The organism is Erythrobacter sp. QSSC1-22B (assembly GCF_001678665.1).
GTDB lineage: Bacteria > Pseudomonadota > Alphaproteobacteria > Sphingomonadales > Sphingomonadaceae > Qipengyuania.
The window spans coordinates 113755-168222 of the sequence record NZ_LZRP01000006.1 but is presented as its reverse complement, the minus strand read 5'-3'; the positions used below and the strand labels follow the sequence as shown (position 1 = coordinate 168222).

Below are 54468 nucleotides of genomic sequence, written 5' to 3'. Positions count from 1 at the left end.
CTCGAACGGCTCAACCTGTGGTATTTCCATTCGATGGAGCACGCCGCGCGCACCATCCTGCGCTACGATCTGCTCGACCGCGTGCGCCCGCATTGCATGTTCCTGACCCGGATCGAGCGCGACATCATCACGCGCGCCGCCGGGGACGGGCGCAGCGCGATCGAATTCGTGCCGGTGGCCTTCAGCGAATCCGCGAAACTGCTCTCCGAGGATGTCGCGGTCGACACCTTCGTCGTCGCGGTCTCGCCGATGGACCGGCACGGCTGGTTCACCTTCGGGACCGGCAATGACTACGCCAGCACGGTGGCGCGATCCGCCCGCAGGCTGGTGGTCGAGGTCAATCCCAACATGCCGCGCGTTTTCGGGGATTCGCTGCTGCACATCTCCGAGGTCGATGCCATCGTCGAGCACGAGGCTCCGCTCGCCGAACTCGCCTTTCCCGAGAGCACCCCCGAGGACGAGGCGATCGCCCGAACGGTCGCGGGGCTGATCGAGAACGGGTCCTGCCTCCAGATGGGGATCGGGACGCTGCCCAATGCGGTCTGCGCGATGCTCGGCGATCACAAGGATCTGGGGATCCACACCGAATTGCTGACCCCGGGGCTCGCTGATCTGATCCGTTGCGGCGCGGTGACCAACCGCTGCAAGACCACCTATCCGGGCCGCAGCGTCTTCACCTTCGCGATGGGCGACCGCGCCTTCTACGATTTTCTCGACGACAATCCCGCCATCCACAGCGCGCCGGTACAGGTGGTCAACGACCCGCGCCATATCGCCAAGAACGACAAGGTGATCTCGGTCAACGCGACGCTGCAGGTCGATCTGGGCGGCGCCTGCAATTCCGAACATCTGCTCGGGCGCCAGTACAGCGGCTCGGGAGGGCAGCTCGATTTCGTCCGCGGGGCCGCTGCATCGCGCGGGGGCAAGTCGATCATCGTGTGCCACTCGACCGCCAAGGACGGGACGGTGTCGCGGATCGTGCCCAGGCTGGATGGCCCCGTCACTGTCCCGCGCAACGACACAAGGATCGTCGTCACCGAATATGGCATGGTGGATCTGAAGGGCAAATCGCTGGGTGAACGCGCCGAGGCGCTGATCGCGATTGCTCATCCCCGGTTCCGGGAAGGCCTTACTAAATCGCTCGAGAGCGGCCGGCTCACCTGAGAAATCCCCCCCCCCCTTGCAATTTCATTAGATAGTTCTAAATTAGGGTTCTCTTATGGACAAGCCCGTGCACGACGATCTCGTAAACCAGTTCAGCCACCATGCCGCGAAGGCGGTCGGGCTGCTCAAGGCCCTCGGCAGCGAGCCGCGGCTGCTGGTGCTGTGCTACCTTGCCGAGGCGGGGGAAATGTCGGCCGGCGATCTCACCCAACAGGTCGGGATCAGCCAGTCGGCGCTGTCGCAGCACCTCGCCAAGCTGCGCGAACAGGGCCTGGTCGCCACCCGCAAGGAAGCGCAGGCGGTGTTCTACCGCGTCTGCGACCCCAATGCCGAGCGGGTGCTGGCGCTGCTCCACGAGCTGTTCTGCCCGGAACTCGGCCAGACCTCCCAACCCGATACCGCCCCCAAGACCAAGGAAGGCTGATTATGGACCAGGACTCCCATCTCGCTCGCGCCGCCTCGCAGGTGGAAGCCGTGCTGCGCGGCGAAATTCGCGCACCGCATGTCGAAACCTTTTTCGACGAGCCCACCTTCACCGCCACCTATGTGGTGCACGATCCCGAAACCAGGCGCGCCGCGATCATCGACAGCGTGCTCGACTTCGATCACGCATCGGGCCGGACGAGCTACGAATCCGCCGATGCGGTCATCGCCTATGTCGAGCGGGAGGGGCTGAGCGTGGCGTGGCTGCTCGAGACCCATGCCCATGCCGATCACCTCTCGGCAGCGCCCTACCTGCAGGAAAAGCTCGGTGGCGAGCTCGTAATCGGGGCGGAGATCGTCACCGTCCAGAACGTGTTCGGCAAGATCTTCAACGAGGGCACGCGTTTTGCCCGCGACGGATCGCAATTCGACCGCCTGCTCGTGGATGGCGACACACTCACGATCGGCGATATCCCGCTGATCGCGCTCCACGTCCCCGGCCACACGCCCGCCGACATGGCCTATGTGATCGGCGATGCGGTGTTCACCGGCGACACCATGTTCATGCCAGATTACGGCTCGGCCCGCGCGGATTTCCCCGGTGGCGATGCGCGCCAGCTTTACCGCTCGGTACGCCGGCTGATGGCGCTGCCCGACAAGTCCCGCGTGTTCCTGTGCCACGACTACAAGGCGCCCAACCGCGATGAATTCGTCTGGGAAACCACGATGCTCGCCGAGCGCACTGGCAACGTTCATGTCCATGAAGGCGTGAGCGAGGACGATTTCGTGGCCATGCGCACCCAGCGCGATGCGACGCTGGATATGCCGCGGCTGATCCTGCCGTCGATCCAGGTCAATATCCGCGGTGGGCACCTGCCCGAACCCGAGGAGAACGGGGTGCGCTACCTCAAGCTCCCGATCGACGCGCTCTAGAAAGGTGGCTCCGATGGAAACTCTTTCGCCCCTGGTCGGGATTGCGGGAGGCCTGCTGATCGGCACCGCCGCGGGCCTGTTGCTGCTGCTCTCCGGCCGCATCGCCGGGGTCAGCGGGATGGCGGCAACCGCCGTCGGAATGGCTCCCGGCGGAGCGCCGCGACTGCAGGCGGTGGGTTTCATCCTCGGCCTGCCGCTCGGCGCGGCGCTGATCGCGCTATTGGTCCGGGCGCCCGAAGTCATCGTCACCTCCTCGGCGCCGCTGCTGGTCGCCGCCGGACTGCTGGTCGGCTTCGGGACGAGGCTGGGCAATGGCTGCACCAGCGGCCACGGGGTCTGCGGGATCGCGCGGCTCTCGCCCCGTTCGTTCGCGGCCACCGGCATCTTCATGGCGAGCGCCGCCGCGACCGTCTTTGTCCTGCGCCACGCGATCGGAGGCTGAGATGCGCAAGTTTCTTCCCGGCCTGATCGTCGGCATCGTCTTCGGCGCCGGACTCGCGCTGTCCGACATGGTCAATCCTGCGCGCGTGCTGGCATTTCTCGATATCGCCGGTGCGTGGGATCCGACGCTGGCCTATGTGATGGGCGCAGCGCTGATCCCCTCCGCAATCGCCTATCGCATCCGCCAGCGCATGGACCGACCGCTGCTGGCGCAAACCTTCGCCATCCCCGAAAGCCGCCGGCTCGACCGCCCGTTGCTGCTCGGCGCCGCGCTGTTCGGTATCGGCTGGGGGCTGGTCGGCCTGTGCCCCGGCCCAGCCCTTGCCGGGCTGGTGCTTGGCGCCTGGCAGATGTGGCTGTTCGTCGCCGCGATGCTGGCGGGCATGGCGCTCCACCGCATCGCGACGGCAACCCGCGCACCCGAGCTCAAACAAGGATAGCAATTATGCAATACACCCGCATTTCGGACCGGCTGGCGGTCGGTCCGCAAATCGAGATCGAGGATCTCGCGACGCTGGCGCAGGACGGCTTCACCGGCATCGTCAACAATCGCCCCGATGGCGAAGCCCAAGACCAGCCGATGTCGCGCGAGCTTGCGGCGGAGGCCAGTCGGCTGGGCCTGGCCTATTGGCACATTCCCGTCGTTCTCGGCGCGACGACCGATGCCGAAACACGCGACTTCGCCCCAGCCCTTCGCGACGCAGACGGGCCGGTTCTGGCCTTCTGCCGCACCGGCAACCGGTCATCGACACTCTGGGAGGCGGCGCAGACGCTGCTTTCCTGATCCCCAGTCCGCAACCGGAACGCACCCTATGCTCGACACCATCCAATATCTGCTCGGCGCCGGATCGGGTGTGTTTGTCGGCTTCGTGCTGGGGCTGGTGGGCGGCGGCGGTTCGATCCTCGCGGTCCCGCTGATGGTCTATCTGGTCGGCGTCCCCAGCCCGCATATCGCGATCGGCACCAGCGCGCTCGCGGTGGCGATCAACGCGCTCACCGGGCTGGTCGCCCATGTTCGCCGCGGCATTGTGAAGTGGCGCTGCGCGCTGGTGTTTGCGGCTGCCGGTATCGCGGGGGCCTTCGCCGGATCGAGCGCGGGCAAGGCGATCGATGGCGAGAAACTGCTCTTCCTGTTCGCCTTCGTCATGATCGGGGTCGGCTTGCTGATGCTGCGCAATCGCGGCCGCGAAGGCAATCCTGCGGTCGTGCTCGGCCGCGAGAATGCACCCCGGCTGGTCGGCTACGGGCTGGGCACCGGGCTGTTCTCGGGCTTCTTCGGGATCGGCGGAGGTTTTCTGGTCGTGCCCGGCCTGGTCGCGGCGACCGGCATGCCGATGCTCTACGCTGTCGGTTCGTCGCTGGTCGCGGTCGCCGCTTTCGGGCTGACCACTGCGGCCAATTACGCGCTCTCGGGACTGATCGACTGGGGGCTGGCCGCGGTCTTCATCGGCGGCGGGGTGGCTGGCGGATTCCTCGGCGCGCTGCTCGCCTCGCGGCTGGCGCGGCAGGAGGCGCGGCTGACGACCCTCTTCGCCATGCTCATCATTGCCGTCGCCGGCTATATGCTCTGGAACAGCGTGGCGGCCTTCTGATGGCGGCGGCACTCTTGCGACCCGTCACCCGCGCGCTTGCCCGACCGTATCCGATCGTACCCGAACGCAGAGCTCGCATGCTCTCCCGATGCCAATTGCCTTGTCATTCGCCACGGCGCGCTCCTATGCTCCTCCGCATGAAAAAGTCTCTTCTCCTCGGTCTGACGGTGCTGCTCGGCGCCTGTGAGATTACCCCCACCGATGGCAGCTCGGTCGTCACTCCGGCGATGGCTGCGACCGAGCGCGATACGCCCGAATTGCGCGGGATGAGTTTCGCGCAGAACCGCTGCGCCGATTGCCACGCAGTGGAGCGCCTTCATAGCTCCCCGGTTCCTGCCGCTCCGAGCTTCGAAGCCGTTGCGAACGTCCCGGGTGTAACGCGGGAATCGCTGACGCAGTGGCTGAAGACCTCGCACGATTATCCCCGTGAAATGTATTTCGAAATCCCGGCAGAACGGATCGACGACCTCGTCGCCTATATGCTCACCCTGCGCAGCGACGATTACGAGCCTTCGATCGGTCTGGCGCCGGATGCTTCCAAACCTGCTGGCTCGGCCGGATCGCTCGGCGGCATGACCACGGCCGCACGGTGATGGCCGCATCCTTGAGCCGACCAACGTGAAACCGCGCCCCGATTCCGCAGGTCCCGGGCAGGAGAGCGTCTGGGCCTATCCCCGCCCCGCAATCGCGGAGCCCACGGATTCGCGCATTACCATCGAACACGCGGACACTATCGTCGCCAGCACGAAGTCGGCTGTCCGCACCCTCGAGACCAGCCATCCGCCCAGCTATTACATCCCGCCAGCCGACATCACTCCGGGCGTGCTGCGGCGCGCTGCGGGCAGTTCGTTCTGCGAGTGGAAAGGCGCGGCGGTCTATTGGGATGTGGTGATCGGCGACATCGTGATCCCGCGGGTCGGCTGGAGCTATCCCAGCCCGACCGCATCCTTTGCCATGCTGCGCGATCATGTCGCCTTCTACGCCGCGCCGTTCGATCGCTGCAGCGTCGATGGCGAGACGGTCATCCCGCAGCCGGGCGAATTCTATGGCGGCTGGATCACCAGCAAGCTCGCCGGACCGTTCAAGGGTGTGCCCGGAAGCCGCTTCTGGTGATCGTTTGAGCGACGAAACCTACAAGGGAAGCGGGCGGCGGGTCCCGCGCGGACGGCTCTCGCGGCTGGGCCATTTCGGGCGGCTGGCGGGCGGAGTCGCGGGCGGGATGCTGGCGGAGGGCGCGCGGCGGCTGGCCGATGGCGAGCGCCCGCGGATGCGCGACATGCTGCTCACCCCGGGCAACATCAACGGCGCCGTCGAGCGGCTGTCGCATCTGCGCGGTGCGGCGATGAAGCTGGGGCAGATGATCTCGCTCGATGCGGGCGACATGTTGCCGCCTGAACTGTCGCAGATCATGGGTCGGCTGCGCGAGAACGCGCACCATATGCCGCCCGCCCAGCTCAACCGCGTTCTGGCGCGGCATTGGGGCAAGGACTGGCGCACCCGCTTCGCAAGGTTCGAGCCGCGCCCGATGGCCGCCGCCTCGATCGGCCAGGTCCATCGCGCGCTCACCCACGACGGGCGCGAACTGGCGATCAAGGTGCAATATCCCGGGGTGCGCGAAAGCATCGATGCCGATGTCGACAATGTCGCGACGCTGCTGCGCGTATCGGGGCTGATGCCGCGCGAGCTCGACATCGCTCCGCTGCTTGCCGAGGCCAAGCGCCAGCTGGCGGAAGAAGCCGATTACGAGCGCGAGGGCGCGCAGATGACGCTGTTCGGGCAATTGCTCGCCGATACACCCGATGTCGTGGTGCCGGAGCTCGACCGCGAATTCACCACCGATCGCGTGCTGGCGATGACCTTTCTTCCCGGCCAGCCGATCGAATCGCTCGAGACCGCGCCGCAGGACACCCGCGATGCCATGATGCGCAGGCTGATCACGCTGGTGCTGCGCGAACTGTTCGAGTTCAGCGTGATGCAGACCGATCCCAATTTTGCCAATTACCGCTACCAGCCCGACACCGGGCGGCTGGTGCTGCTCGATTTCGGCGCCGCGCGGCCGATCGATCCGGCGACCGTGCAAGGCTATCGCGGTCTGCTGGAGGCCGGTCTCTCGGACGACCGCGTGGCGATCCGCGACGCGGCGATCGCGGCGGGCTTTGTCGGCGAGGCGGCGATCGCTCGCCACGGCGGTCGCGTCGACCGGATGATCGAGGTGATCGCGGGCGAACTGAACCGTCCGGGGCCATTCGATTTCGGGGATCGCCGCTTCGTCGGTGCGCTGCGCGACGAGGGCATGGAGATCGCCGCCGACAAGGCCAGCTGGCACCTGCCGCCGCCCGACATCCTGTTCGTCCAGCGCAAGATCAGCGGCACCGCCCTGCTCGCCGCGCGGCTCAAGGCGCGGGTCGATGTCCGCGCGCTCACCGAGGGGTTTCTCGACTGAAACGTTGCGCCAGTTCCCGCGCCGGGCGATAGGCGGCCCCCCAATAAGGATGGCGGAGGGAAAATCCGAAATGGCCTATCCCGCCGCACCCAACACCTCGCTGGAATATCGCGCCATCTGGGCGATCGCGCTGCCGGCGATGGTGACCAATATCGCCACCGCGATGATCGGCGTGGGCGACATGTGGATCGTCGGGCGGCTGGGCGATGCACCGACCCAGGGCGCGGTCGATATCGGCGCGCGGCTGTTCGCCATGCTGTTTGTGGTGATGAACTTCCTCAAGACCGGGACCACCGGGCTGGTCGCGCAGGCCGGCACCCGCGACGGCGCTCAGGAACAGGCGGCGGTGCTGATGCGCGGGCTGGCGGTGGGACTGGCGATCGCGCTGGCCCTGCTGGCGGCCAAGCCGCTGCTGCTGCCCGCGCTGCTGACCGTTCTGGGCGCCGACGGCGAGGTGCTGGGCGCGGCTCGGATCTATGCCGAGATCCGTTACTGGAGCGCGCCCGCGGTGCTAGCCAATTTCGCGCTGGTGGGCTTTCTTGTCGGGCGGCGGCAGATGCGCGCGGTGCTGGTGTTCGAAGTGGCCTACAATCTGCTCAATCTCGCGCTTGGCGCCTGGCTGGCGCTCGGCCTCGACTGGGGCATCGCCGGGATCGGCTGGTCGAGCTTTGTCGCCGAAATAGCCAAGCTGGCAGCAGTCGCGGGCTTCATAATGTTTGGAACCAACGGCAAGGCACTGCGCACCGCGCTGCTGCAGCGCGGAACCCTGCGCTGGGCAGAGCTGCGCCCCTTCCTCTCGGTCAATCGCGACCTGTTCCTGCGCACGGTGGTGCTAATGGTGGCGCTGGCGGCGCTGACCCGGCTCAGCGCCGAGCGCGGGGTGGTCTCGCTCGCCGCCAATGGCATCTTCTACCAGCTGTTCGTGGTCACCGCGCTGCTGCTCGACGGGTTCGAGAACGCCGCGCAGGTCCTCAATGGCGAGCGGCTCGGCGCGGGCGACCGCGAGGGTTTCACCCGGTATATCGGCGCGATGCTGTGGCGCGGGCTCGGCGTCGCGCTGGCGCTCTCGGCGCTGTTCGCGCTGTTTGCGGGCCCGGTGATCGACAGTTTCGCCGCCACCCCCGAAATCGCCGCAATGGGCCGCCAGCACGCGGTGTGGCTGGCGGTGATCCCGGTCGCGGGCTTCGCCGCCTTCGTTTACGATGGCGTGTTCGTCGGGGCGAGCTGGACCCGCGCGCTTTTGGGATCGATGATCGGCGCAGCAGTGCTCTACGCCGCGCTGCTGTGGCTCACCTGGCCGCTGGGCAATGACGGGCTGTGGCTGTCGTTCGCGCTGTTCCTGGCGGCGCGGGCCGTGTTCCAGGCAGTGCAGGTCAGGCGGTTGACCGCGCGCAGCTTCCCCGCCTGACCGGCTCGCTTATTCGCCTTGCACGATCGCCGGACGGTGATTGGCGAGCACACCCACCACCGCGGTCCACACCGCGACGTTCTGGCGCAATTGCACCGGATCGATCTTGTCGAGCGTGTCGTTCTCGGTGTGGTGCAGGTCGAAATAGCGGGTGCCGTCCTGTTGCAGGTCGATCAGCGGCCCACCCTGCTCGCGCACCAGATTGAGATCGGCACCGCCGGTGGCGACATTGGTCGAGGGACCGACGCCGAAGCGGGCCACGGCCTGCGCCAGCTGGCGGTAAAGATCGGGATCGCTACCGGTGAAATTGCTCTCCAGCCGCCAGACGCGGTCCGCGCCGAAATCGCTTTCCAGCCCGACAAATACCGGCTCGTCGGCATGCGCGGCGGCGTAGGCGCGCGAGCCCCACAAACCGGTTTCTTCCGCCCCGGCGAACAGGACGCGAATGGTGCGTAGCGGCTGGCCGTAGGTGGCGACATGCTTGGCCGCCGCGGCGATGATCCCGCAGCCCGCGCCATCGTCGAATGCGCCGGTGCCATTGTCCCAGCTGTCGAGATGGCAGGCGAGCAGCACCGGCGGCAGCGAGGCATCGCGCCCGGTGATCTCGCCGACGACATTACCGCTCTCGGTTTCGCCGATGAAGCGCGGGGTCATCAGCAGCTCCATGGTTACCGGACGACCTTCGGCACGCGCGAACACGCGCTCGAGATTGTCGGCATCGGGATTGGACAGAGCGCCTGCGGGGATCGGCGTGGTACCTTCAGGGAAAGTGGTGTTGCCAGTGTGGCTGACGCGCTGATTGTCGGTCCCGATCGAGCGGATCACCGTGGCCACCGCGCCCTTGCTGGCGGCGAGCGCCGGGCCAGTCCAGCGCGCCGGGCCCGCAAAACCGTAGCCCGAGCCATCCTGCGTGGGCCGCATGTCGTGGCTGATGAAGGCGATCTTGCCAACGAGGCTCCCCGCGGGTGCGGCGACAAGGTCGGCATAGCTGGGGAAATAGACCACCTCGGCGGTCAACCCGTCCGGACCGGTCGTGCCGCTGTTGCCGAGCGCGGCGATATGCATCGGCTGGACGAAGGGCGCGGTGACGCGCGCGGTTTCCGCGCCGCGTTCCCAAGTCTGCATCATGAAGGGCTCGTTGGCGATATTGGCGAACCCCTCGGCGCGCAGCCAGGCCATCGCCCAAGCGCGCGCGCGCGCCTCGGCTTCGGTGCCGGGCATCCGGGGGCCTACCTCGGTGGTGATGCCCTCGACGAAATCCCAGGCGATGGTGTCGGAATCGAGCGCGGCTTCCGCCTCGGCCAGCGCGGGCGATTCGGCGGCTCCCATGGTCTGGGCCGCGGCTATGGACGGGAGGGCGGAAGCAGCGGCCAGCGCAATCAGAAGGGTTCTCATGGCCGCGACTGCTAGCACGCCCTTGCCTCGTGCCAAGGCCTATTGTGCTTGCCGCGCCCACCTTGCCACCCCAACCTTGCCCGAAAGGGCGTCAGCGCCTATCTGGCCTGCTGAAATTCCCCCTATTCCCGTTACCCGCCCCAATTCCCGTTACCCGAAGGACCCGCCCGATGGCCGCGCAATACGCCTACGTCATGAAGGACATGACCAAGACCTTCCCCGGCGCCCCCAAGCCGGTGCTCGCCAACATCAATTTGCAATTCTATCGCGGCGCGAAGATCGGCATCGTCGGCCCCAACGGCGCGGGCAAGTCCACGCTGATCAAGATCATGGCCGGGATCGACACCGACATCAGCGGCGAGGCCTGGCCGGGCGAGAACGTCACCGTCGGCTATCTCGAGCAGGAGCCCGAGCTCGACCCGACCAAGACCGTGCTGGAAAACGTCCGCGAAGGCGCCAAGGAGACCGCCGATCTGGTCGCGCGCTTCAACGCGATTTCTGCCGAGATGGCCGAACCCGATGCCGATTTCGACAAGCTCGGCGACGAGATGAGCGAATTGCAGACCAAGATCGACGCGGTCGATGGCTGGACGCTCGACAACCAGCTCGAGATCGCGATGGAAGCGCTGCGCTGCCCACCGGGCGAAATGGGCGTGGACACGCTGTCCGGCGGCGAGAAACGCCGCGTCGCGCTGACCCGGCTGCTGATCCAGAAGCCCGACATCCTGCTGCTCGACGAGCCCACCAACCACCTCGATGCCGAAAGCGTCGAATGGCTGGAAAACCATCTCAAGGAATATGCCGGCGCGGTGCTGATGATCACCCATGACCGCTACTTCCTCGACAATGTGGTCGAATGGATCCTCGAACTCGATCGCGGCTCCTACTTCCCCTACGAGGGCAATTATTCGACCTATCTGGAGAAGAAGGCCAAGCGCCTCGACCAGGAAGATCGCGAGGAAAGCGGCCGCTCCAAGGCGCTCAAGGAAGAGCTCCAGTGGATTCGCCAGACCCCCGCTGCGCGCCAGACCAAGTCCAAGGCGCGGATCCGCAAGTTCGAGGAACTGCAGGAGGCCCAGAGCCAGCGCAAGCCGGGCAAGGCGCAGATCGTGATCCAGGTCCCCGAACGGCTCGGGAGCAAGGTGATCGAAGCCAAGAACATCACCAAATCCTATGGCGACAAGCTGTTGTTCGAGAACCTGTCCTTCATGCTGCCGCCGGGCGGCATCGTCGGCGTGATCGGCCCCAATGGCGCGGGCAAGTCCACGCTGTTCAAGATCCTCACCGGCAAGGAAACCCCCGACAGCGGCACCGTCGAGATCGGCGATACCGTCCATCTGGGCTTCGTCGACCAGAGCCGCGGCGACCTCAATCCCAAGAACAACGTCTGGGAGGAAATCTCCGACGGCCACGACTACATGAAGGTCAACGGGCACGACGCCAGCACCCGCGCCTATGTCGGCGCGTTCAACTTCAAGGGCGGCGACCAGCAGAAGAACGTCGGCAAGCTCTCGGGCGGCGAACGCAATCGCGTCCACATGGCCAAGATGCTCAAGCAGGGCGGCAACGTGCTGCTGCTCGACGAACCGACCAACGATCTCGATGTCGAGACGCTGGGTGCGCTGGAAGACGCGATCGAGAATTTCGCCGGCTGCGCGGTGGTGATCTCGCATGACCGCTTCTTCCTCGATCGGCTGGCGACGCACATCCTCGCCTTCGAGGGCAACAGCCATGTCGAATGGTTCGAAGGCAATTTCGATGCCTATGAAGAAGACAAGCGTCGCCGCCTCGGCGATGCGGCAGATCGCCCGACGAGGCTGGCTTACAAGAAGCTGACGCGCTGATCCGAGTATCCGGTCGTCCGTCACCTGCGATGCCGGGTGGCGGACGACCGATCAATGGATGTTAATTGCGGCCCGCCATTCCGCGGCCATGCGCTTCCCACGCTCAACCCGGGAGACTGCATGTCCGCAAAAATCTGGCCCACGATTACATTCTTGGTCTTTGCCTCTATCGGGTATGGCGCCCGCGAGGCAATCGGTAGCGTTTACGGAACCGCCGAGGCCCGGCAATTGCTCGAGGCTCTGTCCCGCGCCGGTCTCTATCTGGGTTCCGCAACCGCGACTGCGTCGGCCACCACGCTCGCGCTGATGCTCACGCTGATCGGCATGCTCCGCAAGCTGGATACCGATTTCGACAAGGAAACCTACCGCCGGGTTACGCTCATCGCGACGCTGGCCACCGCCTCGTTGATGATGAGCCTGCTGGTGCTGCTGGCTTTTGTCGTCCCGATCGGTGAGTTCGAGGAACTGCCCGCAGGCTGGTACAAGGCTCTCTACGAAGTGCTGTTCGCAGGAGCGGTGATCATGGTCGGCCTGCTCGCCGCGACGGTAATGGTCACTTATTTAACCGTGCGCCGGGTCGTCGGACAGATCACGCCGGGAGAGGATGTCTAAAACAGCAAAAGAGCTGCGGATCCGAGAATGCGGATTCAGGTTAGTGCCCCCTTATATGAACGGAAGGCGACCAATGTGGTTCAGTCTGGGGTCAGTCCCTAAATATTACTAAGGCGCTATCGACATCTGAGTTCAACACGCCGCAGCTGGTGGAGCGGCAACAGGGACGGAGACACGCTCCATGACTTTGACAGACCTTCTCAAAGGCACCGCGATCGGCGCGCTAACCATAGGGATGCTGTTCGCGGCGATCCCCGAGCGAGCCGAGGCGGCGGAAACTGCGGCAGCGGCAATGGTTGGGGTGGCGCAAGACCGCGGCCAGGCCCGCGACGAACGCCGCGCGGCGCGGCAGCAGGTCCGTGAAGCGCGTCAGGCCGATCGGCCGCAACGCCAGCGCGAATTGGCGCCCGAGAGCGAGCCTCAGGTTGCTCCCCAGCAACGTCAGGTGGAACGCAGCGATCGAAGAGCCAGCCGCGAGGCGGCGCGGGCTCAGGCGCAGCGCCAGGTTCAAAACCGCGGCGACCAGTTCCGCCGCGGCGCGGTGGAGCGTGGCGATGCAGGCCTCGCCGCGCAGCGCGAAGCAATCCGCCAGGCTCAGCGCAGCGGTCAGGAGCAGGCCCGCCAGGACAATGCGCGGCAGAACCGAGCCGCTCAGCAGGCCAATCGGGCGGCTCGTCAGGCCGATGCCCGTCAGGACCGACGCGAAGCGCGTCAGACCTACCGTACAGGCGAACGCGAGGGCTATCGCGACGGTCGCCGCGCAGACCAGCGCGAGGATCGCCGCGCAGACCAGCGCGAGGATCGCCGCGCAGACCAGCGCGAGGATCGCCGCGACGCGCGGCAGGCTTATCGTGCTGGCGAACGCGAAGGCTATCGCGATGGCCGCCGGGTGGATCGGCGGGTCGACCGGCGCGAGGACCGGCGCGACACACGGCAGGCCTATCGCTCGGGTCAACGCGATGCCACTCACTCCAACCGGCAGGCACGCTATTACGACGGTCGCCTCTGGAACGACTACCAACGGTGGGACCGTCAGAACTGGCGCAACAATCAGCGTTACAACTGGCAGCGCCATCGCACATCCCATCGCAGCCTGTTCCGGCCGGGACGCTATTATTCGCCCTACAGCAATCACCGCTACAGCCGGTTGAGCATCGGGATCAGCCTGGGCAGCGTGTTCTTCGGCTCACGCTACCAGCTCAACGACCCGTCGCGCTATCGCCTGCCCGAGGTCTACGGCCCCTATCGCTGGGTCCGCTATTACGACGACGTGCTGCTGGTCGATATCTACTCCGGCCAGGTCGTCGATGTAATTCACGATTTCTTCTGGTAAACGTCATACCGAGCTTGCCCGCCCCTAGATAACAGGGTTGGCGAGGCCACCGAGACCCCCGTCGAGAGATCGGCGGGGGTTTTTGTTCCCTTCGGGAGTCCCGCGCTCAGCCGGGGACCTTGCCGAAGGGCAGCATCCGCAAGATACCGCCATTGCGGTCGATAAAGGTGTGTTTGAGAGCGCCGAGAATGTGCAGCCCGATGAGGTAGATGAATATCTGCCCGCCAAGCGCATGCGCGTCGAAAATCGTGTCGCCCAGGCCTTCGTTTGATCCGACTGGCAGCGGGGGAATGGTGAAGAGACCGAACATCTCGACCGTACGCCCGTCGAGTGAATTGGCCAGCCAGCCGCCAAGCGGCAGGCCAATCAGCAGCACATAGAAGATGATGTGCACGCTGCGCGCCAGCACCTTCTCCCAGCGCGCAAGATCTACTGGCAGCGGAGGCACCGGATGCGTCCAGCGCCAGGCCAGCCGTCCCAGTGTCAGCAGCAAGATCGTAATCCCGAGCGCCTTGTGGTTCGCAAAATATTGCATGGCATCGACGCGGGAGGCGTGTTCGGCGGCTTCGGCGATGCGCCAGTTCACGATCACCGCAAGCGCGATCAGCCAGTGGAAGATCATCGCCCCGGTCGAATAGCGGCGGCCGTTTCCGGTGTGGGCGGCGGTGTCGTTCAAGCTCATGGTACCCGGCCTCCTCGATTGGCCTCAGGTTTAGCGCGCAATAACGAAGCCGCAAGCCGCTCGCTTGCAGCGTGCGCGCCAATTGCTAATTAGGCCGCATGGCAACCAAACAGATCATCCCCGATCAGGACGCGCTCAGGCGCACCGGCGAGACCGTCCGCAAGCGGCTGACCGGTGATCCCGATATCTACCGGGTTCCGACCGACAAGGCGGAGATCTTCGCGGTCGGCAATTTCCTCTCACCCCAGGAATGTCAGCGCTTCGTGCAGATGATCGATGTCGTCGCCCGGCCCAGCGCCCTGCACGAAGAGGCCTACGCCACCGGGTTTCGCACCTCCTATTCGGGCAATTTCAATTCTGGAGACCCCTTCGTCCTGAGTATCTCGCGGCGGATCGACGATCTGCTCGGGATCAATTCCAAATGCGGCGAAACGATCCAGGGCCAGCGCTATCTGCCGGGGCAGGAGTTCAAGCCGCACAACGACTGGTTCCACACCAGCGAGAAATACTGGCAGGGCGAACGCAAGCGCGGCGGTCAGCGCAGCTGGACCGCGATGGCCTTCCTCAACAAGGTGGCCGAGGGCGGCCACACCGATTTCAGCGAGATCGGCGCCTCGATCGAACCCAAACCCGGCGTGCTGCTGGTGTGGAACAACGCACTTCCCGATGGCACCCCCAACGAGGCCACGCTGCACGCCGGAACGCCGGTGATCAGTGGCGAGAAATACGTGCTGACCAAATGGTACCGCACGCGCAAATGGAAGTGATCGCCTAGGCCTTCCGGGCCAGCGCCTCGGCGATCAGCGCGCGGCTGTTGGCGATACCATAGAGCGCGATGAAACTGCCCATCCGCGGCCCCTGCGCCGAGCCGAGCAGCGTCTCGTAGAGCGCCTTGAACCAGTCGCGCAAATTGTCGAAGCCGAAGCGCTCGTCCTTGCCGATCTCGTAAACCAGGGTCTGGATATCCTCGGCGGAGGTCCCCGGATCGCACTTCGCAAGTTGGTCGTCGAGCGCTTGCAGTGCCGCGGCCTCGTTGGCTTCTGGGGCGCGCTTGACCAGTGTCGGGGCGATGAAGTCGCGATTGTAGGCCAGCGCAGAACCAACCAGGGCGTCGAGCTCGGGGTGGCGGGCCGGATCGGGGTCGGCGATATAATTGCCCAGATAGGACCATACCTGCGCGCGATCCGCTTGCGCGCCCAGCACGCCGACCAGATTGAGCAGCAGGCCATAGGTCACGGGCAAGCTCTCGCCCGCGCCAGGCGCTTCGGGACCCTGCCAGCCGCCATTGGCACGCAGCAGATGCCACGCCGGATTGCCCAGCTGCTTGTCGAGCGGCTGCTCGGCGAACCGTTCGCGGAACTGCCAGTAATCGTCGACCGCGCGTGGGATCACGTCCACATGCAATTGCTTGGCGCTCTTGGGATTGGGGAAGATGTAGAAGCCCAGGCTCTCTTCGCTGCCATAGGTCAGCCATTCCTCGATCGTCAGGCCGTTGCCCTTGGACTTGGAAATCTTCTCGCCATTGGCATCGAGGAACAGCTCGTAGATCAGCCCCTCGGGCTTGCGCCCGCCGAGCACCTGGACGATCTTGCCCGACTGGACCCCGCTGTCGGTCAGATCCTTGCCATACATCTCATAGTCGACGCCGAGCGCGTACCAGCGCATCGCCCAGTCGACCTTCCACTGCAGCTTCGCGCTCCCGCCGAGCGCGGATTGCTCGATGACGCTGCCATCCTCGTCGGTGAAGCGGATCGTACCGGCCTCGGCATCTACGACCTCGACCGGCACCTGCAGCACCCTGCCGCTGGTCGGGCTGATCGGCAGCACCGGCGAATAGGTCTGGCGCCGTTCCTCGCGCAAGGTCGGGAGCATGATGTCGAGAATGGCCTGATTGCGGCGCAGCACCTGGCGCAGCGCATCGTCGAAAGCCCCCGAATTGTAACAATCGCTGGCAGCAACGAACTCGTAGTCGAAGCCGAAACGGTCGAGAAATTCGCGCAGCCTGATGTTGTTGTGATGCGCGAAGCTGGCATGGCCCCCGCCCTCATCGGCAGCGAACGGGTCCGGAATGCGGCTGAGCGGCTTGTGCAGGTTCGCCTCGAGCAGCGCCTTGTTGGGGACGTTGTCGGGCACTTTGCGCAGGCCATCCATGTCGTCCGAAAAGGCGACCAGCCGCGTCTTGCCGTCCTCGGGCCGGGCACCGATCATCGCCTCGAAGGCACGCCGCACCAGCGTGGTCCGCAGCACTTCCTGGAAGGTGCCGATATGCGGCAGGCCCGAGGGACCGTAGCCGGTTTCGAACAGCACTGGAGACCCATCAGGCTTGACGCCATCGGGATAGCGCTTGAGCAGCCGCTGCGCCTCCTGGAACGGCCAGGCCTTGGAGGTGCGGGCGGCTTCGATCAATGTGGGTTCGCTCATGATGCGGCGAATTGCGTTTTCCCGCTAGGATTGCAAGCGGCCACACCCCATAATACTGCCTCGGCTTGCCATTCGCGGCCGCACCGAACGATCGGACCGACGCTTGGAACCACTTTTCTTAGCTGTCACGCCGGGAGCAGCGCCGATCGTCGGGCTGGTCCTGCTGATCGCCCTGTTCGTGGCTTTTGCACTCGAGCGCCGACCGCCGGTTACCGTGGCGGTGTGCGGGGCGATCCTGATGATGGTCCTCGGTTTCCTGCCTCCCAACGATATCGTTTCGGCCTTCAGCAACAGCGCGCCGATCACCATCGGGGCGATGTTCGTGCTCAGCGGGGCCTTGCTGCGCACGGGCGCGCTGGAGGAAATCTCCGGGATCATCATCCGACGAACCCTGCGCAAGCCGCGGCTCGCTATCGCGGAAATCGGTGCCGGCACTTTCGTCGCTTCGGCCTTCATGAACAACACCCCGGTGGTGATCGTCATGATCCCGATCATGAAGCGGCTGGCCCGGGTGATGAAGGTCGCGGCGACCAAATTCATGATTCCGCTGTCCTACATCTCGATCCTGGGAGGGACGATGACCCTGATCGGCACCTCGACCAATTTGCTCGTCGACGGGGTCGCACGCGAACAGGGTCAGGCCGCTTTCGGCATTTTCGAAATCACCGGAGTGGGCCTGATCACGGCCACTGCCGGGTTCGTTGCCCTGCTGGTGCTCGGCCCCTTCCTGCTCCCCGCCCGCGACGAAGAAGCGGGCGATGAGCTCACGGAAAGCGAAGCCTATCTCTCGACGCTCGAGCTCAACCGCGACAGCGCTCTCGTCGGCCAGGAAGTCGGCCGAACCGCGCTCTCCCGCCGACCGGGCGTTCGAATCGTCGGCGTGATGCGCGGGGCAGAAACGATCCGCAACAATGTCGGCATGCTGGTCCTCGCGGGAGGCGACCGACTGATCGTCGCCGCCAGCCCCGCGGAACTGACCTCGCTGGCCGAAGCGATCGATTTTCGGGTCGGCCTGACCGGCGTCGGCGGCGGGGTCGCGACTTCGGGGAAGGATCGCCCGCGCGACCTCAAGCTGATCGAGGCGGTGGTGTCCTCGACCCACCCGATCATCGGCCGCCGGCTGGCCGAGATCCCGCTGCTCTCGAAGCTTCGCGTCCGGGTGCTGGGCCTTGCCCGCCCGCGGCATCTCGCCGGTCCCGATCTGTCCAGCGCCAGAGTGCGCGCGGGCGATCGCCTGCTCATCGCGGGCAGCGGCGATTCGATCCAGTCGCTCCAGTCGAATATCGACTTGACCGATGTCGAGGTCGCGGAAACCGCTGCTTTCCGGCGTACCAAAGCCCCCATCGCTATCGGCACGCTTGCGCTGGTAGTGCTCGGCGCGGCGCTGTTCGACCTGCCGATCGTCGCGCTCGCGCTGGTGGGTGTGGCGCTGGTCCTCGTATCCCGCTGCATCGAACCCGAAGAAGCCTGGCGTTCGATCGATGGCAATACGCTGGTTCTGATCTTTGCGATGATCGCCTTCGGGATCGGGTTGCAGAACGCGGGCACCGTCGAGCTTCTGGTGGCCGAAATCGAACCGCTGTTGCGCGGCGCCTCGCCGATCCTGCTGCTGTTCGGCATTTACGCGCTCACCAGCGTCCTCACCGAAGCCGTCACCAACAATGCCATCGCGGTCATCATGACGCCGATCGTCATCGCGCTGGCAAACAATCTCGGTATCGATCCGCGACCGCTGATCGTGGCGGTGATGTTTGGCGCCAGCGCCAGCTTTGCCACGCCGATCGGCTACCAGACCAATACGCTCGCCTATGGCGCGGCGAATTACCGCTTCATCGATTTCGTCAAGATCGGCGTGCCGATGAACATCATCGTCGGCATTGCCTCATGCTTGGGGATCATCCTGTTCTTCTGAGCACGACACCGCGCGGGCGTGTTTACTTTTCGTTCTGCCATTTCCATAGCATTCTCGCCCATGGCGAATACCCTCCCCCTTCCAGCGCTGCATGCCAGCCACGCCGGGACCTGGCTGCGCGACGCGCCGCAGGTCGCGGGCGGCGCCACGCGCGGCTGTTCGAAGGGCGAGGCGGTGATGGCGGCCGCGGATACCCCGCTGCTGCTGCTCAACGCGCCGCTGGTGGCAAGCCGGCTGGGCTATCCCGATCTCTCGGGGCTCGACCTGCTGGAACTCTTCGCCTTCGTCCATCCGGCAAAGTTCTGTGTCCCCACGCCCAAGGGGCTGGCGCATGCGCTGGGGCTGGAGGAGCCAACCAGCGACGACGCGGTGCCGCTGCTGCTCCAGCAGGCCGGTGCGGCGCTGGTCGCAACTTGCGAAAGCCCGGACTGGGCCGAGCGCGAGGGCGCCTGGTCCGCGCTCCAGTCGCTCGCGCGGCTGCGCTGGCCCTGGGCGCAGGTGCTCGCCCCCCATATCCGCCAGCCCGAACGCGCGGAGAAATGGTTGTTCGCCCGGCTCCCCGAATGGGAGGAAGCGCCCGAACGCGCGCAGCCGCAACAGGTCCTGCTCGACGAGCTCGAGGTCGAGGGCCAGCTCGAACGGCTGACCGGCGAAGGCGCCGAGCGGCGCGAGGGGCAGCGCCAGTTCTCGCGCGGCGCCGGCGGTATTTTCGCGCCCCGCGACAAGAACAAGCGTCCGCATGTTCTGCTGGCGCAGGCCGGGACCGGGATCGGCAAGACGCTGGGCTATCTCGCCCCCGCCTCGCTCTGGGCCGAGCGTTCGGGCGGGACGGTGTGGGTTTCGACCTACACCAAGAACCTCCAGCGCCAATTGCGCCAGGAAAGCACCCGCGCCTGGCCCGCCGCCCGTCCCGACGGTTCGCCCCCGGTGGTGGTGCGCAAGGGCCGCGAGAACTACCTGTGTCTGCTCAATCTCGAGGATGCGCTGCAGGGCGGCTTTTCGGGGCGCCCCGCGATCCTCGCGCAGCTGGTGGCGCGCTGGGCGGCCTACAGCAGCGATGGCGACATGATCGGCGGCGATCTGCCCGGCTGGCTGGGCACGCTGTTCCGCAAGCGCGGGATCGCGGCGCTCACCGACCAGCGCGGCGAATGCATCTATGCCGGTTGCCCGCACTACCGCAAATGCTTCATCGAACGCAGCGCGCGCGCCGCGGCGCAGGCCGATCTGGTGATCGCCAACCATGCGCTGGTGATGGTTAACGCCGCGCGCGGGCGCGACATTTCGGGCCGACCGACGCGGATCGTCTTCGACGAAGGGCACCATGTTTTCGACGCCGCCGATTCAATCTTCGCCGCCGGGCTGACCGGCAACGAGGCGATCGAGCTTCGCCGCTGGATCGTCGGCCCGGAACGCACCAGCCGCGGGCGGCGGCGCGGGCTGGCGGCGCGGCTTGCCGATGTCGCGAGCTATGACGAGGCCGGCGGCGAGGCGATCGAGGCGGCGGTCGAGGCGGCGCAGGCGCTGCCCTCCGAAGGCTGGCTCGGGCGGCTGGCCGAGGCCATGCCCGCAGGGCCGGTCGAGGCGCTGCTCGCGCAGGTCCGCACCACCACCTATGCGCGCGACGAAAGCGGGCAGGAAGCGGGCTACGGCATCGAAACCGAAACCGCGCAGCTTCCGGGCGAACTGGTCGAGGCGGCGGGGCTGGCGGCGCAGGCGCTCGCCGCGATCCGCCAGCCATTGCTCAAGCTCGCCGGTCGGCTCGAAGCGGTTCTCGAGGATGCGCCCGACTGGCTCGACGGCCAGGGCCGCGCGCGGATCGAGGGCGCGCGCCATTCGCTCGCCTGGCGGATCGACCTGCTCGCCGCGTGGGAAGCACTGCTGGCGCGGCTGGGCGGGCCTGCGGACCCCGATTTCGTCGACTGGCTGGCGGTCGATCGCAATGATGCGCGCGAGTTCGACATCGGCGTCCACCGCCACTGGCTCGACCCGATGAAACCCTTCGCCAAGGTGGTGCTCGAACCGGCCCACGGGGTGATGCTGACCAGCGCGACGCTGACCGATCGCGACGAGAGCGGCCCCGACTGGCCGGGCGCGATCGCGCGCAGCGGGGCGCCGCATCTCGATCTCGTGCCGCGCACCGCGCAGTCCGACAGCCCGTTCGACTACGCCAGCCGCGCCGAGGTGCTGATCGTCACCGATATCAAGCGCGGCGACATCGCAGGCTTGGCGGGCGCCTATTCGCGGCTGATCGAGGCCTCGGATGGCGGGGTGCTGGGGTTATTCACCGCGATCCGGCGGATGCGCGCGGTCCACGGGCGGATCGCCGACCGGCTGGCGCGGGCGGGTCTCCCGCTCTACGCACAGCATGTCGATCCGATCGACACCGGCACGCTGACCGATATCTTCCGCGATGACCCGCGCGCCAGCCTGCTGGGCACCGATGCCCTGCGCGATGGGGTCGATGTCCCCGGCCGCTCCTTGCGCTGCGTGGTGATGGAAAGCACCCCCTGGCCGCGTCCGACCATCCTCCACCGCGCACGCCGCGCCGCGGCGGCGGGCGAACCCGGCGGCGCCAAGGGGTTCGACGACCGGATCATCCGTTCGCGGCTGGCGCAGGCTTTCGGGCGCCTGATCCGCACCCGCGATGATTCGGGCCATTTCGTGGTGCTGTCTGCGGCCTTCCCGACAAGGCTGCTGTCCGCCTTCCCGCCGGGCGCGCCGGTCATACGCCTGACGCTCGAAGAGGCTTTACAGCGAGTCGCGCAAGGTGTTGGAGCGCAGGCAATGATCGGCATGGAACAGCAACAGGCGGACACGCAGTGAAGACTCTCGGGCTCATCCGCCACGCCAAGTCCGACTGGTCGGATGCGGACAAGCGCGATTTCGATCGCGGGCTCAACGCGCGCGGCAAGCGCGGGGCGCGGCTGATGGGCAAGCATATCCGCACGCAGGGCACCGCCTGGGAAAAGCTGGTCGCCAGCCCCGCAGAGCGGGTGAAGATGACGCTCGCCGAGGCGCTCCCCGATCTGGATCCGCAATGGGACCGGCGGCTCTATCTCGCTTCGACCGAAACGATCTGCGAAGTGATCCGCGAATTCGGCGGCGACGGAGATGCGCTGCTGCTCGCAGGCCATAATCCCGGGCTGGCGGATATGGTCCTCCAGCTCGTCGCACCGGGCGCCGAGAACGATCTGTTCGACGAGGCCAAGGCCAAGTTCCCCACCGCCAGCTTCGCGGTGTTCGAGCTCGCGATCGAGGATTGGGCGGATATCACCGAGGGCTGCGGCACGCTGGTGCATTTCACCCGCCCCCGCGACCTCGATCCGGAGCTTGGCCCGGAAGAGTGACCCCCGACTAGCGCAGGATGCGCGGCCCCGGCCCGCCCTGCGCGGCGACATCGTCGGGGTTGTAGAGCTTGCAGGTCTTGAGGCTGAGACAGCCGCAGCCGATGCAGCCATCGAGATTGTCGCGCACTGCCTGCAATTGCGCGATCCGTTTGTCGAGCCCGCCGCGGATCGCCTCGCTGATCTTCCACCAGTCGAAACTGCTCGGCGTGCGTCCCTGTGGCAGCGCGCGCAGGTGTTCGCCGATTTCCTCGAGCGAGAGCCCGAGCCGCTGGACGATCAGGATGAAGCTCAGCCGGCGGATATCGCTGCGCAGGAAGCGGCGCTGGTTGCCCGCGGTGCGCAGCGGCGCGATCAGCCCCTTGTCCTCGTAGAAACGGATCGCCGAGACCGAGAGACCGGTGCGGCGCGCCAGCTCGCCGATCGAGAGAAGGTCGGTGGGGTTCATCGGATCCGCCGCTAGCGCAAAAAATGCTTGACCTCAAGTGAGCTTGAGATCGTATCGACCTCGGCAACGTTTCCGAAGCGGCCGCACCGTGCGTCACGCAAGCACGGAGAACACCGATGCCGAAGGGTTATCTCGAACACGCCAATATCTCGGTCACCGACCCCGAACGCAGCGCCGCGCTGCTGACCGCCATGCTCGGCTGGAAGGAGCGCTGGCGGGGGCCTTCGCTCAAATACGGCCGCTCGGTCCATATCGGCAACAAGGACTGCTACCTCGCGCTCTACACCGGCGACCAAGTCCATGGTGATTACACCAAGGGCCAGCCGCTCAACCATATCGCCTTCGTGGTCGACGATCTCGACGCCGCTGAGGCGGTCGTGAAGAACCATGTGCTCGAGCCCTTCGGCCACGATGATTACGAGCCGGGCAGACGGTTCTATTTCTTCGACTGGGACGGAATCGAATTCGAAGTGGTCAGCTACGAAGCCATCGCTTCCGCACCCGACGCCGCAACCGGGCCTTCATAGCCGGCCAGCGCGGCAAGCGGCACCGTCTCGAATTGCCCCAGCCAGCGCCGCGCGAGCTTCGCCAATGGCATCGGGTTGAGATAGTGCCGCTTGCAGCGCCCGTCGCGGTGGCTGGCGACCAGTTCGGCCGCCTCGAGCACCGCGAGGTGCTTGGCCACCGCCTGCCGCGTCATCGGCAGGCCTTCACCCAATTGCCCGAGCGTCAGCCCGCCCGCCTCGCTCAGCCGGTCGAGCAGCTTGCGGCGGGTGGGATCGGAAAGCGCGGTGAAGGTGTTCGTCATGACGTCAGACTAGGCAGGCGTGGGCGATTCGCTCAAGCGGCGCGGGTCACAGCAGCGCGACTTGTCCACGGCCTGACCAGGGCTCGCCGCTGCGGTCGATCGTCAGATCGCCCGACCACGCACTGCACAGCGCCCGCGCCTGATCGGGCGCGCCCGAGGTCCACAGCGCCTGATCCTCGCGCGCCAGCACCACCGGCATTCGCGAGTGGATCGCGGCGGCGGGCCCTTCGGCCTCGGTCATTACCATCGAATAGACCGCGCCCCATTCGTCGCTCGGGCGCCAGATCCCCGCCACCGCGAACAATTCCCCGCCCGGCAGGCTCATCCAGCTGCGGGTCTTGCTCCCCGAGGGACCTTCCGCCTCCGCCCAGGCGGTCAGCGGGATCAGGCAGCGACGCTGCTCGAAGGATTGCCTCCAGAAGAAACCATCAAGCTTGTCGCTGCGCGCATTGTTGACCGGCTTGGGCTTGAGCGGCTGGCCGGTCTTGTCCTTGCGCTGGAGCGGGAAGCCCCAGACCATGCTGCGCAAGTTTCCCCCGGCGACCACCAGCCCCGGATAGCCGGGGAAGACCTCATCGGCGAAATTGGCGCCGCCGAGCGTATCGACCGCATCGAACCACGCCGCGACCTCGGCCTTGTTTTTTGTCATGCGGTAGAGGTTGCACATCGCCGTACTTCAGGCATTGCCGACGACGAAACACGCCGCTGCCACCAGCGCCCCGGCCCAGCGGTTGGAACGGAAGCGCTCGAGCGGGTTGGCAGGGTCCTGCGGATCGAGCGTCGCCACCTGCCAGCCCAGATGTCCCGCCGCGGGCAGCAGCGCCAGCAACGCCAGCCAGTCCCCGCGCAGCAGCCAGAAGCCAAAGGCCCACAGCGCCAGCGCCCCGGCATAGAACAGCGCCACCCCCGGCTTGACGCGCGCACCCAGCCGCAGCGCGCTCGAGCGGATGCCGACCAGCGCATCGTCCTCGCGGTCCTGCAGCGCGTAGATCGTGTCGTAGCCCACCACCCACAGCACCGCGCCGCCATAGAACGCCGCCAGCGCGTCCCAATTGTCGGCGCGCAATTGGGTCCAGCCGACCAGCAGGCCCCAGCTGAACACCAGCCCCAGCCAGGCCTGCGGCCACCAAGTGATCCGTTTCATAAAGGGATAGGCGGCGACCATCGCAAGGCTCGCCAGCGCCACGCCCTGTGCCAGCCCGCGCAATTGCAGCAGCACCGCGAGGCCGACCGCACACAGTGCCAGCAGCCAGACCCAGGCAAGCTTCCTGGACACCCGCCCGCTCGCCACCGGGCGCGCGGCGGTGCGCGCGACCTGCCGGTCGAGATCGGCGTCGACGATGTCGTTGTAGACGCAGCCCGCCCCGCGCATCGCGATCGCGCCCAGCAGCAGCCAGGCGAGCAGCACCAGTTGCCAGCCCGCGCCCGCCAGCCACACTCCCCAGGCGCAGGGCCAGAACAACAGCCACCAGCCGATCGGCCGGTCGAACCGCGCCAGTTGCGCCAGATCGCGCGGGCCTTGCGGCAGCCGCGCGATCAGCCCGCGGTGTTCGCTGTCGGGAACTATCGTTTCGCTCATAGTGCAATCCCGTAGCCAATTGCGCCGCCTCCGCGAAGGCGGGGGCCGCGCTTTCTTTGCCGCGATGGTTGAAAACCGGCAGGATTCCGGCTTTCGCGGCGAATGACGAATGGCGATAGAGGAAACCATATGCCCGCAACCCCCGCCTGGCCCCCCAAGAGTGCACCGCGCCTGTTCGTCGCCGATACGCTCCACCCCGGCGCGCAGGTCACGATCGAGGGACCGCAGGCGCATTACCTCTCGCGGGTGATGCGAGTTGGCGCGGGCGATCCGGTGGTACTCTGCGACGATGCGACCGGCGAATGGGCCGCGCGCGTGGTCGAGGCGGGCAAGCGCAGCGTCGCGCTCGAAGCGGTCGAACTGCTGCGGGAACGCGAGATGGTGCCCGATATTTGGCTGTGCCCGGCGCTGATCAAGAAGGACCGCTTCGATCTGGTGCTGGAAAAAGCAACCGAGCTGGGGGTCGCGCGGATCGCCCCGGTGGTGACTCGCCGCTGCGTCGCCGACAAGCTCAACCCCGAACGTGCGCGCGCCATCGTCACCGAAGCGTCCGAGCAATGCGCGCGCACCGCGCTGCCCGAGCTGGCCGAACCGGTGAAGCTCGCGGCGCTGCTGGCCGACTGGCCCGAGACCCGCGCGCTCTATTTCGCCGACGAGAACGGCGGGATGCGGCTGGCCGAAGCAATCGGCAGCACCCCATCGGCCTGCGCCGGGTTCCTGATCGGCCCAGAAGGCGGCTTCGACGACCAGGAGCGCGCCGCGATCCGGGCGCTGCCGCAGGCCGTCCCCGTCTCGCTGGGCCCGCGCATCTTGCGCGCCGAGACCGCCGCGCTCGCCGCGCTGGCGGTGTGGATGGCGCTTGCCGGCGACTGGACTGATAGGGATACTCATCCGGACCGGGGCCAATAAAGGGCTGGCGCGGCGCAGGGGGACTGCCTAACGCGCGACTCATGAGTACGCGCAAGGCATCCGAAGACGCCGATCCCATCATCGAAAGCCGCGACCAGCTGATCGCGCCGCTCGCCAATGGCGAAAAGCCCAAGGCCGACTGGCGGATCGGCACCGAGCACGAGAAGCTCGTCTTCCACCGTTCGGACCACCGCGCGCCATCCTATGACGAACCCGGTGGCATCCGCGATATCCTGCTGAGCATGCAGGAATTCGGCTGGGAGCCGGTCGAGGAGGGTGGCAAGGTCATCGCCATGCGCGGCGTGGACGGCGCAGTCAGTCTCGAACCCGCCGGCCAGCTCGAGCTCTCGGGCGCACCGCTCGAAAACCTTCACGAAACCTGCGCCGAGACCGGTCGTCACCTCGAACAGGTCAAGGCCATCGGCGATCGCTGCGACGTGAGCTTCCTTGGCCTCGGAATGTGGCCCGACAAGACCCGCGCCGAACTGCCGATGATGCCCAAGGGCCGCTACGACATCATGGCGCGGCACATGCCGCGGGTGGGCACGATGGGGCTCGACATGATGCTGCGCACCTGCACCATCCAGGTCAATCTCGACTATTCCTCCGAAGCCGACATGGTGAAGAAATTCCGCACCGGGCTCGCGCTCCAGCCGCTCGCCACCGCGCTGTTCGCGAATTCGCCCTTCACCGAGGGCAAGCCCAACGGCTATCTCTCCTACCGCAGCCATATCTGGTCCGACACCGACCCGCAGCGCACCGGAATGCTGCCCTTCGTCTTCGAGGAGGGTTTCGGCTACGAGCGCTGGGTCGACTACATGCTCGACGTGCCGATGTATTTCGTGTTCCGCGACGGCAAATACATCGACGCTGCGGGGATGAGCTTTCGCGACTTCCTCAAGGGCGAACTGCCTGCCCTGCCCGGCGAACTGCCGCGCGAGGCCGACTGGTGGGACCATCTTTCGACCGCCTTCCCCGAAGTGCGGCTCAAGAGCTTCCTCGAAATGCGCGGCGCCGACGGCGGACCGTGGAACCGGATCTGCGCGCTGCCCGCGTTCTGGGTCGGGCTGCTCTACGACCAATCTGCGCTCGATGCTGCATGGGATCTGGTCAAGGACTGGAGCATGGAAGAGCGCGAGACCCTGCGCAACGCGGTGCCGAAACAGGCGCTCGACGCGGCGCTGCCCGGCGGCGGGCGGTTGCAGGATCTCGCCAAGGAAGTCCTCGCGATCGCGCGCAGCGGGCTTTCGGCGCGTGCGCGACTCAACACCTCGGGCGATAACGAAACCGGTTTTCTCGAGACGCTCGACGAGATCGTGGAGAGCGGGAAGGTCCCGGCGCAGCGGCTGCTCGATCTCTATCACGGGTCGTGGAACGGCGATGTGAGCCAGGTCTACAAACAGAGTTTCTGACGAAGCAAGGACGGCGTGATGATCCAGATCAACGGTACCCTCAAACTGGCCCCCGACACGCTTTCCAGGGGGCGCGAAGCGATCGTCGCCATGGTCCGCGCCTCGCGCGCCGAGGACGGTTGCCTCGAATATGGGTTCGCGCAGGATCTGACCGATCCCGATGTGCTCTATCTGGTCGAGCGCTGGCGCGACCGCGCTGCGCTCGACGCGCATTCGGCTTCGCCGCATATGGACGCGTTCAAGCGCGCCATGGCCGCCAATCCGGCGGTGGAGCGCGACCTGCGCATCTTCGAGACCGACGAAGGCCTGCCGCTGGCCTGATTACTCCGCCGGTTGCGGCCTGGCGGCGGGCCGGAGCGCAATGATCGCCCGGGTCAACCTCGTCAGCGGGGCCGTGATCAGCCCGTGGGCGCCCATCCAGGCATGGTATTCGCGGTATTTCTGGTCTTCACCCAGCAGATGCGCTTCCTCGGTGCGCGCGCGCCAGTAATAGATCGCGTTGACGCACAGCAGGCAGAAGACGTTGCGGATCGCATCGACCGGCGACCCCGTGGTGACCAGGAAAGGCATCACCGAACACCACCAGAACAGGTTCTTGGAAACATAGGCCGGGTGCCGGGTGAAGCGGTAGGGACCGTGGGTAATTACCCCGCGATAGGTCAGGTTCGAAAAGCGCAGGCCGAAAGCGAAGGTCGCCCAGGCGTAGATCGCAGTGAGGAAGACGAGCCACGCCGCCCACACCCACAACAGCACCTCGCTCCCGGCGAACCAATAGGCCCAGTCGCGGGTATTGCTCTCGTAATTGAGCACCAGCCCGTTGCCGATGATCCCCCAGACGAAGGGCGGATAACAGATCAGCGCCGCCAGCCAGCCTGCCAGAAAGGGATTGCCGCTGCGGATATGCGCATCGAGCGGGCGCATGGTGACGATATAGCCGATCGTGCCGATCTGAACGTCGATCACGAACATCAGCTGGAGCAGGGCGACACCCAGCCGCACCGGATCGTCGAGGATGCCGCTCAGATCGGTGTTGACGATGCTCACGAAACCGCCCGGCAGGATCGAGATCATGAAGGCGGCGAAGAAGCCCTTGATCAGCCAGGCGCGCCCGTGCTTCTTGACCTCCTCTAGCTCCCATTCGCCCCGGCCGCTCAGCAGCGCGCCGAAATGCCAGGCATGGTCGCGCGGTTCCACCAGAACCCGGTCGAGCCACACCACATAGGGGATAGAGAGCAATGCCAGCGGAATGATGCTGACGGCCAGCACCGACATCGCGAATTCATAGCTGCCGGACCAGTACCAGCGCGAGACGCAATAAAGCCCAGCGATGATCGCCCAGGTGGTCCACAGCCCGGCAATTTTGGTGACACAGCGCGCAAGGTCCGGTTTCCGCGTCCGGGCAAGCGACCAGTCGATCCCGGTGGACGGGCGCCGGTGAACCTTGTCCACCACCAGCGACCAGGCCACCATCGGCAGGCAGGCCACCACCAGACCGGTCAGAACCGCGAATGGGCCATCCATCCGCTCGCGCGGACCGGGCAGATCGAAAGCGCTGCTGATTTCGGGCCAGTGGCGACAGAAAGCGAACCAGCCAAGCAGGCTGATAACGCCGAGCACGCCCACTATGGGCGAAACATCGCTGACCGGACGCGTCGCCGGAACCTCTGGTGTCGCAAGCGCGGTCATCTCGCGCTTTTCATAGCGAGAGAGTGGTTAACGCGACGCAAAAATCGCGCGCGTCTCAGCGGAAAGCAGTGATCCGGCCGCTGTCGTCGATCACAAAGAGCGTGTTGTTGGCAACGACCGGCGGCAGCGTGACGGGTTGTTTCAGCTCGTGGAACAGCGTCGCCGAACCCTCGCCCGCGCCGATCCGGTAGATCTGGCCTTCGGAATTGACCGTCCAAAGATTGCCCCCGGCGAGCACCGGTCCCTGCCAGTAGATCGGGCCTTTGCGGTCTTCGATGTCGCGAAATTCGGGCAGCTGGGTGAGCCAGCGCACTTTGCCGGTGGAGCGGGCGATGGCGAGCAGGCGGGCATCGTCGGTGAGTGTGAATATCCACTCGCCGGAAATTGCGGGGGTCGAAATTCCGGCGAGGTTGAGTTCCCAGATACGCTGCCCGGTGACCAGCTCGTAGGCCGCCATCCGGCCGCCTTGGCCCAGCGCATAGACGCGGCCATTGTCGATGATCGGATCGGCGTCGATATCGGTCAGCGAACCGACCGAGGTCGAGATGCTGGTCCGCGCCAGAGCGTCGGCCCACAGCGTGCGCCCGTTCTCGTAGCGATAGGCGACCAGCTCGCCCGAGCTGTAGCCCGCGATGACCGTGCCCTGCCCTGCGGCCGGAGCCGCGACGCCGAAGACGCCGGCCTGCGTCGCGGAGGCCGATTCCTGCCACCTGAGCTCGCCGGTCTGCGCGTTGAGCGCAAAGATCTGATTGTCCTGTGTCATCACGAAGACCGAACCGAAGGCCAGCGTGGGCGACCCGCGCAGCGGCCCCGCAGGCCGCACCTTCCACAGCTCGTTACCGGTGGCGGCATCCATCGCGAGGACTTCGCCCGCGCCATTGGTCCCGTACAGCCGACCGTCGGCGAAGCTCACCCCGCCGCCAAAGGCAACATCGGCCAGATCGTTGGCCAGCGCCGAATCGCGCCGCCAGACCACAGTGCCGGTCTGGGTGTCGAAGGCCGAGACATTGCCCGAGGTGTCGACGACATAGAGCCGGCCTCCCCCGACCACAGGCGCGGCACCAAGCCGGCGGCGGTTGCTCGAACCGGCAACGGTGGCGGTCCAGGCCGGGCTCGGTTGCGCGGCCAGCGCGACATGGCCCTGGTTCTTGCTCGCGGTGCCGCCACCCTGCGCCCATTCGCTGTTGACCTGAGCCGGAGGCAGCACCACCGAGACACCGGCGAGCGCGGGGTCGACTTCGGCCCCGGACTCGATCCGCGACAGGATCGGCGTGCGATCGCCCAGCGTCGGAGTGGTCTTCGGGTCCGAGCCGCCGAACAGCCCGCCGCTGCAGGCGGACAGCCCGGTGACGAGCATCGCGGCAACGCCGGCGCGGATCGTGGCTTTGGTCATGCTGTGGATCATCGGGTGAATTTCGCTTTCTGAATCATGGTGCGGGCTGAGCCGGAGGCGTGCCTAGCTGGCCCTCCACAGCAGGTTCCTGTCCCAAGCCCTGCGCTTCGAGCAGCGCATCGACATCCTCGATCGCATCGACCCCGAGCACACCGGCCATCTGGCGCGAGCGCGAACGCAGGCTTTCGGGCGCATCCTCGGATTTGGCGATCTCGGCGAACAATGCACCCGCTTCGCTTCGCTTGTTCTGTTCGAGATAGGCCATCGCGACCAATTCGCCCGCGCTGCCGAAAAATGGCTGCCCGGGCACCGCAAGCGGCTGCAGCGCAGCCACAACCGCAGCCTTGTCCATCGTGTCGAACCCGGTAGCGATCTTGCGGATCAGCGCCAGATTGCGCAATGCCTCGGGTGCAGCGGTGTCATTGGCCAGTTCGTCGAAAATCGCGACCGCATCATCGGTCCGGCCCTGCTCGGCGGCAATCCCGCCACGCAGCATACGGGCATTGGCCGCCGCGGCGTCGCTGCCGTCACCCGCGAGTTCCTCGAGCGCATCGTAAGCCGTCTGGAGATTGCCCGCCTCGACATTGTCGAGCGCGGAAACCAGCGTTTCGGAGCGCGCTTCGGCCGCTGCGCGCTGGCTCGGTTGCCACCACAGCAGAAAAGCAGCCAGCGCGGCGATCAGCAGCACCACCAGCGCGGCCAGCGGCTTGCCGTAGCGCTCGCCGAAATTCGCCAGATCGCCCTGACGGACCGCATCGTCGACCTCGCGCATAAGCGCGGTTTCTTCGGCGTCCTTGCGGCGCTGAAGCTTTTCCTGATGGGTTTCGGCGGTTGTTTTTGGAGGTAGGGCCACGAGCGGCTGAGTTCCCGTTCAAGTCAATCGTTCGGCGGCGTCCTTAGGACGCGCGCCCACTTAGGGCAATGGTTTCGCCCCACTCCGGCGCTCCTGTCCCCGTTGGCGTTAACCTCGGCTGAAACCACTCGGGCGCAATTCGCACCGCTGGGCGGATCAGAACCCATCCTTGCCTGCCGACCGCATCGCGCTCGAATACAGGCGGCGGTAGCTGGCCAGCATGTTCGCTTCGTCGAATTCGGCGCGCGCCTTCGCCCGGTTGGCAGCGCCAATCTCCTCGCGCAGCCGCTTGTCGATCGAAAGCGTCACCAACTCGGCCTCGAGAGCCTCGTCGACGAGATGGGCGGCGAGATAGTTGCGATTGGCGTCCGATACCATTTCGGCGATGTCTCCGACCTCGGGCGCGACCACCGGGCGTCCGGCGGCCATTGCCTCGATCACCGAAAGAGGAAACTGCTCGCTGTCGCTCGACAGCGCGAAGATGTCGAACAGGCCGATGACCTTCGCGGGATCGGCAACCGCCCCGGGCAGGTGGACGCGATGGTTGATCCCCAGCCGATCCGCCTCCGCCTCGATCGCGGCGCGCTCGGGCCCCTCGCCGCAAATCACCAGATGCCAGTTTTCCGGCAAGGGCGCGAAAGCGCGAACCAGCCGCGGCAGGTTCTTGACCTTGCGCAGCCCTGCCAGCGTGCCGACCCAGTTCTCGCCCGGTCGCTTGAGCAAACGGCGGATCGCATCGTTGCGCGGTTTTTTGGCGAAAGCCTTGGTGTCGATGCCATTGGAAATGCGCTTCACCCGTCCGAGCGGCTGCTGCCATTCGACCAGCGCGATCTCCTCGAGCAATTCCGAGGGCACCACCAGCCCCGCCGCCCGGCCCAGCGCGATCCGGCGATACCATGTGCGCCGACGCTTGCGCTTGAGCAGCTCTTCCTCGTCGAACCCATCCTCGTGGTGGATCAGCGGCGGCAGCTCATAGGCTTCGGAAAACAGCGTATGCGCCATCACCGCATCCATCGCGCCCCAATTGTAGGTCAGCACCAGATCGTAGCCGCGCATTGCACGCGCCAGCCGGTTGAGCCGCCCCGGCATGGGAAGGCCCTTGAGCGAGGGAAACTCGGGTTGCAGCGTCATCGCGATGCCCCGGTCGATCAGCGCGGCGGCCCCGGTTTCCTCGGGTTCGGCGGAGACGATGGTGTGGCGAAGAGCTTGCCCGAAGCCGTTGATCAGCTGGACCGTGCGCCGCTCCTTACCACCCGGCGCGAAGGTCGAATGCAGATGGAGGACATGCGGCTTTGCCGCCGCCGGCCTGGCACTCATGCGATCTCGGCCAGCAGCGCGTCGATCGCCGCGCGGGCCTCGGGCTCGTCGAGCGTCGGGGCGTGGCCGGTGTCGGGGACGACCAGTGTCGTCGCTCGTGGAATTCGGCGTTTCATCTCGGCAAAAGTGTCGGTCGAGAACAATGTCGAATCACCGCCGCGCAGCAGCAGCACCGGCCGCCCCGCCAGCGCTTCGTAGGCGGGCCACAGATCGGGCGGAACCGCCGCGGCATCGCTGTCGGCATCGAGGATCGGGTCGGCGATCTTCATGTCGTAATCGAAGGCGATCCGGCCGTTGCTGCACAAAGTCATCCCGCGCTTGGCCATCGCCAGCCAGTCCTCGGTGTCGAAAGTCGGGTGCGAGGCGCCGTGTACGTCTTCAAGCGCGCGGGCGGCGTGCATCCAGGTGGGGAAGCTGCGCCCCTGGCCGATATAGGTCTTGATCTTGTCGAGCCCCTCGCTCTCGATCACCGGACCGATATCGTTGAGCGCCACTCCGGCGATGCGCTCAGGCGCAAACGTGGCCAGCATCATCGTCATCAGCCCGCCCATCGAGGTGCCGATCGACACAAAGCGCGCGATGCCTTCCTGCTCGAGCAGCGCGAGCACATCGGCGACATAGGTCGGCACCGTATAGGTCGCGCTGTCGGTGGCGTAATCGCTGTTGCCGCGCCCGCGCATGTCGGGGGTCAGGACCCGCCAGCCTTGCGCCGAAAGGTGCAGCGCCAGATGTTCGAAATCGCGGCCGTTGCGGGTCAGGCCGTGCAGGCACAGCACCGGCGGGCGATCTTGGGTTCCGGGCATCTGGCTCGGGTAGTCGCGGAAATGCAGCGTCAGGCCGTCGGGGCTCTGCCAGCTCTTCTCGGAATAGGGCTTGTCCATGGGGAGGGAGTGTCGTCCATTTCGCTGCGTGAGCCGTGAGTTGCGGCGCCTGGCCTTGTGCCGGGTCGCCTTGGTCCCCACTATTGCTGCATGCGCGAAGAACCGCAAGCCGCGAGCTATCGCGCCGAGACGCCGATTGCCGCGTTGGCCGAATGGCTGGGCGATCCGGTCGCGCCTGCCGATTTCCCGGAAACCGTGCTGCGGTTCCGCAACGATCGGGCCGCGCGCGAGATCGGGCTGGACAGTCTGGACGAGGCCGGGTGGCTCCAGCATTTCGGACGCTTCGCTCCGCTTCCCGACAATCTCCCGCAACCGCTCGCCCTGCGCTACCACGGCCACCAGTTCCGCGTGTACAATCCCGAAATCGGCGACGGGCGCGGATTTCTTTTCGCCCAGCTGCGCAATGTCTCGGGTCGGCTGATGGATCTGGGGACCAAGGGTTCCGGCCAGACGCCGTGGAGCCGGGCAGGCGACGGGCGGCTGACGCTCAAGGGGGCGGTGCGCGAGATACTCGCCACCGAAATGCTCGAGGCGTTGGGCGTCCACACCTCGCGCACCTTGTCGGTGATCGAGACCGGTGAGGAACTGCAGCGCCATGACGAACCTTCCCCCACGCGCTCGGCGGTGATGGTCCGGTTGAATCACGGGCATATCCGCATCGGCACCTTCCAGCGACTGCTCGCGCTCGAAGATAAGGACAGCATGGCTGCGCTGGTCGAATATTGTATGGCACAGTTTCCCGGTCCGCCCCCACCCGCCGACGCGCCGGGACGCGATGAGCCCGCGGTGCGGCTGATGCATCAGGTGGTCGAGCGAATGGCGGATCTCGCCGCCGGCTGGATGGTCGCGGGATTCGTCCACGGGGTGCTCAACACCGACAATATGAACGTCTCTGGCGAGAGCTTCGACTACGGGCCGTGGCGGTTCCTGCCGCGCTGGGATCCGGGTTTCACCGCCGCCTATTTCGACCACTCGGGGCTCTATGCCTTCGGACGACAGCCCGAGGCCCTGCACTGGAACTGTGGACAAATGGCGGTGGCGTTGCGGCTCCTCGTCGACGCCCCTCCCCTGATCGCCGCGCTCGAGCGCTTCGGTGAGCTGTACATGGCTGCGGTCGGACGGCGCTGGTGCTGGCGGCTGGGCGTGGCGAGCCGGGGCGCCGAAGAGGATGCAAAGCTGGTATCCGCCTGCGAAAAAATTCTCGTCGAAAGCGGCGAGGCGCCCGACGCCTTCTTCCATCGCCATCGCGGTGGCCGCGCGGCCCAAGGGCCACTCAAGGCGGCATTGGCGTCCTATACGTCCGGCGATACCGGTCAGCATTCCTACTGGAACGATTCCGCACCTCAGAGCATGCTGATCGACGAAGTCGAGGCGCTGTGGTCCGCGATCGAGCAGCAGGACGACTGGCGACCGCTGGAGGACAAGATCGCGGCGATCCGGCGGATGGGCGAAGCTCATGGCGCTCCACCGGTGCCCGCGGGCCATCCCGCGAATTGACGCTCGCGCGATTTCGACTCACAACCTCTTGGCTAGCGGGGCCGTGGCCCACTAACGCTTCTGGCGCGTTGGAGTTATAACGGTAGAGCGATTGTAGAAATACGACATCACGAGGGTTCGAGCACAGTGTCCGACAGGCAGATCATTTCCTACCAGCCCGCGACGGGCGAAGAATTGTGGCGCGGCGATATCGGCAATGTCGATGCCTGCGTCGAACGGGCGCGCGAAACCTTGCGCGATTGGGCCCACCAGTCGCTCGGCCAGCGGATCGAACTGGTCCGCCGCTTCGCCAACGAAGTGCGCAAGCAAGCCGAGCCCTTCGCCGAGCTCATCGCGCGCGAAACCGGCAAACCGCTGTGGGAAGCGCGGACCGAGGTCGAGGCCGTCATCGGCAAGGTGGAAATCTCGATCACCGCCTATGCCGAGCGCACCGGCCAGAAGAAGCTCAACAGCGCGCTGCAGGGCACCGCAGCGGTGCGCCACAAGCCGCATGGCGTGATGGCGGTGCTGGGCCCGTATAATTTCCCCGCGCACCTGCCCAACGGCCATATCGTCCCCGCGCTGATCGCCGGCAATTGCATCATCTTCAAGCCGAGCGAGAAGACGCCTGCGGTCGGCGAATTCCTCGTAAAATGCTTCCATGCGGCCGGATTCCCAGAGGAAGTTGTGCAATTGCTGATCGGCGGGCCCGAAGAGGGCAAGGAGCTGGTCGCCCACTGGCTGGTCGACGGAGTGCTGTTCACCGGCTCGGCGCGCGCCGGCGTTGCGATCAATCGCAAGCTTGCCACCGAGCCTGGCAAGATCGTTGCGCTCGAAATGGGGGGCAACAACGCCATCGTCGTTACCGACACCCCCAAATTCGACGATGCCGCGGTCACCATCATCCAGTCCGCCTTCACCACCGCAGGCCAGCGCTGCACCGCCGCGCGGCGGCTGATCGTGACCGATTCGATGTATGACGAGATCGTCCCGCGCGTGAAGGCGCTGGCCGAGCGGCTGATCGTCGGCGAACCCTTCGCCGACCCGCAGCCCTTCATGGGGCCGGTGATCGACAACCAGACCGCCGATCTGCTCACCGAGAGCTTCGTCGCGCTGATGAGCCGCGGCGCCAGGCCGATCCTGCATATGAAGCGGCCCGACGAGGACAAGCCATTCCTCACCCCCGGAATCCTCGATGTCACCGATATGCACGAACGGCCCGATATCGAACTGTTCGGTCCGCTGTTGCAGGTGGTCCGCGTTCCCGATCTCAACGAGGCGATCACCGAGGCCAACATGACCCGCTACGGCCTTTCCGCATCGCTGATCGGCGGAACGCCGCAGGATTTCGAGATGTTCTGGAACGAGATCCGCGCCGGCATCATCAACTGGAACCGGCCGACCAATGGCGCATCATCGGCCGCGCCCTTCGGCGGGGTCGGCCTGTCGGGCAATCATCGCCCGGCAGCCTTCTATGCCGCGGATTATTGCGCCTACCCGGTTACCAGCACCGAAATGCAGCAGCCTCGCGCCAGCCTCGGGGTCGGGCTCAAGGAATGAACCCGGGCGCCGCGCCTAGGGGGTGCTGGTGACGAGATCGATCTCGGTCACGCCCGAGGGCAGTCGGCGACCGTAGACGACAAACGCGTTCTCGCCGCTGGTGCCGCTGAGGATGTTGTCGCCTCCGGCCTTCACATGTTCGGCCGAATAGCCATTGGCGAGCGCACGCGTGTGGTAAAAGGCCAGCACATCGTCGAGCGGCACCGGCGTGAGGAACGACACGACGCGCAGCGCGCAGCTGCCCTCGTCGGTCCCGGCAGCTTCCTGGGTGTTGCCGCGCGGATAGACCGGGAAGGTACCGGGCAGCTTGGCCGCCCAGGCGGTGGTGTATTCGACCCGCGATTCGCAATTGGTGCCGCCCGGTGCGACCGCGGCCTGCGCCGCCTTCTGCATCGCCGGGGTCACCGGTTGAGCAGCGCCCAGATCGCGCGGTGCGGGGACCGCGCGCAGCGCGTCGGCCCCGCCCACGAGTTCGGCGGCACGGGTGCGCGCTGCAGCGATGGCTTCGGGAGTGCGATTGATATTGGGCAGCGAACGATCGTCCGAACCGGACAGCGCGGCATTGCCCTGATTGCTCCCGGCGAGATCGGGATCGGTCATCAGATCGTCGTTGAGCGCCTGCTCGCTCGCCGGATCGAGATCGCCACTCGCTTCGGTTTCCTCGGGCTCGCTGCTGCAGGCGGCCAGCAGGACGAGCGGCAGGGCTAGGGTAGCAAAGGGAAAGCGCATCGGGACAACTCCGGGTGATAATTCGGAGCGATCCATACTCCAGCGCTGCCACGCTTGGCCAGATGCCCAGCACGCCTTGCGCCATTGCGGGACGGATGGCCGGTAAACATGAAGACGCCGCAGCTCTCGGAATGAGAACTACGGCGCCTTCCGCGGCCCGGTGGAACCGCGTTTCGACCGGGGTGGGCCCGGACGAAACCGAAACGTGTCTAGCGGCAGCGGGTGCTGGAGCGATCGATCTCGCGGCCGAGCAGCGCACCGCCGGCGGCGCCGAGGATCGCACCCAACGTGCGATCGCCACGGCCTGCGACTTCGTTGCCGATCAGCGCGCCGACACCGGCACCGATCAGCAGACCGGTCGTGCCATCGTCCTTCTTGCAATAGGCCCGACCGTCGTCGCCGCGCCAGATGCGGGTGTTGTTGCGGATCGGCTGGTCGTAATTGGACGAATAGCGCTCGTAATTGTCGCGACTCTGGTTGCGACCCCGTTTCTGGTAGCGCCGGTCGCGCCGGTCGCGCTGCATCTGCGAGGTTTGTTCATGAAAGACATGCGGGGTCGCGAAGCTGGGGACCAGCGACGCGCCGGCTGGGGCGGCGGAGGAATGCGCGGCGGGGGCGGCAACGGCGGGGGCAGAAAGGGCGAGACCGGTCGCGGCGAGGGCCATTCCGGCGAGGGTGAATGATTTTGCCATTTTTCAGTCCTTTGCTTTCTGCGATGCGACCTCTCGTCGCTCGATTTGTTCAGCAATATCGCCCCGATTATGAACGGTTTGCAACCACCTCGTCAGCTTTGAATTTGTGCGACGAACCGAGCCGATCCTATCGACAAGTTGAAGCTTGCCCCGCGTCCGGGCGGGTCCTAGCCGCCGCCAATGAACCAGACAGAATCCGACTCGCGGCCCTCCGGACTGCCCGCCGCGATCGGCGCCTATGTGATCTGGGGGTTCCTGCCGCTCTACCTGCTGCTGGTGCGTGCGGTGCCCTCGGCCGAATTCGTCGCCTGGCGGATCGTCTGGACGCTGCCGATCTGCCTGCTGATCGTCTGGGTGCGCCGCCAGGGACCGCAATTGCGCGCCGCCATCGCCGATCTGAAGAGCCTGCGCTGGCTGTTGCTGAGCGCCACGCTTATCGCGGTGAACTGGTTCGTCTATGTCTGGGCGATCCAGGAGGGCCAGGTTTATGCCGCGAGCCTGGGCTATTACATCAACCCGCTGATCAATGTGCTGCTGGGCACGCTGCTGCTGGGCGAGACGCTCAACCGCACGCAATGGGTCGCGGTCGGGCTGGCGGCGCTGGGCGTCGCGCTGTTGCTCGACGGGGCGTTGACCACGCTGTGGATCAGCCTGACGCTGGCGTTCAGCTTCGGGATCTACGGCATGGTCCGCAAGCAGGTGCCCGTCGGCGCGCTGCCGGGGCTGACGATCGAATCGGGGCTGCTGCTCCTGCCATCGATCGGGATCGCAGCCTGGTATGCGATGGAGCAGGGCTCGTCCTTCGCCGTCAGCCCGCAATTGAGCGGCGCGATCGTGCTCGGCGGGGTGCTGACCGCGATCCCGCTGCTGATGTTCGCCATCGCCGCCAAGCGGATGCCCTATTCGACGCTCGGCTTCATCCAGTTCCTCGCGCCCAGCATCGTCTTCGTGCTCGGGCTGACCGTGTTCGACCTGCCACTTCTGCCCGCGCAGGCCGCGTGCTTCGGGTTCATATGGGCCGCCGCCGCGCTGTTCGGCTGGGATCTGTGGCGCCGCAGCCGGGCGCCAAAGCCGATCGGGCCGGTCTAGCCGACCAGCCGCCAGCCCAGCGTCTCGCCCGCATGGAAGGGGACGATTGCCGCATCGCCGCCGTCCACCTCGTCCGGGACCAGCGTTGCGACACGTTGTAGCGTCACCCGCTCCTCATTCACCGGCAGCCCGTAAAAGCGCGGGCCGTTGAGCGAGGCGAAACCCTCGAACCGGTCGAGCGCGTCTTCGGCGTCGAACACCGCCAGATAGCTCTCCAGCGCGAAGGGCGCGTTGAAGATGCCGGCGCAGCCGCAGGCCGATTCCTTGTCGTGGCGATGGTGCGGCGCGCTGTCGGTGCCGAGGAAATATTTCACCGACGCCGAAGTCGCGGCGCGGCGCAGCGCCAGCCGGTGCCGCTCGCGCTTGGCGACCGGCAGGCAGAACATATGCGGGCGGATGCCGCCGACCAGGATCGCGTTGCGGTTGATATGGAGATGCTGCGGAGTGATCGTCGCCGCGACCTGCGGAGCCGCAGCATCGACGAAGTCGACCGCCTGTTCGGTGGTGATATGCTCGAAAATCACCTTCAGTTCGGGCAGCCGCGCGACCAGCGGCGCCAGCACGCGGTCGATGAACACCGCCTCGCGATCGAAGATGTCGACCTCGGCCTCGGTCACCTCGCCGTGGATGCATAGCGGCATGCCGATCGCTGCCATCCGCTCGAGCACGGCATCGAGGCGGCGGATATCGGTCACCCCGCTCGCCGAATTGGTGGTGGCGCCCGCGGGATAGAGCTTGGCTGCGGTCAGCACACCGTCGGCAAAGCCGCGCGCCAGATCCTCCGGGTCGGTGTCATCGGTGAGATAGGCGGTCATCAGCGGGGTGAAATCCAGCCCAGCGGGGACCGCCGCCCGGATTCGCTCGCGATAGTCAGCCGCCATCGCGGTGGTCGTCACCGGGGGCGACAGATTGGGCATCACGATCGCGCGGGCGAACTGGCGCGCGGTGTGCGGGACGACCGCGCGCATCGTCGCGCCGTCGCGGAAATGCAGGTGCCAGTCGTCGGGGCGGCGGATGGTGAGGGAATCGGGAGCGGGTCGAGATGTTTCCGTCATAAGGTTTGCCTATGGCGCGCACCGCCCTATCTGTCACCCATGCCAGCCACCCGCCTGTTCGACCGCGCAATTGTTCGCCTGTCCCCGCAATCAGATGAGGAAGACGTTGCCAGCTTCCTGCAAGGACTGGTCACCAACAATGTCATGGGCGTCTTGCCCGCCTATGCCGGGCTGCTCTCGGCGCAGGGCAAGGCGATGTTCGACTTCATCGTCTGGCCTGCGGGCGGTGGCGAATTGCTGATAGATTGCGAGCAGGACGCTGCCGAGGAACTCGCCAAGCGGCTCTCGCTCTACCGGCTGCGGCGCAAGATCGACATCGCGGTCGATCCCGCGGTCGCGGTCCATTGGGAGGCGCATTCGGGTGATGGCGGAACCCCCGATCCGCGTCTCGCGGGACTAGGCCAGCGCTGGGTCGGAACCGCCAGCGAGGAGGATCAGGCCGCCGATACCCAATGGCTGGCGCATCGCCTGTCGCTCGGCGTGCCCGAGGGTCGCGCCGAGCTGGGCGATATTCTGTGGCTCGAGACCAATGCGGTCGAGCTCAACGGCGTGGCCTTCGACAAGGGCTGCTACATCGGACAGGAAAACACCGCGCGGATGAACTGGCGCCAGAAGGTCAGCCGCCGGCTGGTGGTGGTCCCGCTGGAGACGTCGGACGAAAAGCGCCGCCGCGCCGCCTATCCCGAGCTGGGATACGCCATCGATCACCTGCGTGTTGCCGACCTCGATCCCGCCACGCTGCCGCAATGGCAGCGCTCGGCGGTCATTCCGGCTGACTGAGCCCGGGTACCGAACTCAGCAACATCCGCTCGGCGCGGTCGCGCGCGGCGGATTCGGGCAGGCCCAGCGAACGCGCCAGAGCGGCGCCGATCAGCGCATCGCCCATCGCCATCAGCACCAGCGCCAGCGTCTCCTCGTGAACGCGCATGATCTCTTCATGTGAATCGGCCTCTTCGGGAGCGATCTCGTCGACCAGTTCGTGGATGGTTTCGACGATCGGGGTCAGCGCGTCCTCGTTGCCGGTCAGGATCATCCAGCTCGCCAGCGCACCCGCGCCTTCCTTGTCGAAGGCATCGAAAGTGAGGTCGACAACCTGCCGCGGCGAGCCCTGCCCCGCCCGGCTCGCCAGCACGGCCTCGGCGATGGCATCGCAGACATTGGCGGCGAGATGCCCGGCGAGCGCTTTCTGCAGCCCGGCGGCCGAGCCGAAATGGTGGAGCAGATTGGCATGGGTACGCCCGATCCGCGCACCGACCGCCTTCAGCGTGATCGATTGCGGACCGCTTTCGATCAGCAGCGCGCGTGCCGCCTCGAGCGCGGCAAGCCGCGACGCTTCGGGGCTCAGGCGTTTACGGCTTGCCATCGATTCGCATCCCTAATAGATTCTTAATCATCATGGTGAACCGAGACAGCTCCCTCGATCCCGAACCGGGCCTAGAACGCAGTCGTACCGACGACAAGCGACCTGAAGGCGCGCTGGCGGACGACAGGACGCAGGATGGGCTGCGGATCGCCAGCCGCAGCGCCACCCCCGAAGAACACGCGCTGATCGTTCGCGACCAGCGGTTCGACCGGCAACACAAGACCGCGCGCTGGTGGCATTCGAACGATCCGGTCGCGACCGCTTGGTACAATTCGGTCAGCGCCAGCCTGCCGCGCGGCGAAGCCTTCTTCATCGATACGCTCAAAGCCTTCCGTGCCGATCTGCCGCCCCGGCTCGCTGCCGAGGTCAAGGTCTTCACCCGGCAGGAGATCAACCACACCCGCGAGCATGTCGCCTTCAACCGGCTGGTCCAGGATCATGGCTACGATGTCGAAAGCATCGATCGCGGCATTCACGACATGCTGGCGCTGACCGCGGGCCGTCCGCCCGAATTCAATCTCGCGATCACTATCGCGCTCGAGCATTTCGCCGCGATCATCAGCCGCCAATTGCTCGCCTACCCCGAATATCTCGCGGGCGCCGACCCGGTCGCCGCCGATGTCTGGCGCTGGCACGCCACCGAGGAGATCGAGCACAAGGGGCTGGTCTACGACGTCTGGCTGCACGCCACGCGCGACTGGAGCGCGTGGAAACGCTGGAAGGTCCGTTCGCTGATCGCGGTGCTGATCACGCGCAAATATTTCGGCAACCGGGTGCGCGATGCGATCGGGCTGCTGATGCAGGACGGCTTCGACCGCCGCACTGCACGGCGCAAGCTGCGCGCCTTCCTGTGGTGGAAGCCCGGGATGATGCGGCGGATGTTCTTCGAATGGGCGGCGATCCTCAAACCCGGTTTCCACCCCTGGCAACACGACGACCGCGCGCTGATCGGGCTCGACACCAGCCCCTATTCCGATGCGGTGATGCCCGCGGAGTAGGCCAGCGGAACAGGCCATCTGATCCTTATTGACATTAATGTAAGTAACGCCTAGTTCTCTCGCTGTATTTCAGCGACGGAGCCGTTCCATGAACGCACCTACCCAGTTCGATGCCGCTTCTGCCCAGCGCATGCCATTGCGCACCCCGCCGACGCCCGAGGGCCTCGAGATCACGGTGCGCAATGAGCGCTTCAACCGCGATGCCAAGCCGAGCCGCTGGTGGGCTGGCGACGCCTTCGGAACTGCATGGCACAACGCGCTCTCGGCCACCTTCCCGCGCGGCGAGGCCTTCTTCATCGAGGCGGTCAAGGCGCACCGCGCCGGTGCCGATCCCAAGCTCGAGGGCGAGATCCGCGCCTTCGTCCGCCAGGAAATCAACCACACCCGCGAGCACATAGCCTTCAACCGGCTCGCCGAGGATGCCGGCTACGACATCGCCAAGATCGACAAGCGCGTCGAGCAATTGCTCGCGCTCACCAAGGGCCGCCCGCCGATCGCCAATCTGCTGGTGACCATGGCGCTCGAGCACTACACCGCGATGATGGCGCATGAATTCCTCGCCAACCCCAGCCATTTCGAGGATTCCGACCCCGAAGTGCGCGCCATGTGGCGCTGGCACGCGGTCGAGGAAATCGAGCACAAGGGCGTCGCCTACGACACCTTCGAGCACGCGACCCGCGACTGGACCCCGTTCCGCCGCTGGATGCGCCGCTCCGTGGTGATGATGATCGTCACAGGCCGGTTCCTGACCAACCGCTGGATCGATTCGATCGATCTGCTGGCGCAGGATGGCATCACCGGCTGGAAGGCGCGCTGGGGCCTGTTCAAATACCTCACGGTCGCGCCCGGCGTGCTGCGGCGGATCTTCCCCGCCTGGCTGAGCTACTTCCGCCCCGGCTTCCACCCCTGGGACCACGACGATCGCGCACTGATCGGCAAATACGAGGGCGAGTTCGAAGCCGCGCTGATGCCCGCCGAATAGGCCCGCATCGGCGCCAGGCTACGCCGCGTCGAGCAGCGGAGGGTCTTCAGCCTCCTCGCCGCGCCCGAGATCCACCGCGAAACACGCCACCCGCGCCGTACAGCCGCGTGCTCGGCTGAACCGCTCGGCGGTCTGCCCGGTCGGTGCGAACCCGGCCTTGAGCAGCACCCGGCCCGAGGCCGGATTGTCGAGGAAATGCGCCGCGCTCAACCGGCTCCAGCCGAACGCCCGCGCGACATCCAGCGCCGCGCGTGCAGCCTCGGTCGCGAGCCCCTGGCCCCAGTATTTGCGCGCGATCCAGTATCCCAGTTCGTGTCCGGCGTCGTCCGTAGGGTCCAGACCGACGCACCCGACGATCGGCGCACCGGAAATGTCGGGCAGCGTGATCAGAAACCGCGCCGTGCCGGGCGCGGCGCTGCTCAGCGTGAACTCGCGCGCATCCTGCAGCCCATAGGGCCATGGTGCGCGCGCCAGATTCCGCACCACACCCTCGTCGTTGATGGCTTCGTAGATCTCCGGCGCGTCTTCGAGCCAGATCGGACGCAGCATGATCCTGTCGCTGCGATGGAACATCGGACTTCTCCCCGCTGTGCCCTGCGCCGCTTCCGCTAGGGGAGGCGCATGACAATTTCGCTTCCGTGGACACCCCATCCGCGGATTTTAGAGGGAGAAACGACAAGAGGGAGACGGGGCCCCTGTAATCAGGATGGCGCCGTCTCCCTCTGAGTGTGCCGGAGTTTGACCCGGCCGGGACCATCCTGGTGGACGATCCCGTTATCGAACCGTCCGGTTATTCGGCGGCTTCCGCCTGCAGATCGACCGACACATATTTGCGGCCGAGCTTGCCCGAGTGGAATCGTACGATCCCATCGTTGAGCGCGAACAGCGTGTGGTCCTTGCCCATGCCGACATTGACCGCCGGGTAGAACTTGGTGCCGCGCTGGCGCACGATGATGTTGCCAGCGACCACCGCCTGGCTGCCGAACTTCTTCACGCCGAGGCGGCGACCTGCGGAGTCGCGACCGTTGCGGGACGAACCACCTGCTTTTTTATGTGCCATCGTCGGGTATCCTTACTTCTTGTCTTCGGCTTTGTCAGCCGGGGCCTTCTTGGCGGGAGCCTTCTTTGCAGCAGGCTTCTTGTCGGCGTCAGCCTTCTTGGGAGCAGCCTGCTCGGCGTCGGTAGCGTGCGCACCCGACTTGGACGGCGCGCCGTCCTTCTTGGGAGCAGCCTTCTTCGCTTCGGTCTTGGTCTCGCTCGCCGGTGCGTCGGCGGTCTTGGAAGCAGCCTTGGGCGCAGCGTCAGCCTTGGCCGCAGCCGGCTTGGCCTCGGCCTTGGTGTCGCCGACCTGCATGATCCGCAGCAGCGTCATCTGCTGGCGGTGACCGGACTTGCGGCGGTAATTGTGGCGGCGGCGCTTCTTGAAGACGACGATCTTATCGCTCTTGGCCTGCGCGATGATTTCCGCCGAAACGATCACCTTGCCGGCTTCGGCGAAATCATCGCCTTCGCCTGCGAGCAGGACATCGCCCAGCGTCACGGTGTCGCCGGCTTCGCCTGCGAGCTTTTCAACTGCGATCTTGTCTCCGGCGGCAACCCGGTATTGCTTGCCGCCCGTGCGCACGACTGCGAACATGGTGCTTTTCTCTCATTCAAAATGCTGTGCCGCGTTCTTGCGAAGGCACGGCGCGCCCGTCGACCCGCCAAATGACGAGGCCCGGAAAGATGGGTGCCGTTAAGGTAATGCCCCTCCGAAGTCAACGCTCGACCGGCGAAAATTCACCCGGTCGCTCGCCAACGCGGTGGCGCGACGGCATACCCGTGCTATCAGACCGGCGATGTCTTGCCCAGCCCGCCTTGCCCTGCCCGCTTTTTGTGCCCTGGCACTGTCCGCCTGCGCCGGCACCGGCGAGGACTATCCCTCGCTCGCGATCCGCGATGTCGAGCGTGCGAAGGGCCAGTTCGAACCGATCCCGGTCGCTCCCATCGATGTCCCCGAAATACCGGTGAACTACGAGGGTAGCCTAGAAGGTCGGCTCGCCACGCTGGTCGAATCCGCCCGCGCGGCACATGCGCGCTTTACCCGCAGCGAAGGAAGCGCACGCCGCACGGTAGCGGGTACGGGCCGAGCCGCGGTCGGCAGCGACAATTGGGGCGCGGCGCAGGTCGCGCTGTCTGATCTCGAATCGATCCGCAGCGACACCGCTATCGCGCTGGCCGATCTGGACATTCTCCACATCGCCGCCTCGATCGCGGCCGAGGACCGGGTGCAGATCGATGCGGCGAGAGAAACGGTTATTGCGCTGGTCCAGCAGGAAGACGCGGCGCTGGCCGAACTGCGTGCCCGTGTGACGCCATAAGGCTTGCCGGTCCCGAACGCCCGATCAACCGGGGATAATTATTGCCAGCGGGCCAGAGCGGCATGGTCCTCGGCGCGCGGCTCGATCCAGTGCCAGCCAATACCGCGCTTTTCGCGTTTCCACAGCCACGCCGCAGATTTGAGGTGATCCATCAGGAAATCGACCGCCTCCAGCGCGCCGCGCCGGTGCCGTGCCGCCGCCGCGACCAGCACGATCCCCTCGCCGGGCGTCAGGACTCCGATCCGGTGCCAGACCAGCACGCCGTCGAGCGCGAATCGCTTCCGTGCCTGCTCGGCCAGATGCTCCATCCCCGGCAGGGTGAGCGGTTCGTAATGCGTCAGTTCGAGCGCCTTGACCGGCGAATCGCCCGCGCTGGGACGGACCTTGCCCAGAAAGCTCGCCACCCCGCCCGCCTGCGGATGCGCGGCGTTGAACGCCGCCAGCGCCTCGCCGACCGAGAGTCCGGCCTCGAGCAGGCGGACATCGGCCGCGCCGGACAGCGCGAGTCTAGCCACCGCTGACCGGGGGCAGCAGCGCGACTTCCTCGCCATCGCGGGCGAGCAGAGCGGTCTTGTCGGCGAGCACCTTGCCCGCGCAGGCCACATGGACCCGCTCCTCGCGCAATTGCTCGGCAAGCTGGGGCCCGACCGTTTCGAGGAGAGTGGCCCAGTCGAGCGGCGCCGGGGCATCGCGCTCGGCCACCCCCGCAAGATCGCGCAAGGGACCGAGAAAGACGATCCGGACCGCCATCAGCCGCCGGTCACCGACATATGCCGCGCCAGTGCCGGCGCCTCGCCGCGGCTGCGGATCGCGAAGGCATGGCGTTCGGGCTTGACCGCCAGCGCCCGGTCAAGCGCGGCGTCGAGCGCGTGCGGGCCGGGATCGGAGCGCAGCGCGGCGCGCAGGTCGACCGCCTCGCCGCCGCCAAGACAGGGGTAGAGCTGGCCCGTCGCGGTCACCCGCATCCGGTTGCACGAGCCGCAGAAATTCTCGGTCAGCGGAGTGATCAACCCCAGCCGTCCACCGGTCTCGGCAATGTCGAAATAGCGCGCCGGCCCGCCGGTGCGGTGATCCGACGGCGTCAGCGTCCAGCGCGCCTCGAGGCACTCGCGGACCGCATCGAGCGGCAGATAGCTATCGATCCGTTCCCCATCGACCTCGCCCAGCGGCATGGTCTCGATCAGCGTGATTCCATGACCCTCGCCATGCGCCCAGGCGATCAGCTTGGGCAGCTCGGCCTCGTTCACCCCCTTGATCGCCACGCTGTTGAGCTTGACCGCCAGCCCGGCATCCTTCGCCGCGGCGATCCCTTCCAGCACCTGCGCCAGCGCATCGCGCCGGGTCAGGCTCGCGAAACGCGCCGCATCCAGCGTATCGAGCGAGACGTTGACCCGCCGCACCCCGGCGCGCGCCAGATCCCTGGCATGGCGCACCAGCTGGGTACCGTTGGTGGTCAGCGTGATCTCGTCGAGCCCTTCGCCGACATGGCGGCCCAGCGCGCGGACGAGGTCGATCATGTCGGGGCGGACCAGCGGTTCTCCGCCGGTCAGCCGGATTTTGCGCACCCCTCGCGCCATGAAGGCGAGCGAGAGACGGTGCAATTCCTCGAGGCTAAGCACATCTTTCTTTGGCAGAAAGCGCATCATTTCGGGCATGCAATAGCTGCAGCGCAAATCGCAGCGATCCGTCACCGACAGGCGCAGGTAGGTGATACGACGCTGGTAGGCGTCTACGAGCGGCTTGCCATTCATGGTGCCTCTACGAATGGATCGCCCGCACCGGTCCCGTCGCTCTCGAAATATTGTCCGGTGATCCCCGGCGCGTTGGCGAGCCATGCCTCGAAACCATCGAGCGCCGCGCCTTCGCCCGCGACCAGATTGATCCGCTGCGGCGTATGCGCACGCGCCAGACCGGCGGCGATTGCGAGCCGCCATTCGCGATGGCTGTGATCGGCGGCGGCCAGCGTCACCATCACATCCTCGCCGCTCTCGAGCGCGCCTTCGACATGCGGGAGCCAGTGCTGGTGGAACAGCCCCGCCGCGGCCAGCGGCTCGGGCGGCAGATCGTCGACCGCGATCCGCTTCATCCGCGGCGCTCGCGGTGCAGCGTGATCCCGATTCGCTCGCCCGCCTCGGCGATGGCGAGCTTGACGATCTTCACCGTAACCGCCTCGACCCGCGCATCCTGCAGGAAGAGCGTTTCGCAGACATGGTCCGCAACCGCCTCGATCAGCTTGAAATGCACACCCGCGGGCAGCGCCCCGGACGCGGCGAATTTGAGGTCCATGTAGTTCTTCGAGGCATCGAGCGAGGTCTCGGGCTCGTAGCGCGCCAGCGGTTTCAGCCGCGCGGTGATCGCAAAGCGCAAGGGTTGGGGCTTGCCGGTTTCCTCCGAATAGATGCCGGTGAGGACATCGTGTTCGAAATCGGCGACTTCCAGATGCAGCGAATCGGTCATGCGCTTCCCTAGCCCGGATTGGACCAGCGCGCGAAGATCGCGGTGGGGAGCAGACGGGCGCCCTCGCCCTGCTCGCTGACCGCGAGATCGCCATGTTCGACCAGTCCGGGCAGCCCCGCGAAGGCTTCCTCAAGCAGGCCGGCAAGCGCGAGGCTGCTCATTCGCACCGCATAGACGGTGAGGAACAGGAACCTGCTCTCGGCATCGAGCAATTTGCGGCACTCGCCGACCAGCCCGGGCAGGCCCTCCTCGAGTCGCCATATCTCGTTGCCGGGGCCGCGTCCGAATTTGGGCGGATCGAGGATGATCCCGTCGTAGCGCCGCTCGCGCCGCACCTCGCGCGCGGTGAATTTCTCCGCATCATCGACCAGCCAGCGGATCGGGCGATCCTCCATGCCCGAGAGCGCGGCGTTCTCGCGCGCCTGCGCCACCGATTTCTTGCTCGCATCGACATGGGTAACCCGCCCGTAGCGGCTCAATGCCAACGACCCCACCCCGGTGTAGCCGAACAGGTTGAGTGTCTCGGCATCCGCGCGCGTCGACAATTGCGAGCCCATCCACTCCCACACCGGCGCCATGTCGGGGAAGAATCCAAGATGGCGGAACGGCGTGCACTGCGCGGTGAATTGTGCCTCGCCATAGGCCAGCGGCCAGCCCTCCTCGGGAACGGGCGAAGAAAACTGCCAGCGCCCGCCGCCATCCTCGTCCGAGCCGGGGACGAATTCGCCATGCGCATCCCATTCGCCAAGCCGCGGCGACCACATCGCCTGCGGTTCGGGGCGGATGAAGCGCCACGGGCCATAAGCCTCGAACTTGCGACCATGCCCGCTATCGAGCAGGCGGTAGGCGTCCCAGCCCTCGCCCACCATCAGCAGCGGCTCCCTGCGCAACTGCGCCATCAGCCGCGCGGGGTCGCATGCGCAAAGATGAAATCGCGCACCGCTTCGTATTCACCGGGCAGCTCGGAGAAGCGTTCCTCGCGCGCGAACAGATCGCCCACCCGCAGCGGCAGGCTCGGGCGCTGCCCGATGACCCGCTCGACCGCATCGCGGAACTTCGCCGGATGCGCGGTCGCCAGCGTCACCACCGGGACATCGCCCGGCAATTCGAGCGCGCGCGCGGCATGCAGGCCGATCGCGGTGTGCGGATCGACCACTTGCCCCGCTGCGTCCCAGGCCCAGCGCATCGCCCGCGCCATGTCGCTCTGATCGGCGCGCGCGCTGGTGAAGAGCGCCGCCGCGCCCTCGCGCTGGGCATTGGTGAGCTGCATCGCGCGGGTACCCTCGAAGCCGTGCATCTGTTCGGCCAGCGCCACACCATCGCGGCCGCCGATATCGAACAGCAGCCGCTCGAAATTGGAGCTGACCTGGATGTCCATGCTCGGCGCGGCGGTCGCGGTTACCTCGCCCGCCGAATAGTCGCCGCTGGTCAGTGCGCGGTGGAGGATGTCGTTGACATTGGTCGCCACCGCCAGCCGCGCGATCGGCAGCCCCATCCGCGCCGCGACATGCCCGGCGAAGACATCGCCGAAATTGCCGGTCGGCACGCTGAAGGCGACTTCGCGTTCTGGCCCACCCAATTGCAGCGCCGCGGCGAAATAATAGACCACCTGCGCCATCAGCCGCGCCCAGTTGATGGAATTGACTGCGCCCAACCGGTGCTTCGCGGTCATCGCCTCGTCCGCGAACAGCCGCTTCACCATCGCCTGGGCGTCGTCGAAGCTGCCCTCGATGGCGATGTTGTGGACATTGGGCGCGCGCACCGTGGTCATCTGACGGCGCTGGACGTCGCTCACCCGGCCTTTGGGGTGGAGCATGAATATCTCGACCTTGTCGCGCCCGGCGACCGCATCGATGGCCGCGCTGCCGGTGTCGCCGCTGGTAGCGCCGACGATAGTCAGCGTGCCCTGCTCGCGCGCCAGGAATTCCTCGAACAGCAGGCCGAGCAACTGGAGCGCGACATCCTTGAACGCCAGCGTCGGTCCGTGGAACAGCTCGAGCAGCCAGTGGCGCTGGTCGAGCTGGGCCAGCGGGGCGACCGCGGCATGCGCGAAGCGTCCATAAGCCTGCTCGCACAATTCGTGCAGCCGTTCGGGGGTGAGGCTGTCGCCGACGAAAGGCTGCATCACCCGCGCCGCGAGCTGGGCATAGGGCAGCCCGCGCATCGCGGCGATCTCGGCGGTCGAAAAGCGCGGCCAGCTTGCGGGCAGGTAGAGCCCGCCATCGCGTGCCAGCCCGGCCAGCGTCACACCGGCGAAATCGAGCGTCGGTGCGCCCCCTCTGGTCGAGATGTAATCCATCGCAGCAGCGCCTAGCTTGGAGCCCGGCGGCGGGCAAGCAAGCCGCGCTTTAGCGAGGCGAAGTCCCGTCACGCCCTGGAGCAGGATCTTGCCGGGTTTTCCGGTCGGTCTTCTGCCCGGTCTTTCGGCCAGTCTTTAGGCCAGTCTTCAGTCCCAGCTTCTGGCGCAGAACGAGGCCGTAGATCACCAGCGCGGTTAGCGCGAACAGGAACCACTGGCCGGCATAGGCAAGATGGTTGTTGGGAAGATCGCCGGGATCGGGCGCGGCCAGCGGTTGCAGGCCGGCGACCGGCTCGATCAATACCAGCCGGACCGAGTCGCCATAGGGTGCCACCAGACCGGTAACCGTTCCGCCATTCCAGGCCGGCGGTTCGGGAATGCGCGACCAGCCCATGGCGACATCCGCGCGCGCGCCGCCGTCGAGCGAGCAGCGCGCGATCTGCGCCCAGCCTTTCTCGCCGCGGCGCGAGGTGCCGGCAATGCTGTCGAAACCGGTGACTTCATTGCAGATCACGGTGCTGCGGCGGAACAGCGCGGCTTCGTATGGAGCCGCCACCGGCCATACAACCTCGGCGCGCTCGCCCGCAGCGGCGTAGCGCGCGATCAATGCCTCTTTCTCGTCCATCCGGCCCAACTGCCAGAACCCGAGCGCGATCATCGTCGTGACCGCTGCCAGAACGATCACGGTGGAGATGATCGGGATCCGTCTGGCCATCGGGTCCGTCATTTCCTGAGCCCGGCTTCACCGGCCTTGTTGCGATATTCGGCGATCATCAGCAGCGCCTTGGAAACGCGCAAGCCGCCCAAAACCGAGCCGATGGTGATCGGCACCCACAACAGGATATGGACCCAGAACGGCGGACGCAGCGAGGCGTCGAGCCAGATCGCCAGCCCGGTGACGAGCGCGCCGATGATGAGGGTGAGGAAGGCGGCCGGTCCGTCGCCGACGTTGAAACGCTCGTAATCGAGCTGGCAGGCGCTGCAGCACGGGGCAAACTTGACCACTCCCCCGAATAGCGTCCGCTCGCCGCAGCGCGGACAGCAACCGAAAAGGGCGGCCTCCCATAGCGATGGCGCTAAGGAAGGCCGCCCTTTCTCCGGGTCCGGCGAACCGGGCTGCATCAGTGTACCGCGGCGCCCCAACCGCCCCAGACATAGACGGTGATGAACAGGAACAACCACACCACGTCGACGAAATGCCAGTACCAGGCGGCGGCTTCGAAGCCGAAATGCTGGCGCGGGGTGAAATGCCCAAGATAGGTACGGCGCAGGCAGACGATCAGGAAGATCGTGCCCACGAGAACGTGGAAGCCGTGGAAGCCGGTCGCCATGTAGAAGGCCGAGCTGTAAGTGTTGCCGCCGAAAGCGAACGGCGCGACCGCATATTCATAGGCCTGGATCGCGGTGAACACCGCGCCGAGGATGATGGTTGCCCACAGGCCCTTCTTGAGGCCTTCGCGATCGCCATTGACCAGCGAATGGTGCGCCCAGGTCACCGTGGTGCCCGAACACAGCAGGATCAGCGTGTTGAGCAGCGGCAGCGACAGCGGGTCGATCACCGCCTCGATCGCCTCGGGCGGCCAGACGCCGCCGATGACATCGGAGAGTTCGCTCGGGAACAGCGCGAAATCGAACCAGCTCCAGAACCAGCCGACGAAGAACATCACTTCAGAAGCGATGAACAGGATCATCCCGTAGCGCATGTGGAGTTGCACCACCGGGGTGTGATCGCCGCGCTCGGCTTCCTTCACAATTTTCGAGAACCAGGTGAAGAATGTCGCAATCAGCCCGGCGATGCCAAGCCCGAGCACAAGATGCGCGGCCGCCATCTCGTGCATGAAAAGCACCATGCCGGTGGTGAAGGTCAAAGCCGAAACCGAGGCAATCAGCGGCCAGATATCGGGTTCGAGAATGTGATAGTCGTGGTTTACGGTGCCAGCCATGGGTCTTTCGGTCCTGTGGATCGGATGCCGGTGCCCTTAAAGCGCGTCGCGCCTCGGGTCCAGTGTCTTACTCGGCGCGGGTTTCCGCGCGGTGGAAAGTGTAGCTCAACGTGATCTGCTCGACATCCTTGGCGTTGTCGTCGGTCAGGATCGCCGGATCGACGTAATAGAGTACCGGCATGCGGATTTCCTCGCCCGGCTGAAGCACCTGCTCGGTAAAGCAGAAGCACTGGACCTTGTTAAAATAACGCCCGGTGCTTGCCGGCTCGACGTTGAAGGTGGCGGTGCCGGTGATCGGCACGTTGCTGTCGTTGCGGGCAGTGTAGAAGGCGAGGTCGCGCTGCCCGATCTGGACCCGGTCGGTCGGCTGTTCGGGACGGAAAGTCCACGGCATGTTGCTCGCGGTGCTGGCATCGAAGCGAATCGACACCTCGCGCCCGCCGGCGCTTTGCGCCATCTGCGCGGCCAGCGCGGCATCGGATTCGGTCGCGCGCTGGGTAGTCCCGCCAAATCCGGTGACCCGGCAGAACAGATCGTAGAGCGGGACCGCGGCGTAACCCACCCCGAGCATCGCCGCCGCGCCAAGGAAGGCCAGGAAGGCGGTTCGGGCATTGCGATTGTCGAGACTGGCCGTGGTCATGGTCAGTCGCCCATCCGCACGATCGTGATCGCGTAGAACAGCACCGCGAAAAACAGCAGCACCAGCCCCATTACGAGACTGCGGCTGCGCTGGCGGCGCTTGTATTCGGTTTCTTCTTCCGGCGTCATGCCGTTACTCCATTGACCACCAGCAGCCGATCCACAACCAGCACCGCGAACAGCGCGAACAGGTAGAGGATGCTGAAGGCGAACAGCCGCTTTTCGGGCTTCATTGCATCATCCGTGCCGGTTTGCCGGAAAGCCACGGGAAGCGAAAGCGCAAGGAAGGCAAGCGACAATGCGAGCGCCGCAAGTCCATAAACCATCCCGGTGCCGCCGATGAACCACGGCGCCGCGGCGATCGGGACCAGCAGGATCGAATAGGCCAGGATCTGGCGCCGGGTGCTGGCCTCGCCGCGAGCGACGGGCATCATCGGGATACCCACCTTGGCGTAGTCCGACTTCACGAACAGCGCGAGCGCCCAGAAATGTGGCGGGGTCCAGAAAAAGATGATCGCGAACAGCAGCACCGGCATCGCCGTGATGTCGCCGGTCACCGCGACCCAGCCGATCAGCGGCGGAAACGCGCCCGCACCACCGCCGATGACGATGTTCTGCGGGGTCCGGGGCTTGAGCCAGATGGTGTAGACCACGGCGTAATAGAAGATCGAGAAGGCGAGAATTACGGCGGCGAGCCAGCCGATCGCCAAGCCCATCACCAGCACCGAGGTCACCGAAAGCGCGATGCCGAAATCGCGCGCATCGTCGGGTCGCAAGCGACCGCCCGGTAGCGGACGTTTTGCGGTCCGTTTCATTCCGGCGTCGATATCGGCTTCCCACCACTGGTTGAGCGCCGCCGCACCGCCCGCGCCCAGCGCAATGCACAGGATGGCGGTAAAGCCGAGCACCGGGTGAATCGAGCCCGGGGCAGCCAGCAATCCGCACAGACCGGTGAAGATCACCAGGCTCATCACGCGGGGCTTGGTCAGGGCGAAGAAGTCGCGCCATTCGGCGGGCAGGACAAGAGGCGCAGTCTGGGTCATGGTATGAAGGGGCTATAGCCGTGCAATGCCGCCTGCGAAAGGGGCCAGCGCGAGTCTCTAGAGCCGAGCCAGCCAATCGAGCAGCAGGCGGTTCACTTCGCCCGGCTTTTCCTGCTGGGTCCAGTGACCGCAGCCCTCCAGCACGGTGCCTTCGACTTTGGGCGCAAACATGCGGGTGAACGCCATCGGATCCTCGATCGCGCCGAACAGGAACGAGGCCGGATCGCGGCCGCCGCCGATGAACAGCGCGGGCTGTTCGATCCGCTGCCCCGCGAATTGCTTCAGCCACGCGAAATCGCGCTCGTGATTGCGATAGCGATTGAGCGGGCCGGCGAATCCCGAGGCGCGGAACTCGCCCTCGTAGAAGTCGAGATCGGCCTCGCTCAACCAGCCGACCGGCTGCGGGTCGGGCAAGCCGTCGAGAAAGGTGGCACCCAGCGGCTTGTCCCAATAGTTCCCCGGGGCGACATCGCCCGAGATCGAATACATCATCCGCTGGACGAAATCGCGCGGGTCCGCCTCGGCCTCGGCTTCCCCGACGCCGGGCTCC

62 protein-coding genes (2 of these 62 cut by a window edge) are annotated in these 54468 nt (G+C 66.2%); 29 read left to right on the top strand and 33 right to left on the bottom strand.

Annotation, left to right across the window (positions count from 1 at the left end; all coding sequences use genetic code 11):
• The 11 genes from A9995_RS11390 to A9995_RS11340 form a co-directional block, all read left to right on the top strand.
• On the top strand, positions 1–1164 hold the 3' portion of the coding sequence (locus A9995_RS11390) for an acetyl-CoA hydrolase/transferase family protein (protein ID WP_067613292.1). The gene continues 153 nt to the left of window position 1, outside the view; the window shows 1164 of its 1317 coding nt (coding positions 154–1317); the start codon falls outside the window, past its left edge; the stop codon is at positions 1162–1164.
• A 55-nt stretch (positions 1165–1219) separates the two neighbouring features.
• Positions 1220–1588, top strand: a complete 369-nt coding sequence (locus tag A9995_RS11385; RefSeq protein WP_067613081.1) for a helix-turn-helix transcriptional regulator — start codon at positions 1220–1222, stop codon at positions 1586–1588.
• 2 nt (positions 1589–1590) lie between these two features.
• Positions 1591–2520, top strand: a complete 930-nt coding sequence (locus A9995_RS11380) for an MBL fold metallo-hydrolase (RefSeq protein ID WP_067613079.1) — start codon at positions 1591–1593, stop codon at positions 2518–2520.
• 13 nt (positions 2521–2533) lie between these two features.
• Positions 2534–2962, top strand: a complete 429-nt coding sequence (locus A9995_RS11375) for a YeeE/YedE family protein (RefSeq protein WP_067613077.1) — start codon at positions 2534–2536, stop codon at positions 2960–2962.
• Position 2963: 1 nt separating this feature from the next.
• Complete coding sequence (locus A9995_RS11370; protein WP_067613075.1) at positions 2964–3401, top strand: DUF6691 family protein; 438 nt, start codon at positions 2964–2966, stop codon at positions 3399–3401.
• A 5-nt stretch (positions 3402–3406) separates the two neighbouring features.
• Positions 3407–3745 (top strand): TIGR01244 family sulfur transferase, encoded by a 339-nt coding sequence (locus A9995_RS11365; protein ID WP_067613073.1) that lies wholly within the window; start codon positions 3407–3409, stop codon positions 3743–3745.
• A 28-nt stretch (positions 3746–3773) separates the two neighbouring features.
• A complete protein-coding gene (locus A9995_RS11360) occupies positions 3774–4553 on the top strand; it encodes a sulfite exporter TauE/SafE family protein (RefSeq protein WP_067613071.1) in 780 nt (259 codons plus the stop codon).
• Between the two features lie 137 nt (positions 4554–4690).
• A complete protein-coding gene (locus A9995_RS11355) occupies positions 4691–5146 on the top strand; it encodes a hypothetical protein (protein ID WP_145916916.1) in 456 nt (151 codons plus the stop codon).
• Positions 5147–5171: 25 nt separating this feature from the next.
• On the top strand, positions 5172–5666 hold the full coding sequence (locus A9995_RS11350) for a DUF427 domain-containing protein (protein ID WP_067613067.1): 495 nt from the start codon (positions 5172–5174) through the stop codon (positions 5664–5666).
• A 4-nt stretch (positions 5667–5670) separates the two neighbouring features.
• The gene (locus A9995_RS11345) at positions 5671–6996 is read left to right on the top strand and encodes an AarF/ABC1/UbiB kinase family protein (protein ID WP_067613066.1); all 1326 of its coding nucleotides are present in this window, start codon (positions 5671–5673) and stop codon (positions 6994–6996) included.
• 70 nt (positions 6997–7066) lie between these two features.
• Positions 7067–8404 carry an MATE family efflux transporter gene (locus tag A9995_RS11340; protein WP_168157391.1) on the top strand — a complete coding sequence of 446 codons (1338 nt, stop codon included), beginning with the start codon at positions 7067–7069 and terminating at the stop codon, positions 8402–8404.
• Positions 8405–8413: 9 nt separating this feature from the next.
• On the opposite strand, the gene A9995_RS11335 is transcribed toward A9995_RS11340, so the two are convergent.
• Positions 8414–9799: a M20/M25/M40 family metallo-hydrolase gene (locus A9995_RS11335; protein ID WP_067613064.1), complete on the bottom strand. Its 1386-nt coding sequence runs from the start codon at positions 9797–9799 to the stop codon at positions 8414–8416.
• A gap of 170 nt (positions 9800–9969) precedes the next feature.
• On the opposite strand from A9995_RS11335, the gene ettA reads away from it, so the two are divergent.
• The 3 genes from ettA (at position 9970) to A9995_RS17250 (ending at position 13588) form a co-directional block, all read left to right on the top strand.
• A complete protein-coding gene (ettA, locus tag A9995_RS11330; RefSeq protein WP_067613062.1) occupies positions 9970–11643 on the top strand; it encodes an energy-dependent translational throttle protein EttA in 1674 nt (557 codons plus the stop codon).
• Between the two features lie 120 nt (positions 11644–11763).
• The gene (locus tag A9995_RS11325) at positions 11764–12255 is read left to right on the top strand and encodes a hypothetical protein (protein ID WP_067613060.1); all 492 of its coding nucleotides are present in this window, start codon (positions 11764–11766) and stop codon (positions 12253–12255) included.
• A 181-nt stretch (positions 12256–12436) separates the two neighbouring features.
• Entirely contained in the window at positions 12437–13588 is a 1152-nt protein-coding gene (locus tag A9995_RS17250) for an RcnB family protein (RefSeq protein ID WP_233998187.1), read from the top strand.
• A gap of 106 nt (positions 13589–13694) precedes the next feature.
• On the opposite strand, the gene A9995_RS11310 is transcribed toward A9995_RS17250, so the two are convergent.
• Positions 13695–14270, bottom strand: a complete 576-nt coding sequence (locus A9995_RS11310) for a cytochrome b (RefSeq protein WP_067613056.1) — start codon at positions 14268–14270, stop codon at positions 13695–13697.
• 98 nt (positions 14271–14368) lie between these two features.
• On the opposite strand from A9995_RS11310, the gene A9995_RS11305 reads away from it, so the two are divergent.
• A complete protein-coding gene (locus A9995_RS11305; RefSeq protein WP_067613055.1) occupies positions 14369–15037 on the top strand; it encodes a 2OG-Fe(II) oxygenase in 669 nt (222 codons plus the stop codon).
• 4 nt (positions 15038–15041) lie between these two features.
• On the opposite strand, the gene A9995_RS11300 is transcribed toward A9995_RS11305, so the two are convergent.
• Positions 15042–16691 carry a lysine--tRNA ligase gene (locus A9995_RS11300; RefSeq protein ID WP_067613053.1) on the bottom strand — a complete coding sequence of 550 codons (1650 nt, stop codon included), beginning with the start codon at positions 16689–16691 and terminating at the stop codon, positions 15042–15044.
• Positions 16692–16794: 103 nt separating this feature from the next.
• On the opposite strand from A9995_RS11300, the gene A9995_RS11295 reads away from it, so the two are divergent.
• From A9995_RS11295 to A9995_RS11285, 3 genes are read left to right on the top strand one after another with little or no spacing between them, the layout of a single operon-like run.
• Entirely contained in the window at positions 16795–18603 is a 1809-nt protein-coding gene (locus tag A9995_RS11295) for an SLC13 family permease (protein WP_067613051.1), read from the top strand.
• A 60-nt stretch (positions 18604–18663) separates the two neighbouring features.
• Positions 18664–21426 (top strand): ATP-dependent DNA helicase, encoded by a 2763-nt coding sequence (locus A9995_RS11290; RefSeq protein WP_067613048.1) that lies wholly within the window; start codon positions 18664–18666, stop codon positions 21424–21426.
• Positions 21423–21950, top strand: a complete 528-nt coding sequence (locus A9995_RS11285) for a histidine phosphatase family protein (RefSeq protein WP_067613046.1) — start codon at positions 21423–21425, stop codon at positions 21948–21950. Before A9995_RS11290 ends, A9995_RS11285 begins: the two co-directional genes overlap by 4 nt.
• Before the next feature lie 7 nt (positions 21951–21957).
• On the opposite strand, the gene soxR is transcribed toward A9995_RS11285, so the two are convergent.
• Positions 21958–22395: a redox-sensitive transcriptional activator SoxR gene (soxR, locus tag A9995_RS11280; protein WP_067613044.1), complete on the bottom strand. Its 438-nt coding sequence runs from the start codon at positions 22393–22395 to the stop codon at positions 21958–21960.
• A gap of 116 nt (positions 22396–22511) precedes the next feature.
• Here soxR and A9995_RS11275 point away from each other — a divergent pair, with 116 nt between their 5' ends.
• Positions 22512–22922 carry a VOC family protein gene (locus tag A9995_RS11275; protein WP_067613042.1) on the top strand — a complete coding sequence of 137 codons (411 nt, stop codon included), beginning with the start codon at positions 22512–22514 and terminating at the stop codon, positions 22920–22922.
• Here A9995_RS11275 and A9995_RS11270 read toward each other — a convergent pair.
• From A9995_RS11270 to ubiA, 3 genes are read right to left on the bottom strand one after another with little or no spacing between them, the layout of a single operon-like run.
• Positions 22874–23203 carry a helix-turn-helix transcriptional regulator gene (locus A9995_RS11270; protein WP_067613040.1) on the bottom strand — a complete coding sequence of 110 codons (330 nt, stop codon included), beginning with the start codon at positions 23201–23203 and terminating at the stop codon, positions 22874–22876. The genes A9995_RS11275 and A9995_RS11270 overlap by 49 nt on opposite strands.
• A 46-nt stretch (positions 23204–23249) precedes the next feature.
• Positions 23250–23870: an SOS response-associated peptidase gene (locus tag A9995_RS11265; protein ID WP_067613038.1), complete on the bottom strand. Its 621-nt coding sequence runs from the start codon at positions 23868–23870 to the stop codon at positions 23250–23252.
• A gap of 9 nt (positions 23871–23879) precedes the next feature.
• Positions 23880–24782 (bottom strand): 4-hydroxybenzoate octaprenyltransferase, encoded by a 903-nt coding sequence (ubiA, locus tag A9995_RS11260; RefSeq protein WP_067613036.1) that lies wholly within the window; start codon positions 24780–24782, stop codon positions 23880–23882.
• 129 nt (positions 24783–24911) lie between these two features.
• Here ubiA and A9995_RS11255 point away from each other — a divergent pair, with 129 nt between their 5' ends.
• The 3 genes from A9995_RS11255 to A9995_RS11245 are packed head-to-tail and all read left to right on the top strand — an operon-like array spanning position 24912 to position 27424.
• Entirely contained in the window at positions 24912–25691 is a 780-nt protein-coding gene (locus tag A9995_RS11255) for a 16S rRNA (uracil(1498)-N(3))-methyltransferase (RefSeq protein WP_067613034.1), read from the top strand.
• Positions 25692–25732: 41 nt separating this feature from the next.
• Positions 25733–27103 carry a glutamate--cysteine ligase gene (locus A9995_RS11250; protein ID WP_067613032.1) on the top strand — a complete coding sequence of 457 codons (1371 nt, stop codon included), beginning with the start codon at positions 25733–25735 and terminating at the stop codon, positions 27101–27103.
• Positions 27104–27121: 18 nt separating this feature from the next.
• Positions 27122–27424 (top strand): putative quinol monooxygenase, encoded by a 303-nt coding sequence (locus A9995_RS11245; RefSeq protein ID WP_067613030.1) that lies wholly within the window; start codon positions 27122–27124, stop codon positions 27422–27424.
• On the opposite strand, the gene A9995_RS11240 is transcribed toward A9995_RS11245, so the two are convergent.
• The 5 genes from A9995_RS11240 to A9995_RS11220 all read right to left on the bottom strand — a co-directional run bounded on the left by A9995_RS11240 (position 27425) and on the right by A9995_RS11220 (position 33233).
• Positions 27425–28789: an isoprenylcysteine carboxylmethyltransferase family protein gene (locus A9995_RS11240; protein ID WP_067613028.1), complete on the bottom strand. Its 1365-nt coding sequence runs from the start codon at positions 28787–28789 to the stop codon at positions 27425–27427.
• Positions 28790–28844: 55 nt separating this feature from the next.
• Positions 28845–30182, bottom strand: coding sequence for a PQQ-binding-like beta-propeller repeat protein (locus A9995_RS11235; RefSeq protein ID WP_082992687.1), 1338 nt, complete (start codon positions 30180–30182; stop codon positions 28845–28847).
• 34 nt (positions 30183–30216) lie between these two features.
• Positions 30217–31035, bottom strand: coding sequence for a tetratricopeptide repeat protein (locus A9995_RS11230; RefSeq protein ID WP_067613024.1), 819 nt, complete (start codon positions 31033–31035; stop codon positions 30217–30219).
• A 156-nt stretch (positions 31036–31191) separates the two neighbouring features.
• A complete protein-coding gene (locus A9995_RS11225) occupies positions 31192–32352 on the bottom strand; it encodes a glycosyltransferase family 4 protein (RefSeq protein WP_067613022.1) in 1161 nt (386 codons plus the stop codon).
• Positions 32349–33233 (bottom strand): alpha/beta fold hydrolase, encoded by an 885-nt coding sequence (locus A9995_RS11220; protein WP_067613020.1) that lies wholly within the window; start codon positions 33231–33233, stop codon positions 32349–32351. The genes A9995_RS11225 and A9995_RS11220 overlap by 4 nt, the downstream gene beginning before the upstream one ends.
• A gap of 90 nt (positions 33234–33323) precedes the next feature.
• On the opposite strand from A9995_RS11220, the gene A9995_RS11215 reads away from it, so the two are divergent.
• Both A9995_RS11215 and astD read left to right on the top strand, forming a co-directional pair.
• On the top strand, positions 33324–34730 hold the full coding sequence (locus tag A9995_RS11215) for a protein adenylyltransferase SelO family protein (protein WP_067613018.1): 1407 nt from the start codon (positions 33324–33326) through the stop codon (positions 34728–34730).
• A gap of 126 nt (positions 34731–34856) precedes the next feature.
• Positions 34857–36269 carry a succinylglutamate-semialdehyde dehydrogenase gene (gene astD / locus A9995_RS11210; protein ID WP_067613016.1) on the top strand — a complete coding sequence of 471 codons (1413 nt, stop codon included), beginning with the start codon at positions 34857–34859 and terminating at the stop codon, positions 36267–36269.
• Positions 36270–36284: 15 nt separating this feature from the next.
• Here astD and A9995_RS11205 read toward each other — a convergent pair whose 3' ends face one another.
• Together A9995_RS11205 and A9995_RS11200 are read right to left on the bottom strand one after the other, a co-directional pair.
• Positions 36285–36998, bottom strand: coding sequence for a hypothetical protein (locus A9995_RS11205; protein ID WP_067613014.1), 714 nt, complete (start codon positions 36996–36998; stop codon positions 36285–36287).
• 209 nt (positions 36999–37207) lie between these two features.
• Positions 37208–37690, bottom strand: a complete 483-nt coding sequence (locus A9995_RS11200) for a glycine zipper 2TM domain-containing protein (protein ID WP_067613012.1) — start codon at positions 37688–37690, stop codon at positions 37208–37210.
• A 180-nt stretch (positions 37691–37870) separates the two neighbouring features.
• Here A9995_RS11200 and rarD point away from each other — a divergent pair, with 180 nt between their 5' ends.
• A complete protein-coding gene (rarD, locus tag A9995_RS11195; RefSeq protein ID WP_067613010.1) occupies positions 37871–38779 on the top strand; it encodes an EamA family transporter RarD in 909 nt (302 codons plus the stop codon).
• Here rarD and pyrC read toward each other — a convergent pair.
• The gene (gene pyrC / locus A9995_RS11190; protein WP_067613008.1) at positions 38776–39834 is read right to left on the bottom strand and encodes a dihydroorotase; all 1059 of its coding nucleotides are present in this window, start codon (positions 39832–39834) and stop codon (positions 38776–38778) included. The genes rarD and pyrC overlap by 4 nt on opposite strands.
• 39 nt (positions 39835–39873) lie before the next feature.
• Here pyrC and A9995_RS11185 point away from each other — a divergent pair, with 39 nt between their 5' ends.
• Positions 39874–40614, top strand: coding sequence for a folate-binding protein YgfZ (locus A9995_RS11185; RefSeq protein ID WP_067613006.1), 741 nt, complete (start codon positions 39874–39876; stop codon positions 40612–40614).
• Here the strand turns inward: A9995_RS11185 and A9995_RS11180 are convergent.
• Complete coding sequence (locus A9995_RS11180; protein WP_067613004.1) at positions 40598–41197, bottom strand: TetR family transcriptional regulator; 600 nt, start codon at positions 41195–41197, stop codon at positions 40598–40600. The two genes, A9995_RS11185 and A9995_RS11180, sit on opposite strands and share 17 nt — an antisense overlap.
• A gap of 32 nt (positions 41198–41229) precedes the next feature.
• Here A9995_RS11180 and A9995_RS11175 point away from each other — a divergent pair, with 32 nt between their 5' ends.
• Both A9995_RS11175 and A9995_RS11170 read left to right on the top strand, forming a co-directional pair.
• On the top strand, positions 41230–42195 hold the full coding sequence (locus A9995_RS11175) for a metal-dependent hydrolase (RefSeq protein ID WP_082992663.1): 966 nt from the start codon (positions 41230–41232) through the stop codon (positions 42193–42195).
• Positions 42196–42283: 88 nt separating this feature from the next.
• Entirely contained in the window at positions 42284–43177 is an 894-nt protein-coding gene (locus A9995_RS11170; RefSeq protein ID WP_082992662.1) for a metal-dependent hydrolase, read from the top strand.
• An 18-nt stretch (positions 43178–43195) separates the two neighbouring features.
• Here A9995_RS11170 and A9995_RS11165 read toward each other — a convergent pair whose 3' ends face one another.
• The 3 genes from A9995_RS11165 to rplU all read right to left on the bottom strand — a co-directional run bounded on the left by A9995_RS11165 (position 43196) and on the right by rplU (position 44813).
• Positions 43196–43750 (bottom strand): GNAT family N-acetyltransferase, encoded by a 555-nt coding sequence (locus A9995_RS11165; protein WP_067613002.1) that lies wholly within the window; start codon positions 43748–43750, stop codon positions 43196–43198.
• A gap of 217 nt (positions 43751–43967) precedes the next feature.
• Positions 43968–44237 carry a 50S ribosomal protein L27 gene (gene rpmA, locus A9995_RS11160; protein WP_067613000.1) on the bottom strand — a complete coding sequence of 90 codons (270 nt, stop codon included), beginning with the start codon at positions 44235–44237 and terminating at the stop codon, positions 43968–43970.
• 12 nt (positions 44238–44249) lie between these two features.
• Positions 44250–44813, bottom strand: a complete 564-nt coding sequence (rplU, locus tag A9995_RS11155; RefSeq protein ID WP_067612998.1) for a 50S ribosomal protein L21 — start codon at positions 44811–44813, stop codon at positions 44250–44252.
• Between the two features lie 202 nt (positions 44814–45015).
• Between rplU and A9995_RS11150 the strand changes: the two genes are divergently transcribed.
• Entirely contained in the window at positions 45016–45537 is a 522-nt protein-coding gene (locus A9995_RS11150) for a hypothetical protein (protein ID WP_067612996.1), read from the top strand.
• A gap of 38 nt (positions 45538–45575) precedes the next feature.
• Here the strand turns inward: A9995_RS11150 and A9995_RS11145 are convergent, their stop codons facing one another.
• From A9995_RS11145 to A9995_RS11085, 14 genes are all read right to left on the bottom strand, one after another.
• Entirely contained in the window at positions 45576–46052 is a 477-nt protein-coding gene (locus A9995_RS11145; protein ID WP_067612994.1) for a molybdenum cofactor biosynthesis protein MoaE, read from the bottom strand.
• Complete coding sequence (locus A9995_RS11140) at positions 46045–46287, bottom strand: MoaD/ThiS family protein (RefSeq protein WP_067612992.1); 243 nt, start codon at positions 46285–46287, stop codon at positions 46045–46047. The genes A9995_RS11145 and A9995_RS11140 overlap by 8 nt, the downstream gene beginning before the upstream one ends.
• A complete protein-coding gene (moaA, locus tag A9995_RS11135) occupies positions 46287–47288 on the bottom strand; it encodes a GTP 3',8-cyclase MoaA (RefSeq protein ID WP_067612990.1) in 1002 nt (333 codons plus the stop codon). Before moaA ends, A9995_RS11140 begins: the two co-directional genes overlap by 1 nt.
• Positions 47285–47623 carry a Rossmann fold domain-containing protein gene (locus A9995_RS11130; RefSeq protein WP_067612988.1) on the bottom strand — a complete coding sequence of 113 codons (339 nt, stop codon included), beginning with the start codon at positions 47621–47623 and terminating at the stop codon, positions 47285–47287. Before A9995_RS11130 ends, moaA begins: the two co-directional genes overlap by 4 nt.
• On the bottom strand, positions 47620–47994 hold the full coding sequence (locus tag A9995_RS11125; protein WP_067612986.1) for a dihydroneopterin aldolase: 375 nt from the start codon (positions 47992–47994) through the stop codon (positions 47620–47622). Before A9995_RS11125 ends, A9995_RS11130 begins: the two co-directional genes overlap by 4 nt.
• Before the next feature lie 8 nt (positions 47995–48002).
• Positions 48003–48893 (bottom strand): class I SAM-dependent methyltransferase, encoded by an 891-nt coding sequence (locus tag A9995_RS11120; protein WP_067612984.1) that lies wholly within the window; start codon positions 48891–48893, stop codon positions 48003–48005.
• Entirely contained in the window at positions 48893–50293 is a 1401-nt protein-coding gene (thrC, locus tag A9995_RS11115; protein WP_067612982.1) for a threonine synthase, read from the bottom strand. Before thrC ends, A9995_RS11120 begins: the two co-directional genes overlap by 1 nt.
• 49 nt (positions 50294–50342) lie before the next feature.
• Positions 50343–51008 carry an SURF1 family protein gene (locus A9995_RS11110; protein ID WP_082992686.1) on the bottom strand — a complete coding sequence of 222 codons (666 nt, stop codon included), beginning with the start codon at positions 51006–51008 and terminating at the stop codon, positions 50343–50345.
• An 8-nt stretch (positions 51009–51016) separates the two neighbouring features.
• On the bottom strand, positions 51017–51298 hold the full coding sequence (locus tag A9995_RS11105) for a DUF983 domain-containing protein (protein WP_369815841.1): 282 nt from the start codon (positions 51296–51298) through the stop codon (positions 51017–51019).
• A gap of 116 nt (positions 51299–51414) precedes the next feature.
• On the bottom strand, positions 51415–52236 hold the full coding sequence (locus tag A9995_RS11100) for a cytochrome c oxidase subunit 3 (RefSeq protein WP_067612976.1): 822 nt from the start codon (positions 52234–52236) through the stop codon (positions 51415–51417).
• Positions 52237–52303: 67 nt separating this feature from the next.
• Positions 52304–52876: a cytochrome c oxidase assembly protein gene (locus A9995_RS11095; RefSeq protein WP_067612975.1), complete on the bottom strand. Its 573-nt coding sequence runs from the start codon at positions 52874–52876 to the stop codon at positions 52304–52306.
• A 2-nt stretch (positions 52877–52878) separates the two neighbouring features.
• Positions 52879–53004 (bottom strand): hypothetical protein, encoded by a 126-nt coding sequence (locus tag A9995_RS17540; RefSeq protein WP_255360155.1) that lies wholly within the window; start codon positions 53002–53004, stop codon positions 52879–52881.
• The gene (locus A9995_RS11090) at positions 53001–53918 is read right to left on the bottom strand and encodes a heme o synthase (protein ID WP_067612973.1); all 918 of its coding nucleotides are present in this window, start codon (positions 53916–53918) and stop codon (positions 53001–53003) included. Before A9995_RS11090 ends, A9995_RS17540 begins: the two co-directional genes overlap by 4 nt.
• Before the next feature lie 57 nt (positions 53919–53975).
• Positions 53976–54468, bottom strand: partial view of an alpha/beta fold hydrolase gene (locus A9995_RS11085; RefSeq protein WP_233998186.1) — the 3' portion only. The gene runs 479 nt beyond the window's last position; only the last 493 of its 972 coding nucleotides appear in the window; its start codon lies off the right edge, out of view; it ends in the stop codon at positions 53976–53978.

Excerpts from the sequence above, each read along its gene's own strand:
- A9995_RS11170 (WP_082992662.1), top strand. The coding sequence starts at position 42,284 with ATGAACGCACCTACCCAGTTCGATGCCGCTTCTGCCCAGCGCATGCCA.
- A9995_RS11180 (WP_067613004.1), bottom strand. The coding sequence starts at position 41,197 with ATGGCAAGCCGTAAACGCCTGAGCCCCGAAGCGTCGCGGCTTGCCGCG.
- rarD (WP_067613010.1), top strand. The coding sequence starts at position 37,871 with ATGAACCAGACAGAATCCGACTCGCGGCCCTCCGGACTGCCCGCCGCG.
- thrC (WP_067612982.1), bottom strand. The coding sequence starts at position 50,293 with ATGGATTACATCTCGACCAGAGGGGGCGCACCGACGCTCGATTTCGCC.
- A9995_RS11325 (WP_067613060.1), top strand. The coding sequence starts at position 11,764 with ATGTCCGCAAAAATCTGGCCCACGATTACATTCTTGGTCTTTGCCTCT.
- ettA (WP_067613062.1), top strand. The coding sequence starts at position 9,970 with ATGGCCGCGCAATACGCCTACGTCATGAAGGACATGACCAAGACCTTC.
- A9995_RS11175 (WP_082992663.1), top strand. The coding sequence starts at position 41,230 with ATGGTGAACCGAGACAGCTCCCTCGATCCCGAACCGGGCCTAGAACGC.
- moaA (WP_067612990.1), bottom strand. The coding sequence starts at position 47,288 with ATGAATGGCAAGCCGCTCGTAGACGCCTACCAGCGTCGTATCACCTAC.
- A9995_RS11380 (WP_067613079.1), top strand. The coding sequence starts at position 1,591 with ATGGACCAGGACTCCCATCTCGCTCGCGCCGCCTCGCAGGTGGAAGCC.
- A9995_RS11205 (WP_067613014.1), bottom strand. The coding sequence starts at position 36,998 with ATGCGCTTTCCCTTTGCTACCCTAGCCCTGCCGCTCGTCCTGCTGGCC.
- A9995_RS11110 (WP_082992686.1), bottom strand. The coding sequence starts at position 51,008 with ATGGCCAGACGGATCCCGATCATCTCCACCGTGATCGTTCTGGCAGCG.
- soxR (WP_067613044.1), bottom strand. The coding sequence starts at position 22,395 with ATGAACCCCACCGACCTTCTCTCGATCGGCGAGCTGGCGCGCCGCACC.
- A9995_RS11225 (WP_067613022.1), bottom strand. The coding sequence starts at position 32,352 with ATGAGTGCCAGGCCGGCGGCGGCAAAGCCGCATGTCCTCCATCTGCAT.
- A9995_RS11215 (WP_067613018.1), top strand. The coding sequence starts at position 33,324 with ATGCGCGAAGAACCGCAAGCCGCGAGCTATCGCGCCGAGACGCCGATT.
- A9995_RS11340 (WP_168157391.1), top strand. The coding sequence starts at position 7,067 with ATGGCCTATCCCGCCGCACCCAACACCTCGCTGGAATATCGCGCCATC.
- A9995_RS11140 (WP_067612992.1), bottom strand. The coding sequence starts at position 46,287 with ATGGCGGTCCGGATCGTCTTTCTCGGTCCCTTGCGCGATCTTGCGGGG.
- A9995_RS11125 (WP_067612986.1), bottom strand. The coding sequence starts at position 47,994 with ATGACCGATTCGCTGCATCTGGAAGTCGCCGATTTCGAACACGATGTC.
- A9995_RS11270 (WP_067613040.1), bottom strand. The coding sequence starts at position 23,203 with ATGACGAACACCTTCACCGCGCTTTCCGATCCCACCCGCCGCAAGCTG.
- A9995_RS11300 (WP_067613053.1), bottom strand. The coding sequence starts at position 16,691 with ATGAGCGAACCCACATTGATCGAAGCCGCCCGCACCTCCAAGGCCTGG.
- A9995_RS11360 (WP_067613071.1), top strand. The coding sequence starts at position 3,774 with ATGCTCGACACCATCCAATATCTGCTCGGCGCCGGATCGGGTGTGTTT.
- A9995_RS11220 (WP_067613020.1), bottom strand. The coding sequence starts at position 33,233 with ATGGACAAGCCCTATTCCGAGAAGAGCTGGCAGAGCCCCGACGGCCTG.
- A9995_RS11100 (WP_067612976.1), bottom strand. The coding sequence starts at position 52,236 with ATGGCTGGCACCGTAAACCACGACTATCACATTCTCGAACCCGATATC.
- A9995_RS11185 (WP_067613006.1), top strand. The coding sequence starts at position 39,874 with ATGCCAGCCACCCGCCTGTTCGACCGCGCAATTGTTCGCCTGTCCCCG.
- A9995_RS11090 (WP_067612973.1), bottom strand. The coding sequence starts at position 53,918 with ATGACCCAGACTGCGCCTCTTGTCCTGCCCGCCGAATGGCGCGACTTC.
- pyrC (WP_067613008.1), bottom strand. The coding sequence starts at position 39,834 with ATGACGGAAACATCTCGACCCGCTCCCGATTCCCTCACCATCCGCCGC.
- A9995_RS11120 (WP_067612984.1), bottom strand. The coding sequence starts at position 48,893 with ATGGCGCAGTTGCGCAGGGAGCCGCTGCTGATGGTGGGCGAGGGCTGG.
- A9995_RS11335 (WP_067613064.1), bottom strand. The coding sequence starts at position 9,799 with ATGAGAACCCTTCTGATTGCGCTGGCCGCTGCTTCCGCCCTCCCGTCC.
- A9995_RS11235 (WP_082992687.1), bottom strand. The coding sequence starts at position 30,182 with ATGACCAAAGCCACGATCCGCGCCGGCGTTGCCGCGATGCTCGTCACC.
- A9995_RS11165 (WP_067613002.1), bottom strand. The coding sequence starts at position 43,750 with ATGTTCCATCGCAGCGACAGGATCATGCTGCGTCCGATCTGGCTCGAA.
- A9995_RS11150 (WP_067612996.1), top strand. The coding sequence starts at position 45,016 with ATGTCTTGCCCAGCCCGCCTTGCCCTGCCCGCTTTTTGTGCCCTGGCA.
- A9995_RS11250 (WP_067613032.1), top strand. The coding sequence starts at position 25,733 with ATGAGTACGCGCAAGGCATCCGAAGACGCCGATCCCATCATCGAAAGC.
- A9995_RS11290 (WP_067613048.1), top strand. The coding sequence starts at position 18,664 with ATGGCGAATACCCTCCCCCTTCCAGCGCTGCATGCCAGCCACGCCGGG.
- A9995_RS17540 (WP_255360155.1), bottom strand. The coding sequence starts at position 53,004 with ATGACGCCGGAAGAAGAAACCGAATACAAGCGCCGCCAGCGCAGCCGC.
- rpmA (WP_067613000.1), bottom strand. The coding sequence starts at position 44,237 with ATGGCACATAAAAAAGCAGGTGGTTCGTCCCGCAACGGTCGCGACTCC.
- A9995_RS11375 (WP_067613077.1), top strand. The coding sequence starts at position 2,534 with ATGGAAACTCTTTCGCCCCTGGTCGGGATTGCGGGAGGCCTGCTGATC.
- ubiA (WP_067613036.1), bottom strand. The coding sequence starts at position 24,782 with ATGAGCGAAACGATAGTTCCCGACAGCGAACACCGCGGGCTGATCGCG.
- A9995_RS11370 (WP_067613075.1), top strand. The coding sequence starts at position 2,964 with ATGCGCAAGTTTCTTCCCGGCCTGATCGTCGGCATCGTCTTCGGCGCC.
- A9995_RS11255 (WP_067613034.1), top strand. The coding sequence starts at position 24,912 with ATGCCCGCAACCCCCGCCTGGCCCCCCAAGAGTGCACCGCGCCTGTTC.
- A9995_RS11240 (WP_067613028.1), bottom strand. The coding sequence starts at position 28,789 with ATGACCGCGCTTGCGACACCAGAGGTTCCGGCGACGCGTCCGGTCAGC.
- A9995_RS11365 (WP_067613073.1), top strand. The coding sequence starts at position 3,407 with ATGCAATACACCCGCATTTCGGACCGGCTGGCGGTCGGTCCGCAAATC.
- rplU (WP_067612998.1), bottom strand. The coding sequence starts at position 44,813 with ATGTTCGCAGTCGTGCGCACGGGCGGCAAGCAATACCGGGTTGCCGCC.
- A9995_RS11130 (WP_067612988.1), bottom strand. The coding sequence starts at position 47,623 with ATGAAGCGGATCGCGGTCGACGATCTGCCGCCCGAGCCGCTGGCCGCG.
- A9995_RS11095 (WP_067612975.1), bottom strand. The coding sequence starts at position 52,876 with ATGACCACGGCCAGTCTCGACAATCGCAATGCCCGAACCGCCTTCCTG.
- A9995_RS11385 (WP_067613081.1), top strand. The coding sequence starts at position 1,220 with ATGGACAAGCCCGTGCACGACGATCTCGTAAACCAGTTCAGCCACCAT.
- A9995_RS11265 (WP_067613038.1), bottom strand. The coding sequence starts at position 23,870 with ATGTGCAACCTCTACCGCATGACAAAAAACAAGGCCGAGGTCGCGGCG.
- A9995_RS11275 (WP_067613042.1), top strand. The coding sequence starts at position 22,512 with ATGCCGAAGGGTTATCTCGAACACGCCAATATCTCGGTCACCGACCCC.
- A9995_RS11245 (WP_067613030.1), top strand. The coding sequence starts at position 27,122 with ATGATCCAGATCAACGGTACCCTCAAACTGGCCCCCGACACGCTTTCC.
- A9995_RS17250 (WP_233998187.1), top strand. The coding sequence starts at position 12,437 with ATGACTTTGACAGACCTTCTCAAAGGCACCGCGATCGGCGCGCTAACC.
- A9995_RS11305 (WP_067613055.1), top strand. The coding sequence starts at position 14,369 with ATGGCAACCAAACAGATCATCCCCGATCAGGACGCGCTCAGGCGCACC.
- A9995_RS11355 (WP_145916916.1), top strand. The coding sequence starts at position 4,691 with ATGAAAAAGTCTCTTCTCCTCGGTCTGACGGTGCTGCTCGGCGCCTGT.
- A9995_RS11200 (WP_067613012.1), bottom strand. The coding sequence starts at position 37,690 with ATGGCAAAATCATTCACCCTCGCCGGAATGGCCCTCGCCGCGACCGGT.
- A9995_RS11310 (WP_067613056.1), bottom strand. The coding sequence starts at position 14,270 with ATGAGCTTGAACGACACCGCCGCCCACACCGGAAACGGCCGCCGCTAT.